This window comes from Agromyces protaetiae (assembly GCF_030866785.1).
GTDB lineage: Bacteria > Actinomycetota > Actinomycetes > Actinomycetales > Microbacteriaceae > Agromyces > Agromyces silvae.
On the sequence record NZ_CP133018.1, the window covers coordinates 2,277,853 to 2,335,523 of the forward strand.

The following is a 57,671-nucleotide window of genomic DNA, read 5'->3' on the forward strand; positions in this document are numbered from 1 at the left end:
CCGTTCGCAGTGAACTTGCGCAGACCGTCGATGCGTCGCTTTTCAGTTCGATACTCGCGATCGAGGATCGGATCGGTCTCGGCGAGCCTAGCAATAAGCGCCTTTCGCTTCGAACCAGTGGCGCGAGCGATCTCCTCATCGCGCGAGGCGAAGAACTCCTTCTCCCGTAACTCGATCTGTTCCCACGGCGGGTTGCCGAGCATGCATGAGAATCCGCCTGCCCAACCGTCCGGCCCGGCATCTTGCCCCTCCAGTTCGCCGAAGATTTCGGGGAACTCGAGGTGCCAGTGGAAGAACTGGTACTCCCTCGACAGCGCTTCCACATGAGCCGCCGTTACAGCGTGCTGCCTCGCACCCTCCGTCGTCGCCAGGTCGTCGACGACGGCGGTCGTCGGTGGCGGCGGGGCATCCATCACCAGCGGCCAGACGAACGCGGCAGCCCAGGCATCCGCTCGCAGCTGGAGCACGCGCCGCTCGGGCGATGCCATCAAGGCATCCCATTCCGCTCCGCGCGAGCGGATGCTGGCGAGGTCGTCGGTGGGCGCGGTCAGTCGACCGCGTGCCGCCGCGTAGGTCTTCGCGAGTTCGGGGTCGCTGAAGCCGCCGAGCAGGCCTTGGCCCTTCAGCTCGATGCCGTTGCGCTTGCGAACGCCGGCGGCGACCTTCTTGTCGTCGCCCTCGATCTCCTTGAACGCGTCGGTGGGCACGCCCGCCCTGAGCAGCGCCGGAGTCGTACCGAACAGGCTGTTGCCGATACGGATCCGGGCGTCGAGGAAGCCGAGGGGTTTCCCCGGCTCGAGCGCTTCGAGCCAGAGCGAGACCTTTGCGAGCTCCGCCGCGAGGTCGTTCATATCGACGCCGTAGATGCAGCGCGCGACGACGTCGTGCAGGGCGTGCTGCACTGTCTCGGAAGTCGGCTCGTCCTCGCCCGAGCGCACCTGCGCCAGCCGGCGCGCGATGCGCCGTGCCGCGGCGACCAGGAAGCCGCCCGACCCGCTCGCGGGGTCGCACACGGTGACGGACAGCAGGTTGCGTTCCTTCTCCTCCGCCGTCGTGCCCGACGTGACCGCGTCGTCGAGCACCGGGTCGAGTGCCGAGTCCAGCAGCGCGGAGACCAGCGCCGGAGGCGTGTAGTAGGAGCCGGTCGTCTTGCGCTCGTTACCCGAGAGGTGCTCGAGCCGGAATTCCTGAGTGTCGAGGTCGACCCTGGGCACCAGCTCGAGCAGGGACTCGTAGACCCCGCCGAGTTCCTCGGCACCGAGGTGGCGGTAGTCGATCGGTTGCGTGCGCTCGTTGCGGAGCTTGATCCACGCGAGATGCCGCATCGCGGTGAGGAGCGCTTGGTTCGTCAACTCCGCGCCAAGCAGCAGGTCGCGGTTCGGAGCATCCTCGATGTCGGGTGCGCGCCGGTCGGGGTCGAAGAGCCCGCCGAGTGCCGGAACGCCGAGCTGAGGCATCCCGTTGCCACCGAGTGCCGCGAGCACCATGCGCAGCGACCGCCACAGGTCGGGGTGCACGCCGCCCGAACGGAGCCGTGAGAGCTTTCGCAGCCTCACCGTCGAGAAGTACTGCTGGTAGCGCTCGCGCGCCTCGGCCGGCGCCGCCGGGTCGAGCAGTGCGCCGCGGTCCTCCGCGACGAACGCGAAGAGCAGCCGGTAGATGAGGCGCAGCAGCGCCTTGTGGTACTCGCGGTCGCTCAGGATGCCCCGGTGCAGCGCCGCACGGAGCCAGTCGTTCTTCGGGTTCGCGAGGAACCCGGTGCCCAGTGCCTTGATCGCTTCCTCAACGCCGCGACGAAGATCCTCCAGCGCACGTGTGCCGGCCTCAGCGGCCTCGGATCGCCATGCCTCGAGCCAGCAGTCGGCCGGGCCGGCCTCGGTGCCACCACGCTTCTCGACACGTGACTGGTGGCACAGCAGCCAGAGCATCTGGAACTCGGCGTACAGCTCGCCGTCGAAGATCGCCTCGAGGTCGAACTCGACGTAGGCGGAGCCTGCGAACGCGGTCGAGTCGCGCAGCAGCCGCAGCCGCACGCCGTTGCTCAGGATGCCCCAGAGGTCGTCGTCGGTGCGGTTCAGGTACTCCTGCAGCATCGCCTGCGGCGCGCGTGCCGCGCCGGCGATGTTCGCGTTCCGCCGGTCGAGGTCGGCCCCCGGGCCGAGCAGGTGGATCGGCACGTGAGCCCAGCGGTGCGAGATCGGGTACTCGGTGCCCTCGATCGTGACGGCGGTCGCAGCAGGCAACCGCCCGTATCCGAGTTCGTTCAGCAGCACGAGCAGCCAACGGTCGCGCGCGCGGCCGGTGCCGGCCGCCGTCGCGTCGGTCGCCGCCGCTTCGCGCCATGCGCTCCATGCACCCCGCAGGTACGACCAGGCGCGAGCCGCGGCATCCCGAGGCTTCTCGTTGCCGACGAGGTGGTACGACGACGACGACAGGCTGGCAGGGTCACTGAGTTCGTTCGCCTGTATGCGCTGCATGAGCGCAGCGGGCAGCACACCGCCGACCACCTTGATGGCCTGCAGTTCGCCGCTCACGCGGACACCTCCGGACGGTACATGTAGACCCCGAGGATGTCGGGAGGAGTCTGGGCGCGCACGGCGAGACCACGAACGACGAGGTCGCCGGCACGGTCACCGCGCGCGGCCCGGCGCACGGCCGCGTGGTCGTCGCGGAGCTGGCCGGCGACGCTCGATGCCTGCTCGGACAGGAGCCGCTGCAGAGCCGGGATCGCCCCGGTGACCACGGAGAGTGTGTTGCGAGCGAGGTCTGGCGGGGTATTCTGCGTCGGCACACTGAGCAGCAGCCGGTCGATCTCGGTGGGATCGAGCCACGACGGGTCGCTGGGGCGTCCGGTGAACGCGACAATCCGGGCCTCCTCCGCGAGGCTGGTGCGCTCGCCGCCGCGCGTCGGAAGCACGAGGTGCGTTCGGAACCGCACGAGCAGCGCGACGGTCATGGTGTCGACGGCGTCGGTGGTGATCATGCCGGCTCGCCTCGCCGGGCGCTCCCGCTCGGGAAGCTGCGCGTCGAGGGCCGAGTTGAGCACGTACTCGGCGAGCGCATTGACCGTCGGGTCCGTTCGGTGCAGCACCGCCGAACCCTTCGGCGCCGGAAGATCCGGCGCGAAGGAGGTGATCACTCGACCGCTCGCGCTTCTCAACGCATCGCTCAGCGCGACGGGAGCCATGGCGAAATCCACGTTGAACCCGCCACCCGGAGTGTCGGAGACGAGCACGTCGAGGCCGAGCATCGCATCGCGCACGAACTCCGCGACGTCGCCGGGCTCGCCGAGGCTCCGCCGTGCGTCGCCGAGCGCTTGCATCACCTCAGCCGGGCGGATGCTGGCCTGCGCGAACCGGCTTCGGCTCGCCTTCTCGCGCTCGGCGCTTGACTCCCACTCGGCGTCGAAGCTCGTGATCGCGGGTTCATTCAGCCCCAAGTCGAACTCGAGCTGCTCATTGCCCTTGCCGCGGAGCAACGCCCCCTCCACCAGCGCGCTCAGCACCTGGTCGCTCTGCGCGGGCACCGGCACACTGATGCCGAGATCGCGCCTGATGCGCTCATGCTTGCGCAGCAGCACGTCGAGCACGATGCCGTCGATTCCGTTGTCACTGCCGTAGATCGTCTGGGCGCGCACGATGTCGCGAGGCTGGCCGAACCGGTCGACGCGACCCTCGCGCTGTTCGTGCCGGGTCGGGTTCCATGCCAGGTCGTAGTGGACGACAGCCTGGAAGTCGTCTTGCAGGTTCACGCCCTCCGAGAGGCAGTCGGTGGCCACGAGGATGCGATTGTCGCCCTCGGTGCGCTCGGCGAGCGCGGCGATGCGCGCTGCCCGCTCCTCCGACGGAAGCTCGCCGGTGACGACCTCGACCTCCACGCGCTTGAACGCACCGGCGAGGTACTCGCGTACGTATTTCGCGGTCTGGATAAATCGGCAGAAGACGATCGGGCTGTAGCCGTCGCGCAGCAGTGCCTTCACCTGGCGCTCGAGCAGGGCGAGCTTCGCGTCATCCGATGGATTCGCGACGAGCGCGTTGGCACGCTCGGCCAAATCACGGAGCATCCGCGACTCGCTCTCATCGTGATCTGCGCCGGGGGCGACGTCGGCGGCGTCGGCACTCTCGTCCTCGTACTGGTCGAGGACCTCGGCGGCGCCGACCTCGTCGGCCTCGCGCTCGGTCGCCGCCTCTGTGCTCGCCGCCCGCGTGCGAAGCGTCATCGCCGCAGCTGCCGGCGAAGACGCCATGGCGCGGAGCAGCGCGAGGGCGGACCACCACCGCACGCGCTGTTGCAGCTTCGTGCCGGAGGTGTCCTGCACCTGTCCGCGCACGTAGGCCAGCACCTCCTCGAAGAGGTCGGCGTGGCTGCCAGAGAGCTTATAGGCGACTTCGCTTGTCTGTCGGTCGGACGGAAACTTCGTGTCCTCGTCGAGGTAGCTGCGGATGTCGGCGCGACGACGCTGCACCATGTGAGAGGCCAGCCGACGACGACCTTGATCCGATGCGAGGTCGGTCGTCTTCAGCTCGGGGTCGAGCAGTCCGATGAGGTTGCGGAACGCGCCATCGTTGCCGGAGTGCGGTGTGGCGGTCGTGAGCACCAGGTGCCGATCGGGATCGTCGGCGAGCGCACGCACGAGCTCGTACCGCTGGGTGCGACCGCCGGAGCCTCTGCCCGAGTCGTCGACCGCGACGCTGTGGGCCTCGTCGACGATGACGAGGTCGGGCGCGCTGTTCTGGAACTCATACCGGCGCCGGCTCACCTTGATGAAGTCGAGCGAGACCACCGTGACGGGGTATCGCTCGAAGACCGACTCATTCATGGTGAGCCCGCGCTCCAGTGAAGTGATGGTGCTCGGCAACACCAGCTGGGCGTCGAGGCCGAACTTCTCGCTGAGCTCGCGGCGCCACTGCTCCGCGAGGCTCGGTGGGCACAGCACCGCCAGGCGCTTCGCGCTGCCCTGTTCGAGCAGCTCACTGGCGATGAGGCCGGCCTCGACGGTCTTGCCGATGCCGACGTCGTCGGCGATCAGGAGCCGCACGGTCTCCTGGCGAAGGGCGAGGAGCAGCGGGACGAGCTGGTAGGGCCTCGGGTCGACGTTGAGCCGTGCAAGCGAACGGAACGGGCCACCGGTCGACCGGAAGCCGATGCGGAGGGCTTCGCGGAGCATCCGTGCCGAGCGGGCGTCGCCACGGTCGTCGGGCGACGGCGCGTCGAAGGTCGCCGCGGTCACCGCTTCGACCGCGGGCAGGAGCCCTGCGACCTCGGCATCGGAGCCACCGAGCGGCTTCGCGACCACGAAGTCGGCGTCGGAGCCCGGAAGGACCACCCAGTCACGCCCCCTAGCGTTGACGAGCGAACCGATGGCGAATGCGGTCGTCGTGGTCACGCGGCACCCTTTCCGAATACGGAGGCGTTCGCCTCGATCACATGCTCGAGATCGTCGTTGGCACCGATGGAGACGACATTCCAGCCGTCCCAGCTGAGTTCGGTGACATCGGCTTGGCCGTGCCCCTCGAAGACGACGACGGCGCGCGGGTTGTCGTAGGCGAAGTCGACGATGAAGCCGCCCACCTCGTCACCGAGACGCTCGGGCAGATGGAAGCCGCGCTCGCGGAGGATCGACAGCATCGCGCGGGCGCGGTCGCCGAGGAGATCCTCGTCGGTGAGCGGCTGGGATTTCGGTGCTGGACCTGTCGAGGATGCCGCGCCGGTGCCCGAGGTGGTGGGAACCTGAGGCGCGGGGGGAATGTGTGCCAGCGGCTTCGGAGTCGTGCCTGCGCGGGCGAGCCGAAGGAACAGCGGCACGATCTCGCGACGGTCGATCTGCTCGTGCCGGTTCTGGTTCGAGTACGAGAGCAGACAGCGGTAGCAACCGCGCACGCACGAGTCGGGCGTCTCCGCGCCGGTCTCCGGATCGACGTGCATGATCCGAAGCGCCTCGCGCGCGACCTGCGCGATCGCGTCGGCGTCAGCCTGCAGCCGACGGAGAGCCCCGGCGCCACCCTCGGCCGCCTCGGTGAGAAGCAACCGCCCGCGTTCCTCACCGTCGGGAAGGAGTTCGCTCGCAAGCTCGGAATCCTCGAGCTGGAACCGCGCTTCGATACCACGCTCGAGTGCGTACTGGGCGGTGATCGCCTGCGTCTCAGAGAGGGACTCTGTCCAGCGGAGCACGACGATGTTGCGGCGGTCCTCGACGTACGGGGTGACCATCGCCTTGGTCTTCACATCCTCAGGCCGAGGGGTCTCGTCCTCGTCCTCGTCGGTCTCCGTGTCGATCTCCGAGGCCTCACGTTCGCTCAGCCACTTGCCCCGGACGGTATCGAGCCAGAAGCCGTACTGGTCGGGATTGCGCCGCTTGCGTCGGCCGAGATTGGTGATCCGGATCTCAGCCGCGTCGCCGTAGGAGACGTCGAGGATGGGGTCGCCCGAGGCATCCGCCACGGTCGATTCGGCCTTGCCCGGGTGACCGGCGCGTGGGACGAACCGGTAGGTCGTGCGGAGTTCGTAGCCGATGCGGTTGCGCTCCTCCTCATCGGCGCTGATCCGCTCGCGGCGACGCGTGATTACGGTCTGCAGCTGCAGGAGTCGCGTCCACGCGGGCGGCAAGGTCGCGCCGCACGACTCGCAGACATCGAACGCCTTCGCGTCGAGGTGATGCGTGCCGCAGTTGCCGCACACCTTCGCGTCAGACAGGGTCACGTCGGTGGCCGATTCGCCGCCCTCGCGCGGAAGGCTGATCCGCGTGACCTGGTACCGAGCACCTTCGTGGTAGATCAGCGAGTTCGGGCCGAACTCACTGATGGCGAGGAAGCGCGGACGCTGGAGCCAGCTGCTGTCGCGGCCCCCGAGCCCCGGAATAAATGCCGCAAGCGGCAGGCGTGGGAAGGAATAGCCCGGGAGGAACCCCTCCGAAGCGAGGTACCGGTAGGTGTAGAAGTCGGACTGGTTGAAGCCCTGCCCGCCGGCATCGTTGAGCAGCAGGTCGATGCGCTGGCGGGCCTCGCGCATCCGCCGCTCGGCTTCCTCACGCTGCTTGCGGCCGGCCGAGACGTTCGATACCTGGCCGTACGCCACGTCGCGCTCGGCGACCGCCGACGCGTACAGCTGCCGCCACCGGTCGCACGCGCGGTCGAATGCCGTCGGGGCTCCATCGATGACACCGTCGATCCAGCCGTCGAACCACCAGCTCGAGGCATCCAGCGTTGATTGCAATGGTGCGAGCACGCGAGTGGCCGCCGCGCGAGCCCGATTCGAGACATCCGGCGCGCCCAGGTAGGCGGCCAGGGTCTCCTTCACCGGCAGCTCACCGCCACCCTGCACATCGAGCACGTCACTCAGGGATGACCCGAGCCCGTGCCGCGTCGGGGCGAGCGCCTCCGCGAGCCAGACGGCGTGGACATGGGCGCGGACGAGATCCTCGTTCGCCAGGTCGAGTCGCGGGGGCAGCACCTGACCGGCCACCATGAGATCCGAGCGCTCGAAGTAGTACGCGTCATGAGCGTTCCCGGAGGCGCAGTAGGTGACCACCAACGCCGGCTGCCCCGAGCGCCCAGCGCGTCCGCTGCGCTGCGCATAGTTCGCCGGCGTCGGCGGTACGTTCCGCATCGCGACCGTGTTCAGGGCCGCGATGTCGACACCGAGTTCCATCGTCGGCGAGCAGAACAGCAGCGGGAGGGCCGCGGACATGAACGCTTGCTCGCGATCGATCCGGATATCGGCGGGCACCTGAGCCGTGTGCTCGGCGGCCCGGATGCCGGCCAGCTCGGTGGCGTGCTCGCGATAGAGGTCGCGGAAGTACTCGACCACCCGTGGACGCTGCTCGTTGTCGAAATGGCGGCGCACCGGGTCGGATGCACCAGTTGTGCCGTCGCCCGCCTTGAGCGCGATCGCAGCCGAGTTGATGCGGTAGCCGCTGGTGTGCTCCTCCACGACGCGCTTCACGACGCCGGCGCGCTCGAGTACTTCGAGCAGCGAGGCGATCACGTCGGTGGCGTCGTTCGTGGTGAGCTTCAGCCCGAAGCGTTCCGGCTGAGCCACCCACTTGCCGTAGGCGCCCCGACCGGTGAGCGTGAGGATGGAGCGCGCTCCGCCCTGCTTTCCCGGCTCGGGGCGGGCGACCCCGACCAGCGGCGGCGGCTCGAGCTCGCCGAGAGCCCAGAGGCCGGCAAGCCGGGCCCGACTGTCACGCTGGAGCCGTTCGAACGCATCGCGCCCGAGTGCCTCCGAGTCGATCGCGAGCACCCGACGGAACTCGTCGAGCAGCACCGTCGCGGCTTCGAGGCGCTGCCCTGGCGCAGCATCGCGGAGTACCGAGTGCGCGTCCTGCCACCGATCCTCGAGGTCGACGAGCTCCTCGACGTCGGGGTAGACGACAGCCATGAGGCCGGACTGCTCAAGATTCGGCAGTGTGACCCGCCAGCCGCGCTGGAGGTCCGCGATCGCACGGAACTCCAGCACGTTGCGGAGCGCGCGCTCACCTGCCCTGCGCCCGAGACCGTCCGGTGCCAGCAAGAAATCGAAGGGCTCGAGCGCCAGAGCGTCGAAGACGGCTTGGCCGATGTCGAGCAGCTCGATGCCGTCCGGTTCGGCCCGAAGCGCACGGTAGAGCGCTCCGCGGAGCTGGACCACCTGGACGAAATCGTTGAGATGGCCGGCCTGCAGCGAGGCATCCTGACGGTTGTCGACGAAGGTGAGGAGCTTCCTCGCCTCAGCCGGTAGCTCATCCGCCGGGAACTCCTTGAGGGAGGCGATCAGCGAGGTCGCGAGCACCGTCATGGCGCTCGAACGGCCCTCACGGTCGAGGGTGACGAGCTTGGTGTACTCGCTCGTGCGCGGCGCCTCGTACGACACGGCGCACTTGAGGCAGAACCGGAAGATGCCGGGAACCCATGCCGCGAGCGTCTCGCCTTCGGGAACCTCGTTGTCACCGAGGATGGTCACTGCCCCGTTCGGATGGACCGACACGCGTTCGGGACCGCGGTCGGCCATCGTCCGCGTGACTGTGACGCCTGCTGCCCCCTGAGTCAGCCAGGAGGCAGGGAGGCGCCCGTCGGAGATCGGATTCGCCGGCCACGGCAGGTCGTCGGAGATGTACAGGTACCCGTCGCCCTGTTCAGCGACCCTCAGCTGATGTCGGGCGAGCGCGATGCCGTTCTCGCGGTGGACCATGAGGTAGTCCTGCCCACACTCGCGACAGAACGCGAGCGGGTAGAGGCGGCGCTCACTCTCGCCCGGCAGCACGAGCTGGAACACCGTCTCGATCGCCCGCGTCGACACCGGTTCGGCGGTCGCGTAGACGCTTCCGCCCTTCGAAAGGAACTGGTGCAGGCGGAAGGCGAAGAAGGAGCGGCCCGAGCCGGTCTTGACCCGCGACCCTGCGAGGAGCGTCGCGCGGATGGCGTTGCCGCAGCGCTCTCGGTCGACGCCGGTCTGTTCGCTCAGGTCACGGCTCGCCGCCTCGACGGTCTGAGGGCGCCGCCGGACCAAAGGTCCATCTGGGCTCTCGCGCACGACGCCGAACTCGCTCTCGACCCAAGCGGCAAGCGGATCGGTCGCGAGCTCTTCGACCGTGGGGTTCCAGGCCGGTGCTTCGATCTCGCCGCGTGCGCGGACCACGGATGCGAGGGGTGAGGCGTCCCTGGCGCCTTCCTCGGTGGCCGCTTCGTCGGTCGCCCGGACGAGCGTCTCGGTGATGACGGAGCGCGGAAGTACCTCTGTACCGAAGATGCGCGACGCGACCTCGGCGACGTCACGTCGCTGCTGGTCGAGTGTTCCACCGCTGGACATCGTTGCCGACGTGCCGATGCATTGCAGCGTGTCATCCGCCTGACACGCTTCGCGCACTCGCCGGACAAGCATGCTGACGTCCGCGCCCTGCCGGCCGCGATAGGTGTGCAGCTCGTCCAGCACGAGGAACTCGAGACCTTCGGCGGCCTTGATGAGCGATGCTCGCTCGTCGGGTCGAGTCAGTAGGAGTTCGAGCATCACGTAGTTCGTGAGCAGGATGTCGGGCGGATTGCGGAGGATCTCCTCACGGTCCTCGGTTGACTCCTGACCGGTGTATCGCCGGAAGGTGACCGGCGCCCGGCCGTCGAACCCGAAGTGCAAGAACTTCTTCAGTTCCTCGAGCTGGCTGTTCGCGAGAGCGTTCATCGGGTAGACGACGATGGCCCTGATGCCTTGGCCAGATCCACTCCGAAGCACGCGATCGACGATCGGCACGATGTAGGCGAGCGACTTCCCGGACCCTGTGCCCGTCGTCAGGACGTAGCTGGCGCCGGTCTTCGCGACTTCGATCGCGTCGCGCTGGTGGCGATGGAAGACCAGCGCGCGGTTCCCGCGATCGTGCTCGCTGCTCTTCACTCGGAAAACCTCGCGGCAGGTTTCATGGAGCAGACCATCGTCGGCAAGCTCGTCGACCGAGCCGCCGGAGGCGAACGACGGGTTTAGCGAGAGCCAGGGGTCAGGCCACTGAGCGCCGCGCGCGCTCTCGGCTACGAGGGTCTCGCGCAGGCGCCTCTCCTGCACCTCCACGAAACCCTCGGTAAACCGACGGTAGTCGTGAATGAGGTCTCGGTGAATGGAAAACGCGTCCACTCAGCACACCACTTCGTCTTGCAACAAGAACTGATCCTCCGGCCGGCGCCGGAACGAATACAGGGGCGGCGCTACGTTGCCGACTCTATCGAGTACGCCTCCGCAGGTGGGGGCGAACCGCGGTGACGTGCCTCGAAGTGGGGTCGGTGAATCAGAGCGCCGCGATCCTACCCGAACGACGGACACAACGTGTCAAGTCTGGTTCGGTCACTTCGGAACGGTATCGTCGGCCGCTCGCCCCGCCGCCTCACCAGTTGATGTGCCATCCGGTGCTGGCGTGCGCCGTCGGCTCGCCCGACATGTAACCCCGCCATCATTGATACTGAATAGGACAGCCATCGCCCGCCGAGCATGTGAGGTCCGATGCAGCACCGTCCACGTTCGGTGCGCTTCCGCTCGACTGGTCAGTGTCTACGACGCGACTCCATTCTCTGAGGCGGATGCGTATCTTCAGCATCACGGCAGGCCCGCGTTCGAGCGCAGCTAAACTCCGACGGCCGCCGCCGCGCTGCGAACGGCCGCGTGCGGAGTTTAATGTGGCGCCGCCCATAAGGCTCGGATCGTCCTCAAAGTACCCCTGCGCGGCGCAACCCGTTTGGTGCGGCACCACTACATCCACTCACCGTCGTACAATCGCACTTCGACCGCCCGCGTCCCTAGAACGAACCGAGCTGTCAGCGGCCGCAGCTCAGTCACCACTCAGCGCGATCCTGCGGGGACGAATTCGCGTGACCACCCGCCGATATTCTGCGTCGTCACAACCGTCGAACCGACCTTCATCAAGACCTCCTCCTTTCCGCGCTCGCCCTGAGCCGCGGCAGTCCGTTCATGCGCGGCTGACCTGCGATGCAGAAGAAGTGCGATATACGCCGAACCACCAACGACCTGCTTGCCACGGTTCCGGGAGACGCGGCCGGCGTTGGTGCGTCCTCGCGGGACGCACCGCCACCGCGGTCGGTGCGGACGAAATCCGGTGATTTGATGGTCGGGTGGAGCACATCGCCCCCGGCGCCGGATGTCACCGAAGCTGTCCACCACCGATGCACACAAAGGCTGCAACAAGTGCGAGAAGTCTTGCAGTCAGCTCGCACGCTGGTGGCAGATGAGCCGAGGCGTTGGGGCCGAGCGCGCTTTTCGTCTGGTTCTCTGAGCTGGCGAAACTTGCTGCACTTGTCACACTTGACGGGGTGGGGGCGGGACTTCCCCGAAGTTCCAGGGATCCTGCCTGTTGTAAGTACTCTCCGATTTCTCACCGGCTTGTCGCAAGTTGGACCAATGGTCGCCCTCGAGGGGTTTGTCAGGGCGGGCGGAGGCCCTCAGGCGGAGCGGAAGGGGGCCAGCCCGCATCAGCGGATGCGTATCCTGGCAGAAGGTGACCGTTGTCGAGTTGACGGACACCGCCGGCCGAAGCAACGGTTTCAAAGCCACAGCGCTGTACAAGTCACCGGTCGACGGACGATTTAAGCGTCGGTCCCGACTCGGCCGCACGCGCGCCATCGCGAAGCAGAACCTTGAGACGTACCTCGAGAAGCTCGCTGGGCTCGGCGTCGACTCTCTCGAGGCAACGACGTCCGACGACTCGCTCAAGCCCGGCGACACGGTCGCGAAACTTCTGGCTGTCGCACTCGATTACAAGGCTCAAAGAGGGGTCGCAGAGCAATCTATGAAGCGTTACCGCTCGTCAGCACGTCATATCGAGCGCTCGCTCGGCCGATGGCGTATCGACGAACTGACCGTCGGCCGCGTCAACAAGCTCATGCGGGAACTGTCAGACCGGGCGACCGCAGCGCGCAACGCCAAGATTCTGCTTTCGGAGATGACCGAGCTCGCGCATGCCGAGAGAGCGCTCGCTAGCGACCCCATGCTTGGCGCGATCACCCCGAAGATGGCAAGGAAGGATGCCGAGGATATCGTCATTGTCCGCCCACAGGAGGCGACGGAGATCTTCCACGCAATCGCGAACTACCGCCAAGGGCCGGGAGTACCAGGGCGCCGACTGGACGGTCAGTTGCTCGATCTCTTTCAGCTTCAGGCAGGCTCGGGCCTTCGCATTGGCGAAGCACTCGCTCTTCGACGCAGCTCAGTCCTGCCGCCGACCGCCAGGCAGCAGGAATGGCGCGTAAACGTGGTCGCGACGATCGTCGACGCTAGGGGCGAGGCGAAGCACCAGGATGGGAAACTCAAAACGAGTTCGAGCGCACGGAACATCCCGGTCACGGGCTGGGCTGGGCTGGGCTGGGCTGGGCTGGGCTGGGCTGAGAAGCCTCTGCAACGGCGACTCGCAGCAACGTCAGGCGCCTCCGCCGATTCACCGCTGTTCCCGAGCGCTCGTGGCACCTGGCGGTCCCCGAACAAGTTCGATTCGCAATGGCGGGCGATCCTCAAGGCACATCCAGAACTCCCGCGAATAACGTCTCACGCGTGGCGCCGAACGATCGCGACCGCCGTCGAAGAAGTCTCGGAACGTTATGCGAGGAAGTTGCTCGGCCATAAGGTCGCCAGAGCCGGCGAGGACGAAACACTCCACAAGCACTACGTGCGGCGCGGCCGGTTCGTCGAACTGGATAAGCGCGCAATGAAAGCGATCCGCCGCGCCACCATCGAGCGGCCAGCGAAGGAGCAAGCGGCCAGCTGGTACCAAGACGCCATTCAGAAGCCCGTCAGAGCAAACGCTCTGCGGCCTTCTGGCGTTTCACTAGGTATCACTCCATGCCACGGAGCATCTACCGCTATTTCGCACCTATTTTGCATTCGACGCGATCCCGGTCCCGGGAACAGAACACCGCCCGACCGAAATCCCCGGTCGGGCGGCGTAATCTGCTCCCCCACTTGGACTCGAACCAAGAACCTATCGGTTAACAGCCGATTGCTCTGCCAATTGAGCTATGGAGGATCACTGCGCGTTCGGCAGCGTCGACAATCCTAGCAAAGCCGCGGCCGGACTCCCAATCGAGGCCGGCCCCGGCACACGCCCCCTTCGAGGGGTCACGCACCCGGTCCGCGGTCGAGGTCGTCGATGATCGCGTGGCCGCCGTCGAGCGCGCCGGCAAGCGCCTTCACGTACGGGTGGTGGGGGTCCTCGAGCACTTCGTCGATCGTGCCCAGCGCGACGACCGCGCCACGGTCGAGGACGGCGATGCGGTCGGCGACCCGGCGGAGCACGGGCAGGTCGTGCGAGATCACGAGCGCCGCGAACCGTTGCGACGCGCGGAGCTCGGTGATGACCTGCGCGACCACGTCGCGGACCGTCAGGTCGATGCCCGCGGTCGGCTCGTCGGCGATGTAGAGCATCGGGCCGAGCACGAGCGAGCGGGCGATCGCGACGCGTTGTCGCTGGCCGCCGCTCAGCTCGTACGGGTAGCGGTCGAGCATGCCGAGCGGCAGCCGGACCGCATCGACCAGGGAGGCCACGCGCGACGTGAGCGCACGCTGATCGTAGTGCCGATCGCGGGCGAGGATCGGTTCGGCCACGAGCTCGGCGACGGACCGGTCGGCCGGCAGCCTCGCGGCGGCGTCTTGGGGCAGGTAGCCGACGTGGAACTGGTGTTCGGCGAGGCGCCGACGAGACATCCGTCGCCCCATGCGGCGACCGAGCACGCGCACCTCGCCGCCGGTGACGACCGGCCGCACCTCCGCGTCCTTCGGGTCGAGGTACGCGCCCGAGAGCACCTTCGCGAGTGTGCTCTTGCCGCTGCCCGCGCTGCCGAGCACGCCGACCACCTCGCCCGGCGCGAGCCGGAACTCGATGCCGTGCAGCGCGACGTGCGCCTCGGATGCGCCGTGCGCCGGGTACTCGACCGAGAGGTCGCTCAGCTCGATCGGATGGCCGTGGGCGGGTGTACGGTGCATCAACCAGCTTCCTGAAGGCGGTGCAGCTCAGCTCGGCGCCCCGCCTGGGCGACCGGGTCGGGCACGGGCAGGCTCGCGAGCAGACGCTGCGTGTACGGATGCCTCGGCGAGCCCAGTACCTCGGCGCCGGTGCCCTCCTCGACGAGTTCCCCATGATAGAGCACCGCGATGCGGTCGACGAGGAGGTCGACCACGGCGAGGTCGTGACTGATGAACAGCGAGGCGAAGCCGAACTCGCGCTGCAGCTCGCCGAACAGCTCGAGCACCCGCGCCTGCACCGAGACATCCAGCGCCGACGTCGGCTCGTCGGCGATGAGCAGCTCGGGCTCGAGCGCGAGCGCCCGCGCGAGGCTCGCCCGCTGACGTTGCCCGCCCGACAGCTCGTGCGGATACCGGTCACCATAGGCGCGCGGCAGCTGCACCGCCTCGAGCAGCTCGTCGACGCGGGCGCGTGCGCCGGAGGCCGAGTCCGCACGACCGTGGATGATCAGCGGCTCGGCCACGCACTCGGCGATCGTGAGCAGCGGGTTGAAGCTCGAGGCCGGATCCTGGAACACGAAGCCGATGCGGCTCCTGACGGGCCGGAACTCGCGCTCCCGGATGCCTCGCATCTCATGTCCGAGCACCTGGAGCGAGCCGTTCGTCACGCCGGTCAGCCCCGCGATGGCCCGGCCGATCGTGGTCTTGCCCGACCCCGACTCCCCCACGAGACCCAGCACCTCGCCGGGGCGGATGACGAAGTCGACTCCCTTCACCGCCCGGAAGCCCGCCCGGCCGAACCGGCCCGGGTACTCGATCTCGAGCCCCCGCGCCTCGACCACGGGCGCCTGCTCGGCCCAGCCCTCGGGCCGCTGCGCGGCGCGCTCGGCCGCCCGGGCGACGCCGTGCCCCACGTACGGGACCGACGCGAGCAACTGCTTGGTGTACTCGGCCTGCGGTGCCGAGAACAGCGTGCGGGCGTCGGCCTGCTCGACGACGTTGCCCTGGTACATGACCGCGACCCGGTCGGCGAGGTCGGCGACCACGCCCATGTTGTGCGTGATGAGCACGATGGCGGTGCCGAACTCGTCGCGCAGCGTCCGCAACAGGTCGAGGATCTCCGCCTGCACGGTCACGTCCAGCGCGGTCGTCGGCTCGTCGGCCACGATCAGCCCGGGATCGAGGACGAGTGCCATCGCGATCACGATGCGCTGCTTCTGCCCGCCCGAGAACTGATGCGGGTAGTGGTCGATGCGCTGCTCGGGATCGGGGATGCCGACGCGGCGCAGCACGTCGATCGCCTTGGCGCGCGCCTCCTGCTTCGAGACGTCGCCGTGGGCACGCAGCCCCTCCATGATCTGCCAGCCCACGGTATAGACCGGGTTCAGCGCGGTCGACGGCTCCTGGAAGACCATGGCCACATCGGTGCCGCGGATCTCGCGCAACTGCGCGAGGTCGAGGCTGATCACGTCGTGCCGTCGCGTGCCCTCGCGGTTCGCGAGGATGACCGCACCGTTCGTGGTCGCGGTCTCCGGCAGCAGCCCCAGGATCGTCTTGGCGGTGACGGTCTTGCCGCTGCCGGACTCGCCGACGATCGCGAGCACCTCGCCGCGTTCAACGTGCAGCGAGACGTCGTCGACCGCCTTCACGGCGCCGGCGTCGGTCGCGAACGACACGCCCAGGTTCTCGATGCTGACGATGGGGCTCATCGCTTGACTCCGATTCCGTGCTCGTCGAACGTCTCCCCGGGCTCCAGCCCGTCGATGCCGCCCGGGCCGGCGACGAGGGTGCCACCCGGCACCACCGAGGTCTCGGCGACCTGGCCGGCGGCCTGGGCGACCCGTCGGCGACCGCGCAGGCGCGGGTCGGCGAGGTCGTTCAGGCTCTCGCCGACGAGCGTGATGCCGAGCACCGTGAACACGATCGCGAGGCCCGGGTACAGCGCGGTCCACCAGATTCCGCTCAGCACGTCGGACTGCGCCTTGGAGAGGTCGTATCCCCACTCGGCCGCGGCCGTCGGCTCGATGCCGAAGCCGAGGAACCCGAGTGCCGACAGCGTCAGGATCGCCTCGGACGAGTTCAACGTGATGATGAGCGGCAGCGTACGGGTGGCGTTGCGGAACACGTGCTTGAACACGATCCGCCCGTTCGAGGCGCCCAGCACCTTCGCCGACTCCACGTACGCCTCGGCCTTGATGCGCACCGTCTCCGCACGGATCACGCGGAAGTACTGCGGGATGTAGATCACCGTGATCGAGATGGCGGCGGCGAGCACACCGCCCCAGAGGCTCGACTGTCCGCCCGAGATGACGATCGCCATCACGATGGCGAGCAGCAACGACGGGAACGCATAGATGGCGTCGCTCACGACGACGAGCACCCGGTCGAGCCACCCGCCGAAATAGCCGGCGTACAGGCCGAGCGCGACGCCGATGAAGATCGACACCACCACGGCGACGATGATCGTGAGGATGGCGGTCTGCGAGCCCCAGATCACCCGCGACAGCACGTCGTACCCGCCGACGGTCGTGCCGAACCAGTGCTCGGCCGACGGCGGCTGCTGCGAGCCGAAGGACTCGCCGTCGGCGCTGCGCTGCGCGAACCCGTACGGCGCGAGCAGCGGTGCGAAGATCGCGGCGAAGATGAAGATGCCGAGCATCACGAGGCCCGCGACGAGCATGCCGCGCTGCAGCCCGACGCTCTGCCTGAGCTGGTGGACGACGGGCAGCCGGTCGACGAGGCGGCGCTTGGGCGCCGGAGCTGAGGTGGCGGTCATGGTCAGTACCTCACCCTCGGGTCGACGAACGCCGCGATGATGTCGACGAGGAAGTTCGTGACCGCGACGATCACCGCCAGCAGCGCCACGATGCCCTGCACGGCGACGAAGTCACGCGACTCGAGGAAGCGGGCGAGGATGAATCCGAGCCCCTTCCACTCGAACGTCGTCTCGGTCAGCACCGCGCCGCCGAGCAGCAGCGCGATCTGCAGCCCGATGACGGTGATGATCGGGATGAGCGCCGGCCGGTAGGCGTGCTTTCGCAGCAGGCGCGACTCGCGCACACCCCGTGAGCGCGCCGCATCGACGTAGTCGGTGTTGAGCGTGCCGATGACGTTCGTCCGCACGAGCCGCAGGAAGATGCCGGCGGTCAGCAGGCCGAGCGCGATCGAGGGCAGCACCGCGTGCGCGAGCACGTCGCCGAGCACTTGCGGGTCGCCCGTCATGATGGCGTCGATCGTGTAGAAGCCGGTGCGGTTCGGCAACATCTGCATCGCGATCTCGGACTCGACGTCGGAGCGACCGGCGACCGGCAACCACTTCAGCCAGACCGAGAAGATGAGCTTCAGGATGAGCCCGGCGAAGAAGACCGGGACCGCGTACCAGTAGATGGCGAGCACGCGGAAGATCGCGTCCTGCGGCTTGTCGCGGTGATACGCCGCAAGCAGGCCGAGCGGGATGCCGACGGCGAACGCGACGATGAGCGAGTAGAAGACCAGCTCGAACGTGGCGGGTCCGTACGTCATGAGCACTTCGAAGACGGGCCGGTTCGTGGTGAGTGTCGTCCCGAAGTCGAGGACGACGATCTGGCCGAGGTACTCGAGGTACTGGACGAAGATCGGCCGGTCGTACCCGGCTTCGGCGCGGAGCTCGGCGAGCTGTTCCGCGCTCAGCCGACCGCCCTGTGCCGCGGTGATGGGGTCGCCCGTCAGCCGCATCAGGAAGAAGACGAGTGTGACGAGGATGAAGATGGTGGGGATGATCAGCAGGAATCGGACGAGCAGATATCGTCCGAACCCGCCACCGGCGGCGCGCGACCTGGCCCGACGTGGGCCTTGCGGCCCCTCGGTGGTCGTGAGCGCATCGACTGCGGTCATGGGTTCCTCAGCTTGCTTGGGACAACAGCGTGCATGGGGCGGGGGCGACCCGCGTGAGCGGGCCGCCCCCGTCATGGAGTGGGTTCGACTCTAGTCCGCGCCGGTCACCCCTTCGAGAGTGCGGCGTAGCGGAACTTGAACGACGCGTCGAGCGTGTCCTCGGCACCCTGCACGTCGGTCCCGACCACGGCGACCTGGGCTCCCTGCATGTACGGGATGGTCGACAGATCGGCTGCGACCTTGTCCTGGATCTCCTCGATGAGCGCCGTGCGCGCCGCCTCGTCGGCGGTGACCGCCTGCTCCAGCACGAGGTCGTTCACCTCGGGGTTGTCGTAGTGGTTCGACAGGAAGTTCTCCGTGAGGAAGAACGGCGTGAGGTAGTTGTCGGCGTCCGAGTAGTCGGGGAACCAGCCGAGCTGGTACGCCGGGTACAGGTCGGCGACGCGGTCCTCGCTGTACTGCACCCACTCGGTGGACTGCAGGTTGACCGTGAACAGGCCGGACTCCTCGAGGTTCTCCTTGATGATCGCGTACTCGTCGGAGGATGACGGGCCGTAGCGCTCGGAGACATACTGGATCGAGATGTCGAGGGGGGTCTCCACGCCCGCGGCGCTGAGCCGCTCCGCGGCCTTGTCGGCGTCGGGCGCACCGTTGCCGTCGCCATACAGGCCCTTGAGCGACTCGTTGGCGCCGGTCAGCCCCTCGGGGACGTAGGAGTACAGCGGCGTGAAGGTGCCCTTGTACACCTCCTCCGAGATCGCGTCGCGGTCGATCAGGTCGGCGATCGCCTGGCGCACGGCAAGCGCCTTCGCCGGGTCGGCCTCAGCCGTCGTCGCACCGAACGGCATGGTGTTGAAGTTGAACACCAGGTACCGGATCTCGCCGCCCGGACCGTCGACGACCTTCACGTTGTCGTTGCCGCGGAGGTCTTCGACGTCGGTCGCGCTGAGGGTGCGGTGCGCGACGTCGATGTTGCCCTCCTGGACGTCCAGCTTCAGGTTCGAGGCATCCGTGTAGTACCGGACGTTGACGGTGTCGGTCTCGGCGGCGCCGAGCAGGCCCTGGTAGTCGGCGTTCGCCGCGTACGACACGAGCTCGTTGAAGTTGTAGTTCGTGATCGTGTACTGGCCGGCGAACGCGTTGCCGTCGACGATCTCGTCGTCACTGGTGACCGAGTCGGCCGAGAAGACGTCTTCGTCCACGATCGGCCCGGCAGGGCTCGACAGGATCTGCGGGAAGATCTGGTCGTTCGGCGACTTCAGGTTGAAGACGACGGTGAGATCGTCGGGGGTGTCGATCGACTCGAGGTTGTAGAGCAGCGACGACGGCCCGTTCGGGTCAGCGATGGCGAGCTGGCGATCGAACGTGAACTTGACGTCGGACGACGTCAGCTCGTTGCCGTTCGCGAAGGTCAGCCCCTCTTTGAGCGTCACGGTGTACTGGTTCTCGGAGGTGAACTCCGCCGACGCCGCGATGTCGGGTTCGACGTCGGGGCTGCCGTACGGCGTGTTCAGCAGGAACGGGTAGACCTGGTTCATCACGGCGAACGAACCGTTGTCGTACGAGCCGGCCGGGTCGAGCGAAGTGATCTGCTCGGTCGTGCCGATCGTGAGCGAGTCGGCGGAGCCGCCGCCGTCATCTCCGCCACCGCCGGCGGTGCAGCCGGCGAGGGTGAGCGCGGCCACCGAGAAGCCGGCCACCGCGACGAATGCGCGGCGGCCCTGGAATGCGGACGTCATCTGCGTCTACCTCTTCCGTTTGGGGAACGAGCGCGCGGACGAGAGCGCCGGCGCTTTGGTCGATGTCCCAGATGTAGCACGGCTGCGCAGCATCGGTGGCATTCAGCCCGTTCGAGCGTCGGAGTGTTTATCGAAGTGCAACGTTGCCCGCAGAATGTGCGCGCAGATGAGCATGAAGCGGAGAAGGTTCGTCGGCTTCGCCGGGCTCATGCATCCTCGGGGCCCAGCGAGCGGCGCTCGCGTTCGAGGTCGACGAGTGCGCGCTGGATGGTCGCGAAGGTCTCGCGGTCTCCGGGATCGGTGCGTTGCAAGCGCCCGAGCAGCTCGCGCTTCTGCCGCAGCAGCTCGCGCTCGACGAGCGCGGTCAGCACGCCGCGGACGTATGCGGTGAGCACCGCCTCGCTGCTCTGCGGCACCGGCGCGACGACGAGCTGGTGCACGATGCTCGCGTAGGGGGCCGGCACCTCGGCGACGACACGGTCCACGCTCAGCGCACCGCCCCCGGCGAGCACCGACGCGACCCCGTCGCGCACGACCGCGAGCGTCTCGTTGCCGAACCGGGTGTCCGTCGCCTGCGCGAGCAGTTCGACCCCGGCCACGTCGGGGAACTGCAGCATGGCCTGCAGCGCGTCACGTTCCAGCCTCGTCGAGGGGTCGGCGGGGAGGTCGGTGATCGAGAACGGGCGCGCAGGAACCTCGGCCGGCCGATCGCGGTCGGCGGGCGCGCCGGGCGCGGAAGGCGCTCCGGATGCCTCGTTCCCGCGCCGGTCGCCCGACTCGCGTGCGCGGCCGCTCTTCGCTCCGCGCACCGCACGCTCGACCTCGGCCAGCTCCATGCCGAGCATGCGCGCGAGCTCGCGCGTGTAGCCGGGCCTGAGCGACGCATCACGGATGTCAGCGACGGCGGGCGCCGCGGCGCGCAGGGCGCCCACCCGGCCCTCGACGGTGTCGAGGTCGAACCGGGACAGCGTGTGCCGGATCACGAACTCGAACATCGGCGTCTTCTGCTCGACGAGCGTACGCACGGCGTGGTCGCCGCGCGCGAGCCGCAGGTCGCACGGGTCGAGACCGTCGGGCGCGACCGCGACGTAGGTCTGCGCGGTGAACCGCTGCTCGTCGGCGAAGGCGCGCATGGCCGCCTGCTGACCCGCCGCATCGCCGTCGAACGTGAAGATCACCTCGCCGCCGGCGTCGTCGCCGAGCACCCGGCGCAGCACCCGGATGTGTTCGACCCCGAACGCCGTGCCGCAGGTGGCGATCGCGGTGGTGACGCCCGCGACATGGCACGCCATGACGTCGGTGTAGCCCTCGACGACGACCACACGGTGGTTGCGCGAGATGTCGCGCTTGGCGAGGTCGAGCCCGTAGAGCACCTGCGCCTTGCGGTAGATCGCGGTTTCGGGCGTGTTGAGATATTTGGGGCCGTCGTCGTCGTCGAGCAGCCGACGGGCACCGAAGCCGACCGTCTGCCCGGTGACATCGCGGATCGGCCAGACGAGCCGGCCACGGAAGCGGTCGTACACGCCGCGCCCCTGCGACACGAGGCCGGCTGCGGCGAGCTCGTCGACGCTGAAGCCCCGGCCCTTGAGGTGGTTGGTGAGACGATCCCAGCTCTTCGGCGCGAATCCGACCCCGAAACGGCGTGCGGCCTCGGCGTCGAACCCGCGCTCACCGAGGAAGCGGCGGCCGGGATCGGCCTCGGGGGCCACGAGCTGCTCGGTGAAGAACTCGGCGGCGGCCTGGTTCGCCGCGAGCAGCCGGGCGCGGTTGCCGTGGTCTTGGGCGGGCCCGCCGCCCTCTTCGTAGTGCAGCTGGTAGGCGATGCGGCCCGCCATGCGCTCGACGGCTTCGCTGAACGAGACGTGGTCGATCTTCTGCAGGAAGGTGTACACGTCGCCCGACTCGCCGCAGCCGAAGCAGTGGTAGTAGCCGAGCTGCGGGCGCACGTTGAAGCTCGGGCTGCGCTCGTCGTGGAACGGGCAGAGGCCCTTCAGCGCTCCGACGCCGGCCGACTTCAGGCTCACGTGCTCGCCGATGATGTCGGCGATGTTCGTGCGAGCCTTGACCTCTTCGACATCGCTCTGTCGTATCCGGCCCGCCATCCTCACATCCTACGGTCGCGGGCGGGTGCGCCGGGCAGCGTGGTCATCGCCGCGTCACCGCCGCGTCATCGCTGCACGAGCCGCTCGTACCACGCGAGCGCGGACTGATCGGTGAGACTCGCGACCTGGTCGACGACGACGCGCTTCCGGGTGGCATCGTCGCCGGCGGCACGCCAGTCTTCGGCGAAGCCGGGGTCGAGCTCGGCATCGCCGGTGGCGAACAGCGCGTCGGCCAGCGCGGTCAGCACCTGGCGTTGCTGGTGGTAGATCGGCTGCCGGGTGTTGCGGCTCATCACGAAGGTCGCCACGATGCCCTTGAGCACCGCGATCTCGGCCTGGATGCTCCGTGGCACGACGACGTCTGCGTCGAATCTGATCAGGGTCGCAAGCGGGAAGGCCGACCGGGTCGCGTCGGTCGCGGCGTGTGCGAACCGCCCGATGAGCTGGCTCGTGAGGTTCTTCAGCTTCGCCTGGTCTCGCCGGCTGCCGTCCCACGTGTCGATCCAGACGTCGAGCGAGTCGAGCCGATCGAAGGCCGCCATGAGCTCGTCGTCGGGGATGGACCCGCCGATCCACTCGGACATCGAGGCCACGAGCTCGTCGTGGTCGACGCGCGCCCCGAGCGCGGCCACGTCGATGTACCCGTTGACCACGGCGTCTTCGAAGTCGTGCACCGAGTACGCGATGTCGTCGGAGAGGTCCATCACCTGCGCCTCGATGCAGAGCCGCCGCTCGGGCGCACCGGCACGCAGCCAGCGGAACACCTCGACGTCGTCGTGGTAGAACCCGAACTTCTGCCGGCCGGACGGGTCGGCAACGCCCGACGCCTCGGGCCACGGGTACTTGCAGCTGGCGTCGAGGCTGGCGCGCGTGAGGTTGAGACCGTAGCTCCGCCCATCGGGGCCGAACACCTTCGGTTCGAGGCGGGTCAGCAGGCGCAGCGTCTGTGCGTTGCCCTCGAACCCGCCGATGTCGGCCGCCCAGGTGTTCAGCGCTCGCTCGCCATTGTGGCCGAAAGGTGGGTGGCCGAGGTCGTGCGCGAGGCACGCGGTGTCGACGACATCGGGGTCGAGCGCGAGGTTCGTCGCGAGTTCGCGACCGATCTGCGCCACCTCGAGTGAGTGCGTCAGCCGGTTGCGCGCGAAGTCGAGTCCCGCGGTGGGGCTCAGCACCTGCGTCTTCGCGGCGAGCCGGCGCAGCGCGCTCGAGTGCAACAGGCGCGCACGGTCGCGCGCGAAGTCGCTGCGGCGGGAGGAGTGCTCTTCGGGCAGGCGGCGTTCAGCGTCGGCGTCACCGTAGTCGCCGAACAGTCGTTCACGCATCTCAGCCGCCGCTCGTGTCGAGTTCGGCGTCGACGAGGGTCACCCGGTCGTGCCCGGCCAGCTCTTGCGAGTCGAGCCATTTGTCGGGCAGCGCGGGCTGCTTGGGCGTACCCGCCCGCCCGCGCGGCCCTTCGGCACCCTCACCCGGGTACGGCATGGACCAGTCGAGCGTCGCGAGCAGATCATCGAGCGCGGCGAGCGACTCGACGGTCGCGAGCTTCGCGCGGAGCTCGCCGCCCACGGGGTACCCCTTGAAGTACCAGGCCACGTGCTTCCGGATGTCTCGGCAGCCGCGCTCTTCGCTGTCGAAGAACTCGGTCAGCAGCTCGGCATGCCGCCGGAACGTGCGGGCCACCTCGCCCAGGCTGGGCCGGTACGTGACGGACTCACCCTTGAAGGCCGCCGCGAGGTCACCGAAGAGCCAGGGCCGCCCGAGGCAACCGCGCCCGACGACGACGCCGTCGCAGCCGGTCTCGGCGACCATGCGCAGCGCGTCGTCGGCCGACCAGATGTCGCCGTTGCCGAGCACCGGCACACTGGTCACGGTCTCTTTGAGCTTGGCGATCGCCGACCAGTCGGCCTGGCCCGAGTAGAACTCGGCGGCGGTGCGCGCGTGCAGCGCGACCGAGGCGACGCCCGCACCCTCGGCGATGCGACCGGCCTCGAGGTAGGTGAGGTGATCGGCGTCGATGCCTTTGCGCATCTTGATCGTGAGCGGCACGTCGCCGGCCGCCTTCACCGCGCCCTCGACGATGTCTCGGAAGAGGCCGCTCTTCCAGGGCAGCGCCGCGCCGCCGCCCTTACGGGTGACCTTGGGCACGGGGCAGCCGAAATTGAGGTCGATGTGGTCGGCGCGGTCTTCGGCGACGAGCATGGTGACCGCCTCGGCGACGGTCTTCGGGTCGACGCCGTAGAGCTGGATCGACCGCAGCGACTCGGACTCGTGGTGCGTGATGAGCCGCATCGACTCGGGGGTGCGCTCGACGAGCGCACGGCTCGTGATCATCTCGCTGACGTAGAGGCCGGCGCCGAACTCGCGGCAGAGCCGCCGGAAGGCGGTGTTCGTGATGCCGGCCATCGGCGCGAGCACGACGGGCACGTCGAGTTCGATCCCGCCGATCGTGAGCGGGCCGGGGGTGGCGGTGGTGAGTGACATCGGGTCCGATTCTCCCAGATTTCGCGCGCCGTCCCGGCAGCCGGCGGGCCGACTGTGCGTAGGATTCGACGAGGCGGACCTGTGGAGGACGAGATGGCGGATGCGGCGACGGGCGTCGAGCGGGTGCGGGCGGATGCCGCGGCACGAGGCCTCGAGGTCGAGGTCATCGAGCGGCCCGCTGCGCGGAGCCTCGAGGAGGCCGCGAGCCTGCTCGGCATCTCCCCCGGCGACATCGTGAAGTCGCTCGTCGTGAAGCGCAGCGACGACACCTACGTCTTCGCGCTCGTGCCCGGTGGTCGCAAGATCAGCTGGCCCAAGCTCCGCACGCTCCTCGGCGTCAACAAGCTCCAGCTGCCGGATGCCTCGCTCGCACTCGCGGCGACCGGCTACGAGCGCGGCACCATCACGCCGCTCGGCTCCACGACGGCCTGGCCGGTGGTCGCCGACGAGACCATCGCCGGCCGTCGCGTCTCGATGGGCGCCGGCGAGCACGGCCGAAGCCTCTTCGTCGACGCCGACGCCCTCATCGCCGCCTTCGGCGCCACCGTCGCCGACATCACCGACCCCGAGTAGCCCCTCGTCCACACCGCTCGGACCGAGTCCCGCGATGGAGGTCGTTTCTCGTGTTGGAGGTCGGAACGAACCGACCTCCGTCACGAGAAACGACCTCCAACGTGAGCTGGCCGGATCAGGCGGGCGGCTGGGTCCCCCGGATGAAGCAGACGTCGTCGGTGCAGACCATCGCCGCGGGGTCGCCGGTCACCATGGTGAACGGGGTGGCCACCGCCGCCTGCCCCGAGGCATCCGTCACCGCCGCCTGCCCCGAGGCATCCGTCGCCGGTTCGACCGGCGCGCTCACGCGGCGCTCCCCTCGCGCTCGCCCGCGACCTGCGTGATCGCCTGGCTGAAGACCTCGGCGGGCTGGGCGCCCGAGATGCCGTACTTGCCGTCGAGCACGAAGAACGGCACGCCGTTGATGCCGTAGGTGCGCGCCTGCGCGATGTCGGCCTGCACGTCGGCGGCGTAGCGACCCGACTCGAGCGCCTCGCGCGCTTCGGCACCGTCGAGGCCGACCTCCTCGGCGAAGCCGACGAGCTGGTCGATGCGGTTCACCCGGCCGCCCTCGACGAAGTAGGCCTTGAGCAGGCGCTCCTTCAGCTCGAGCTGCTTGCCGTGCGCCTTCGCGAAGTGCAGCAGCTCGTGCGCCTTGAGCGTCTTCGTGTGCGCGACGAGCTCGAAGTGGTAGTCGAGGCCCGCGTTCGCGGCGACGCCCGTGACGTGCTGCAGCATCTGCTCGACCTGCGCGACCGGCATGCCTTTCACCCGAGACAGGTACTCGACCGTCGAGCCCTCGAAGTCGAGCGGGGTGTCGGGCGACAGCTCGAACGAGTGATACTCGATCTCGATCTCGGGCGCGTCGTCGCCGAGCGCCGCGATGCCCGCTTCGAGGTGGCGCTTGCCGATGTAGCACCACGGGCACGCGATGTCAGACCAGATGTCGATTTTGATCGGTGAAGTCACATCTGCTCCAACCGCACGGATCACGCGCTGATTCCCGCTCGTCAGCGAATTGTCAGCTGCAAAGCCAATATACTGGTCGCATGCGTTCCTTCATCCTGGACACGACCCGCCGTTCCGCGCTGTGCTCGCTGGCCGTCGCCGCGATCGCGATCGGCGTGATCGGCGGATCGGCCTCCGCCCCGGCCCACGCCGCACACGGGTCGGGGACCACCGCCACGGCCGGCAGCGAGCCGTGGACCTTCGTCGCGTGGCAGAGCACGCTGCGGCCGAACACCGAAGAGGCCATTCCCGCCTACACCTGCCCGGACATGCTTCCCTTCCTGGTCGACGAGCGAACGGACCCGAGCGCACCGCGCGGGGTGACCGTCATCAAGGACCCCGACATCCGGGTGATCCTCGGCAGCGAACCGGTGACCCAGAGCGGATACGTCACCGGCTGGTCTGCGGACGCGCGCCGGGCGAAGGCGCTGCACTACGACCCGACGCTCGAGGCGGGCGACCAGAAGGTGCTCATCACGGCGACCTGCACGAACGACGTCACTCGGGCCTACCGCCCCTGATCAGGCCGGCGCCCCGCCCGCCGCCGCGCCCGGCGTGTCGACGGCGCCGCCGAAGCGGCGGTTGCGGCTCGCGTACAGCTCGATCGCGCGCCACAGGTCGACGCGCGAGAAGTCGGGCCAGAGCGTATCGAGGAAGACCATCTCGGCGTACGCCGATTGCCAGAGCAGGAAGTTCGACGTGCGCTGCTCCCCCGAGCTCCGCACGAACAGGTCGACGTCGGGCAGCTCGGGCACATAGAGATTTCGCCCGATGAGCTTCTCCGACACCGCCGACGGTCGAATTCGCCCCGCCGCCACGTCATCCGCGATGCGGCGCACCGCATCGACGAGCTCGTTCCGCCCGCCGTAGTTCACGCACATGGTGAGCGTGAGCGTGTCGTTGCCCGCCGTGAGCCGCTCGGCGTACTGCAGCTCCTCGATGACCGACTTCCAGAGCCGGGGCTTGCGCCCCGCCCACCGGATACGCACCCCCCACTCGTTCAACTGGTCGCGGCGTCGGTGCAGCACGTCGCGGTTGTAGCCCATGAGGAAGCGCACCTCGTCGGGGCTGCGCTTCCAGTTCTCGGTCGAGAACGCGTACACCGACAGGTGCTTCACGCCGGCCTGCACGGCACCCGCGACGACGTCGAGCAGTGCGGCCTCGCCGGCCTTGTGCCCCTCGATGCGAGTCAGCCCCCGACGGTTCGCCCACCGCCCGTTGCCGTCCATGACGACGGCCACGTGCTCAGGCACGGCACCCTTCGGCAGCACGGGCGGATACAGCCCGGTCCAGTCGAGCGGGCGATAGGGCACCGCGTCCTTGTGCGTGTACGGCTTCGGGCTCACGTCGATGCGGATTCTCTCGTCACGTGCGGCAGCGAGCGGAGACCCCGCTCGAGATGCCACTGAGTGTAGGCGGCGACGATGCCGCTCGCCTGGTTGCGGTCGCGATCGGGCGCGGCTTCGGCGTGCGCCCAGTCGCCGGTGAGCAGCGCACCGAGCAGACCGATCGTCGCCCGGTCGATGCGCGGCGACCCGGGCGGCGCGCACGCGTCGCACACGATGCCGCCGAGCTGCACGATGACCGCCGTGTGCTCGCCCTCGCGACCGCACCTGGCGCAGTCCTGGAAGCTCGGCGCCCAGCCCGCCAGCGCGAGCGAGCGCAGCAGGTACGAGTCGAGTGTGAGCGTCGGGCCGTGCTCGCGACGCGAGAGCGAACGCAACGCACCCACGAGCAGCAGGTACTGCTGCAGCGACCCCTCGGCCTCGGTCACCCGGTCGGCGGTCTCGACCATCGCGTTCGCCGCGGTGTAGGCCGCGTAGTCCTGCGAGATCTCAGCGCCGTACGACCCGAGCGACTCGGCCTGCGTGATGACGTCGAGCGTGCGGCCCTCGTACAGCTGCAGGTCGGCGACCATGAACGGCTCGAGCCGCGCGCCGAACTTCGACGCCGTGCGCCGGACCCCCTTCGCGACCGCGCGCACCTTGCCGTGCCGGCGGGTCAGGAGCGTGACGATGCGGTCGGCCTCACCCAGCTTGTGGGTGCGCAGCACGACGGCTTCATCTCGGTAGACCGGCACCCCTCGATTCTCCCACCCGCCACCGTCGGTCGCGGCGCACGGCGCGTCGCGCGCGACGCAGCACGGCGCGACGAGCGGATGCCTCGGCGGCACGCGTGCGCGGGCGCCCACGCGTGCCCGCCCGCGCACGGGCTAGCACCCTGAGCACTCTCGCGCGGCGGCGCGCCCGGAGCATCCGTTCATGCTTCACTGAGTGACGTGGACGCCGCGCTCTTCACCATCCCGCTCTGGCTGGACCTGACGGCGGTGGCCATCGGCGCCGTCCAGGGCGCCATGTTCTCCGCGCGGCTCACCGAGCGGCGCATCGACCTGCTCGGCATCGCGCTCATCGGCATCATCGTCGGGCTCGGCGGCGGTCTGCTGCGCGACCTGCTGCTGAACCAGTTGCCCGCCGCGATGTCGAGCAACTGGTACCTGCCGATCGCGACCGCCGCCGCGCTGCTCGGGATGCTCCTCCTACGCGTGTTCACCCGGCTGAACGGCCTCATCATCGCGCTCGACGCGATCACGATCGGGCTGTTCGGCGCGATCGGCACCTCCAAGGCGCTCGCGGCCGGGGTTCCCGTGATCCCGGCCGTCTTCGTGGGGGTGGTGTCCGCCGTCGGCGGATCCATCCTGCGCGACGTGGCCCTGAACCTGCCGATCGCGCTCATGCACGTCGGATCGCTCTACGCCGTCGCCGCGACGGCGGGCACCGTGCTGCTCGTCGCGCTGTCCGCCGCGGGCGTGCCGCTGGTCTACGCCGCCATCGCCTGCGTCGTGGTCACGACGCTCACGCGCCTCGGTTCGGTGCGCTACGGCTGGAGCCTGCCCGAGCAGCGCGCGCTCGGAAGCTGGCCGAGGTGGCGGCGGCGCTGACCGCCGCCACCCCGGATCGGGTCACGCCGACTCAGACGAGCGCCGCCTGGCGCCCGGCACCGGCCGAGCTCGATGCGCGGAGCGCGCGGTTCACGGCCGACACGACGGCCTTCAGCGACGCGGTCGAGATGTCGGCGTCGATGCCCACACCCCACAGGACGCGGCCGTCGACCTCGAGCTCGACGTACGCGGCCGCCTGCGCCTCGCCGCTCGCCGCGAGCGTGTGCTCGACGTAGTCACGCAGCTTGACGTCGACGCCCTCGGCGCTCAGCACGTTGAGGAACGCCGAGATCGGCCCGTTGCCGTTCGCGGCGCGCTCGATGCGCTCGTCGTGGTCGCGCAGGCCCACCTGCACGTCGACGACCCCGTCGAGCGCGCTCTCGGTGCGCAATGAGAGCAGTTCGAACCGGCCCCACTTGTCGTCGGGCCGATGCTGGGGCGCCGGCAGGTACTCGTCGGTGAAGATGTCCCAGATCTGCTCGCTGGTGACCTCACCGCCCTCGCTGTCGGTCTTGGCCTGCACGACGCCCGAGAACTCGATCTGCAGCTTGCGCGGCAGATCCAGCGCGTGATCGGTCTTCAGCAGGTAGGCGACGCCGCCCTTGCCCGACTGCGAGTTCACCCGGATGACCGCCTCGTACGATCGGCCGAGGTCGCGCGGGTCGACCGGCAGGTAGGGCACCGCCCACTCCAGATCGTCGACGGCGACGCCCTCGGCCTCGGCGCGCGCAGCCATGGCCTCGAAGCCCTTCTTGATCGCATCCTGGTGCGAGCCGCTGAACGCCGTGTAGACGAGATCGCCCGCCCACGGGCTGCGCTCGTGCACGGGCAGCTGGTTGCAGTACTCGGCCGTGCGCTTGACCTCGTCGAGGTTGGAGAAGTCGATCTGCGGGTCGACGCCCTGCGTGAACAGGTTGATGCCGAGCGCGACGAGGTCGACGTTGCCGGTGCGCTCGCCGTTGCCGAACAGGCAGCCTTCGATGCGGTCGGCTCCCGCCAGGTAACCGAGCTCGGCTGCGGCGATCGCGGTGCCGCGGTCGTTGTGCGGATGCAGCGAGAGGATCACGTTCTCGCGATGCGCCAGGTGCCGGCTCATCCACTCGATCGAGTCGGCGTACACGTTCGGCGTGGTCATCTCGACCGTCGCCGGCAGGTTGATGATCACCTTGCGCTCGGGCGTCGGCTCGAACACCTCGATGACCTGATTGCAGACGTCGACCGCGAACTCGAGCTCGGTGCCCGTGTACGACTCGGGCGAGTACTCGTAGTAGACGGTCGTGCCCGGCACAGTCGATTCCAGCTCGCGGCATGTGCGCGCGCCGTGCAGGGCGAGGTCGATGATGCCCTGCCGGTCGGTGCGGAACACGACCTCGCGCTGCAGCACACTCGTCGAGTTGTACAGGTGGACCACGGCCTGCTTCGCACCCCGGATGGATTCGTACGTGCGCTCGATGAGGTGGTCGCGCGCCTGGGTCAGCACCTGGATGGTGACGTCCTCGGGGATCGCGTCGCCCTCGATCAGGCTGCGCACGAAGTCGAAGTCCGTCTGCGATGCCGACGGGAACCCGACCTCGATCTCTTTGTAGCCCATCTTCACGAGCAGGTCGAACATGATCCGCTTGCGTTCGGGGCTCATCGGGTCGATCAGGGCCTGGTTGCCGTCGCGCAGGTCCACCGCGCACCAGCGCGGTGCGACCTCGATGCGCTTCGACGGCCAGGTGCGGTCGGGCAGGTCGACGCGGATCTGTTCGTGGTACGGCCGGTACCGGTGCACCGGCATCGACGAGGGCTTCTGGGTGTTCTCCATGGTGTGCTCTTCTCGCTTCGTGGGGGGTTCAGCCGACGACGAACTCCGCAGCGAGGGAGGCCTGAGATCTAGGACTCGCTGCGGCAGCTAAGGAGGAGAAGCCCGCGGAACACGATTTCAGGGTAGCACCGTGCGGGGGTGTGTGGCGCACTCCCCCGCAGCTGCGCGCCGGAGCCGGCTCACTCCGCGGCGAGGGCGACCACGGGCGAGACGCGCATGGCGCGCCGCGCAGGGGCGACGGATGCCACGAGGGTCAATGCCACGGCCGCGAGCGCGAGGATGCCGAAAAGCACCCACGGCACACCCGGGAGCACGAGTCCCGGCTCGGTCAGCGTGGTGCCGAGGAGCGATTGTGCACCGGCCCAGCCGTAGACGAACCCGAGCACGATGCCCGTGAGCGTCGCCGAGACCGTGAGCGCCGTGGCCTCGGCGATGACCATCCAGCGCAGCTGCCCACGATCGAAGCCCAGCGCGCGCAGCAGTCCCAGCTCGCGCGTGCGCTGCAGCACGCTCAGCGACAGCGTGTTGACCAGGCCGAGCGCGGCGATCAGGGCACTGAACCCGATGAGCACGCTGAACACGGCGATCGTCGCGTTGAGCATCTCGTCGATGCCGAGGTAGACGTCGGGTCGCTGATCCTGCGCGGTGAGGATCAGCGCACGGTACGACTCCATCGTCACCGCGAACGTCGTCACGAGCGTGACCCCGATCACGAGACCGATGGTCATGCGCGAGCTCCGCTCGGGGTGGCGCACTGCGTTCTCCGCGGCCAGCCGGGCGGCGGGCGATGCGCCGAGCAGCCGGCCGACGAGCCGGAGCACGGGCGGCATGACGACCTGCGCGGCGAGCACGATCCCGGTGAACGAGAGGATGCCGCCCAGCATGGCCACGAACACGCCGAGCGGCATCAGCAGCCCGAGGGCGACGCCTCCGGCCAGCAGCATCGCGCCGGAGACGACGAGCACCAGCGCCGTCACGTTGCGCCCGCGCCGGCGGACGATCTCCTCGCGGTCGTGCTCGGTCGCGTTGCCGATCGCCTGCGCCGGACGGACGGTCAGCACCCGCCGCGAGCCCACCCATGAGGCGAGCCACGTCGTCAGCACGACCGCGACCGCCGGCAGCACGACCACGGCGTCGAGGTAGTCGTAGGCGGTCGCCGGCATGAGGTCGGTCGCGACCGCGACGGTCTGCAGGCCGGATGCGGCGGCGGTGCCGAGCACGATGCCGAGCGCCGCGCCCGCGAGTCCGACGAGCAGCCCCTCCTTCGCGATGCGGGCCCGTTCTGCCCTCGCGCTCGAGCCGATCAACCGGAGCAGCGCGATGAGTCGCGTGCGCCCGGCGACCACCGTCGCGACGGTGTTCGCCGTCACGATCGTGCTCACGTAGATCGAGATCACGATGAACACGCCGGCGACGATCATGAGCATGATCGCCACGGTGTCGCTGGTCCCCGTGACGTCGTCGGCGGCGATCGCCGCGGCGAGCATCCCGGTCACGTGCAGCAGCATGACGCCGAAGGTGCCGGCGAGCGTGGCGACGAGCAGCGTCGGCCACTGGTCCCTGAGTCGTGTGCGCATCAGGCGGCCGCCTCCATCGAGAGCATGAACGCCGAGATCTCTTCAGGCGTCGACCGGCCGGAGTCGCGGACGATCCGGCCATCGGCGAGGAACAGGATGCGATCGGCGTGGCTCGCGGCCACCGGGTCGTGCGTCACCATCGCGATGGACTGACCGGACGTCGCGCTCGCGGTCGCGAGCAGTCCGAGCACCTCACGGCCGGTCCGCGAATCGAGATTCCCAGTCGGCTCGTCCGCGAAGACGAGGTCTGGCCGGGTGGCCAGCGCACGCGCGATCGCGACCCGCTGCTGCTGCCCGCCCGAGAGCTCGTGCGGGCGGTGACCGAGCCGGGACCCGAGGCCGAGCGTCGCGAACAGCTCGTCGATCCAGGCCTGCTCGTCGCGCGACGGCTTGCGGCCGTCGAGCTCGAACGGGAGCATCACGTTGCCGCGGACGTCGAGCGTGGGCACGAGGTTGAACGACTGGAACACGAAGCCGATGCGCCGACGGCGCAGCACGGTCAGCGCGGAGTCCGACAGGGTGGTGATCTCGGTGTCGCCGAGCCATACCTGGCCGGAGGACGGCGAGTCGAGGCCCGCCATGATGTGCATGAGCGTCGACTTGCCCGACCCCGATGGGCCCATGATCGCCGTGAACTCGCCGCGGCGGAGTCCGAGTGAGACGTCGTCGAGCGCGGTGACGGTGCCCGCCCCGCTGCCGAAGCGTTTGCCGAGCGACGTGACGCGCGCGATGAGTCCGAGGTCTGAGGGTTGGATCTGCATGACCTCGACGCTACGAATGTGACCAGTTCCGAGGCATCCGGCCCTGGTCGCGTTCGCCGTCATCCTCAGGGATGACCCGCGCTACGCGGGGATCTCGTGCTCGTAGGCGAAGACGACGAGCTGGACGCGATCACGCAGACCGAGTTTCGCGAGGATGCGGCTCACGTGCGTCTTCACCGTCGCCTCGCTGAGGAACTCCGACGCGGCGATCTCACCGTTCGAGAGCCCCTTGGCCGCGAGCGCGAAGATCTCGCGTTCACGAGCGGTGAGCTCGGACCACGACGCAGGCGCGGGGCGCCGGCCGCTGCCGCGACCCACATGGGCGAAGAGCTCGCGGGTCGCGGTCGCCGCGAGCACCGCGTTGCCCTGGTGCACGGTGCGGATCGCGGCGAGCAGGAAGCCGGGATCGGCGTCTTTCAGTACGAATCCGCTCGCCCCTGCACGGATCGCGCGAGCCGCGTTCTCGTCGAGGTCGAACGTCGTGAGCACGAGCACGCGCGGCGGCGTGCGCCCCGCCCGATCGGCCTCGGCGAGCAGGCGCTCGGTGGCCTGAATGCCGTCGAGGACGGGCATGCGCACGTCCATGACGACGACGTCGGGTTGCGCGCGTTCGACGAGCGCGACGGCCGCCGCACCATCGCCGGCCTCGCCGGCGAACTCGAGGTCGGGTTGCGACTCGACGAGCATGCGGATGCCGGCGCGGAACAGCGCCTGGTCGTCGACGAGCGCGACGCGGATGCGGCTCATGCGGTCCTTCCGGGTGGGGGTGGTGTGGACTGACCGGCCGGCGAGACGGCGGTCACGGCCTGACCGGGGACCGCGGTCGCGGTCATCGCCGGGATCTCCGCGACGACGCGGAACAGGCCGCCATCGACCTCGGCGTGGAGTGTGCCTCCGGCGAGCTGTGCGCGCTCGCGCATGCCCGGGATCCCATGGCGGTGACCGGATGTCTCGCGCACGGCATCGGCCCGGAGCGCGTTGACGACCTGCACGCGCACGCCGCGCCCGCTCCACGTGAACCCAAGGTCGACCGGTGCGCCCGCATCGCCGTGCCGGAGGGCATTGGTGAGCGCCTCCTGCACGATGCGGTACACCGCGATCTGGTGGCCGGTGCCGAGCGTCGTACGCTCCCCCGTCTCCGTGAACCGCACGTCGAGACCTGCCGCCCTGACCTGGGCGATCAGCTCGTCGAGGTCGTCGAGCACGGGCTGCGGGACCTCACCCTCGGCGTGCCGGAGCTCGGTGAGGAGGAGCCTGACGTCGCCGAGCGCGCCGCGCGCGACGCCCGCGATGGTGCCGAGCGTCTCGACCGCCGTCTCGGGGCGCGCGGCGGCGGCGAAGCGCGCACCGTCGGCCTGGGCGATGACGACGGCGAGCGAGTGCGCGACCACGTCGTGCATGTCGCGGGCGATGCGGTTGCGTTCCTGCTCGACCACATAGCGGTACTCCACGAGCTCGCGCTCGCGGGTCGCGACCTCTTCGCGGCGCCGGATCTCGCGCGAGTCGCGCACGGCGCGCACCAGCAGCCCGGCGGTCCAGGCGAGCACGAGCACCGCGAGCGCCGCCACGAGTGCGAACCCGAACCAGACCGCCCAGCCCAGTGGATGCGGCGATGTCGGGCCGATGGGCGCGGCGCCCGTGAGCGGTTTGACGAGTACGAGGTAGACCGTCGCGACGACCGCGCCCACCCCGGCGGAGCCGAGTCCGAGCCATTTCACGACACGGCCGCCGTGTGCGGCGGTCGAGTACAGGACGCCGAGCACCGCGATGTCGTACATCTGCAGGTCGCGCAGGGCGATCATCTGCACGAGCGCGGCCAGCCAGGCGATGCCGAGCGACCAGCCGGGTGACAGCCGGCGCACCGCGAGCGCGGCCGCGAACAGCGCGAGCGCGACCAGGTCGAAGCCGTCGCCGAGCAACGCGAACGGCGCGCACGCGAGCGCGAACAGTCCCGCGAGCACCACGTCGGTCACGAGGCGGCCTCGGCTGAGTCGAGTGGTCACCGATCCACCGTACGCGGGCACCGAGGGCGTGCAGAGCCGGCGGCGCCGGAATCATCCGCTGGATGTATGCAACCGCACGATCCGCACGATCCGCACGATCCGCGCGACCCGTGCGACCGCGCGAGCGACACCGTCGCGTGCGCCCGGCACGGCGCGCTCAGAATCCGAGCCGCCCGAGCAGCTTCGGGTCGCGCTGCCAGTCCTTCGCGACCTTGACGTGCAGCGCGAGGTAGACCTTGCGGCCGAGCAGCGCCTCGATCTGGGCCCTGGCCGTCGCCCCGACCTCCTTCAGGCGCGCGCCGCCCTTGCCGATGATGATCCCCTTCTGGCTGTCGCGCTCGACGTAGAGGTTGGCGTAGATCTCGACGAGGTCCTTGTCGTCGCGCTCGATCATGTCGTCGACGGTCACGGCGATCGAGTGCGGCAGCTCGTCGGAGACACCCTCGAGCGCGGCCTCGCGCACGTACTCGGCGATGCGTTCGGTGACGTCCTCGTCGGTGAGGGTCTCGGCCGGGTAGAGCGGCTGCTCGGCCTCGGGCATGAGCTTCAGCAGCTCGTCGACGAGCACGTCGAGCTGTTCGCCGCGGGGCGCGGAGACCGGGATGATCGCCGCCCACTCGCGCAGTTCGGAGACCGCGAGCAGCTGTTCGGCGACCTTGGCCTTCGACGTGGCATCCGTCTTGGTGACGATCGCGACCTTCTTCGCATGCGGATACTGGTCGAGCTGCTCGTTGATGAACCGGTCGCCCGGCCCCACCGCCTCGTTCGCGGGCACGCAGAACGCGATCACGTCGACATCGCCGAGCGTCGTCTGCACCAGCGAGTTCAACCGCTCGCCGAGCAGGGTGCGCGGCCGGTGCAGACCCGGCGTGTCGACGAGGATCAGCTGCCCGTGCTCGCGATGCACGATGCCGCGGATCGCCCGTCTGGTCGTCTGCGGCTTCGAGCTCGTGATGGCGACCTTCTCGCCCACGAGCGCGTTGGTGAGCGTGGACTTGCCGACGTTCGGCCGGCCCACGAACGAGACGAACCCCGCCCGGTAGTCACGGTGATCGGTCATGGTCGGTGCCCCACTTCGTCGGTGTTCCGGTCGTCGTCGCCGGGTGGTTCGCCCGGTCCGCCCTCGAAAGCGGTCCGGGCGTCGATCAGGGCCTGGTCGGGCCAGGCGAGCACGGTCGAGAGGCGCTTGCGGCGGCCCTCGGTGCGTTCGGCCTCGAGCAGGACGCCGCTCACCGCGACGCGCTCGCCGGGTTGCGGCAGGCGGCCGAGCTCCTTGGCGAACAGCCCGCCGACGGTGTCGACGTCCTCGTCGTCGAGCTCGAGGCCGAACAGCTCGCCGAACTCGTCGATCGGCAGGCGAACGCTCACCCGGTAGCGGCCGCCGTCGAGCGGCTCGACCTGTGCGGCCTCGCGGTCGTACTCGTCGGAGATGTCGCCCACGAGCTCTTCGATGAGATCCTCGAGGGTCACCAGCCCCGCGATGCCGCCGTACTCGTCCACGACCATCGCCAGGTGGTTGGACTCGAGCTGCATCCGGCGGAGCAGGGCATCGGCCTTCACCGAGTCGGGCACGAAGACCGCCGGCCGCGCGAGCTCGCCGACCGTGAGGCCTTCGGCGCCGAGCGGACGCTCGAACGCGAGGCGCGCGAGATCGCGCAGATAGAGGATGCCGCTCACATCGTCGGCGGCGCGGTCGATCACCGGGATGCGGGAGAACCCCGCGCTGAGGAACAGGGCCATCGCCTGCGGGAGGTGCGCGTCGGCGTCGATCGTCACCATGTCCGTGCGGGGCACCATGACCTCGCGTGCCACCGTGTCGTTGAACTCGAAGATCGAATGGATGAGCTCGCGATCCTCGGCCTCGAGCACGTCGAGCTCGGTCGCCTCATCGACGATGCTGAGCAGCTGCTCTTCGCTGGAGACCCCCTCGAAGCGCGCCCGGCCGGGCGTCACCCGGTTGCCGAGCGCGACGAGCGCGCTCGCGACCGGGCCGAGCACGACCCGCAGGAACCGCACGATCGGCGCCGACCAGCGCAGCACGGCTCGCGCGTGCGCGCGCCCCACGCTTCGCGGGCTGGCCCCGACGAGCACGAACGAGACGGCCGTCATGATGAGCGCCGACCACAACAGCACGTACCAGTCGTTGACGATGAACGCCGCGAACGCGAGCGTCACCAGCACTGCGGCCGTGGTCTCCGCGAGGATGCGCACGAAGTTCACCGCGTTCACGTGCGCGCCCGGGTCGGCGGCGATCGCGAGCAGCGACCGGCGGGCGCGCGACACGAGCGCGAGATCGGTGAGGTCGGCCCTCGAGAGCACGCCGAGCGCGGAGTCCACGGCGGCCATCAGGCCGCCGAAGCTCACCAGCACGAACGCGGCGATGAGGAACGGCCAGGGTTGCATCGTCAGCGGCGACGTTCCTGCATCGCGAACCCGACCAGGATGTCGCGCTGGATGCCGAACATCTCTTTCTCTTCCTGCGGCTCGGCGTGATCGAAGCCGAGCAGGTGCAGCATGCCGTGCGCGGTGAGCATCTGCAGCTCGTCGAGCAGCGAGTGACCGGCCTCCTTCGCCTGCGACTCGGCGACCTGCGGGCAGAGGACGACGTCGCCGAGCAGGCCGGCCGGCGTCTGCCGGTCTTCGGTCCCGGGGCGCAGCTCGTCCATCGGGAAGCTCAGCACATCGGTCGGACCGGGCTCGTCCATCCACTGCACGTGCAGTTGCTCCATGGCGCCCTCGTCGACGAGCAGGATCGCGAGCTCGGCGTCGCGGTGTACGTGCATCGCGTCGAGCGCATAGACCGCGAGCCGCTGCAACGCGGCTTCGTCGACGTCGACGCCCGACTCGTTGGTGATCTCGATGCTCATCGGCTGATGGTCTCCTGAACGGTGCGGCGCGGGCTGGGATGCCGGTGACGGGGCACGGGACTACTTCTTCGGGCGCGGCGGCTGGTGGTCGCGCGGGGTGCGGCCCCGGCGCTCGGCGCGGTTGGCGAACTCGCGGGCCTGGTCGCGCTCGAAGCGCTGCGCCTGAGCCCGCTGGTCGTACTCGGTGTACGCGTCGACGATACGCCCGACCAGCGTGTGGCGGACGACGTCGTCGCTCGTGAGCGTCGAGAACTCGATGTCGTCGATGCGATCGAGGATGCGGGTCACGAGCCTGAGCCCCGATGCGCCGCCCGGGAGGTCGACCTGGGTGATGTCGCCCGTCACCACCATCTTCGACCCGAACCCGAGCCTGGTGAGGAACATCTTCATCTGCTCCGGCGTGGTGTTCTGCGCCTCGTCGAGCACCACGAAGGAGTCGTTCAGTGTGCGGCCGCGCATGTAGGCGAGCGGTGCCACCTCGACCGTGCCGGATGCGAGGAGCTTCGGCACGAGCTCGGGGTCCATCATCTCGTTCAGCGCGTCGTAGAGCGGCCGGAGGTAGGGATCGATCTTGTCCGTGAGCGTGCCCGGCAGGAATCCGAGCCGCTCACCCGCCTCGACCGCGGGTCGCGTGAGGATGATGCGGCTGACCTCTTTGCGTTGCAGCGCCTGCACGGCCTTCGCCATCGCGAGGTAGGTCTTGCCGGTGCCGGCGGGGCCGATGCCGAACACGATGGTGTGCTCGTCGATGGCGTCGACGTACCGCCGCTGCCCTTCGGTCTTCGGCCGGATCGACTTGCCCCGGCTCGACACGATGACCTGGCCGAGCATCTCGGAGGGTCGTGCGCCTGGATCCTGCTCCAGCATGCGGGCTGAGCTCCTGACTTCGGTCGGGGTGGGGTCCTGCCCCTGACGGACGAGCTCGAGGAGCTCTTCGATGAGGCGACGCACTCGGAGCCGGTCGGGTTCGTCGCCACGGATGGCGATCTCATTGCTCCGCACATGCACCGTGACCCCGGGGTACTCGCGCTGGATGCTCGTGAGGAGCCGATCCTGCGGGCCGAGCAGCCGCACCATGGCGATGCCGTCGATGCGCAGCCGCTCCTCGTCGCTCGCGGCGGGCGCCTCGGCCCCGGGCGGGTCGGTCGGTGCGCCGTCGACCGGTGCGGCGTCGGTCGGGTCAGGCTCCGGCAAGCGAGCCCTCCTCGAGGCCGCCGGCGAGCACGTGGGCGTGCACGTGGAAGACCGTCTGTCCGGCGTTCGCCCCGGTGTTGAAGACGAGCCGGAAGTCGCCGTCGCCGAGTTCGGCGGCCACGCCGCGGGCGACCTCGACGAGTTCGGCGAGCAGTGCGGGGTCGGCGGCCGCGAGCTCGACGACATCGCGGTGCTCAGCCGTCTTCGGGGTCACGACGACGTGCACCGGCGCCTTCGGTGCGATGTCGTGGAATGCGATGACCCGGTCGGTCTCGGTCACGATCCGCGCCGGGATCTCGCGCGCCACGATGCGTTCGAACACGGTCGGTTCGCGGGTCTCGGTCATGGCTCCATCGTAGCGACGGATGCGTCACCACCGCCCGAGTGCGGCGGAGATCACCGCGATCGCCGCGGGCCCGGCGGTCGAGGTGCGCAGCACGGATGCCCCGAGGCGCACCGCCTCGGCGCCGGCGGCGGCCAGCCCGTCGAGCTCGGACGGGGCGATCCCGCCCTCGGGCCCGACGATGAGCGCGAGGTCGCGGCCGTCGAACGAGAGGTCGGTCAGGGCGACCTCGGCGGTCGGCTCGAGCACGAGCAGGCGTGCGCCGTCGAGCCGTCTGGGGAGATGCGCCGTCGCGGTGACCTCGTCGACCTCGGGCAACCAGGCCCTGATCGACTGCTTCGCGGCCTCACGGGCGATCGTCGCCCACCGCAGCCGACCCTTGTCGGCCTTCGGCCCCTCCCAGCGCGACACCGAGCGCGCGGCCGCCCACGGCACGATGCGGTCGACGCCGAGCTCGGTCGCCGCCTGGACGGCGAGCTCGTCACGGTCGCCCTTCGCGAGGGCCTGGACGAGCGCGATCGACGGTGCGGCGCGCTCGGTGAGGAGCACCTCGCCCACCGCCAGGCTGAGGGCTCTCGGCGCGGTGGCGACGACCTCGCCGCGCACGATCGTGCCGCGACCGTCGCCGATGGAGAGCCGCTCACCGACGCGGACCCGCGCCACGGCGACCGCGTGCCTCGCCTCGTCCCCGGCCAGCTCGACCGTGTCGCCGGGCACCAGGGCCCGAAGTTCCAGCGCCTCATCGAGGTACAGGCTGCTCATGGGCTCATGCTCTCACGGTGGGCCAGCCGCCCAGCCCGAGGCATCCGTCGCCTCAGCTCAGGAACCGGTCGCGCAGGCGCGCGAACAGGCCCTGCTGGAAGTGACTGAGCTCGGGGGCCTTCGTCTTGTGCGATGCGGCGAGCTGCTCGACGAGCTTGCGCTCCTTGCCCGAGAGCTTCGTCGGCGTGAGCACCTGCACGCCCACGCGCAGATCACCGCGGCCGCCGCCGCGAAGCCGGCCGATCCCGCGGTCCTTGACCGTGAGCACCTCGCCGGCCTGCGTGCCCGGCTTGATCTCGAGCGAGACATCGCCGTCGAGCGCCGGCAGCGTCGCCGTCGTGCCGAGGATGGCGTCGGTCATGGCGACCTCGAGCGTGCACAGCAGGTCGTCGCCGTTGCGGCTGAAGACGTCGTGGGTCTTGACCTTGATCTCGAGGTAGAGATCGCCATTGGGTCCGCCGGCCGGACCGGCCTCCCCGGAGCCCGGCATCTGGAGCCTGAGCCCGGTGTCAACGCCCGCGGGGATGTCGACGGGCACGGTCCGGCGCGCACGCACCCGGCCCTGGCCCTGGCAGGTCACGCACGGGGTCGCGATCACGGTGCCGTACCCCCGGCAGGTGCCGCACGGGCTCGACGTCATGACGTTGCCGAGCAGCGAGCGCACCGAGCGCTGGATCGAGCCGGTTCCGCCGCAGATGTCGCACGTGACGGGCGAGGTGCCCGGCTGGCAGCACGACCCGTTGCAGGTCTCGCAGAGCACCGCCGTGTCGAGCTCGAGCTCGCGATGCGTGCCGAAGATGACCTCGTCGAGGCCGACCTCGACGCGGATGAGCGCATCCTGACCGCGTTCCCGGCGCGACCGGGGGCCGCGGGTCTGCTGCCCGGCGCCGAAGAACGTCTCGAAGATGTCGCCGAACCCGCCGAACCCCTGCCCGCCGAACGCGCCCTGGCCGCCGCCGTGATCGTACTGTTCGCGCTGGCGCGGGTCGCTGAGGACGTCGTACGCGTGGGTGACCTGTTTGAACCGCTCGGAGGCGTCGGCCCCGGGGTTCACATCCGGGTGCAGCTCACGTGCCAGCCGGCGATACGCCTTCTTGATCTCGTCTGTGGAGGCATCGCGTGCGACGCCGAGCACCTCGTAGTGGTCTGCCACGGCAGGGGTGGTTCCTTTCGATCAGGTCCGGTCGCGGGCTCAGCCGCGCGACGTCAATGCTCGCCGAGCGTGCGCGAGAGATAGCGTGCGACCGCGCGCACCGAGGCCATGCTCGACGAGTAGTCCATGCGCGTCGGGCCGACGACGCCGAGCCGCGACACGTCGCGGCCGGGCACCGAGAAGGCCGTGGAGACGACCGACGTCTCGGCGAGTCCGAAGGGCGCGTTCTCGCGACCGATGCGGACGGCGATGCGGTGCGGGTCGGCGGCCATCTCGCTGAACAGCCGGAGCAGCACGACCTGCTCCTCGATGGCCTCGATCACGCCGAGGATCGATCCCGAGAAGTCCTGCTCGGTACGGACGAGGTTTGCGGCGCCCGCCACGACGAGACGATCGGTGCGCTGCGTCCCGGCCTGCTCGGCGAGCGTCGCCGCGATGGTCGCCAGCACGCCGGCGTGCCGGGGGTCGGCGCCGTCGAGCTCGCCCGAGAGGGCGGTCGCCGCCTCGGCGAGCGGGAGGCCGGCGACCACCTGGTTCAGCCGGCGACGCAGCGACTCCAGCGTCTCGTCGTCGAGGTCTTCGGGCAGTTCGACGAGTCGCTGCTCGACCTGGCCCGAGTCGGAGATCACGATGCAGAGCACGCGCGACGGCGGGAGTTGCACGAGCTCGACGTGCCGCACCCGGGAACTCGTGAACGTCGGCACCTGCACGACGGCGAGCTGATTGGTCAGCTGGGCGACCAGCCGCACGGTGCGCGCGAGCAGCTCATCGAGGTCGTTCGCCTCGCCGAGGAAGGTCTCGATCGCGTGGCGCTGTGCTGGTGTGAGGGGGCGGACGTCGCTCAGTTGATCGACGAAGACCCGGTAGCCCTTGTCGGTGGGGATGCGACCCGACGAGGTGTGCGGTGCGGCGATCAGCTCTTCCTCTTCGAGCAGCGCCATGTCGTTCCGGATGGTCGCCGCCGACACGCCGAACGCGTGGCGCTCGACGATCGTCTTCGACCCGACCGGCTCGCGGGACGCGACGTAGTCCTGCACGATCGCGCGCAGCACCGCCAGTCCGCGTTCCGAGACCATCGACCCCTCGCCTCTCGAGTCCTTAGCACTCATTCCCTACGAGTGCTAATGATACGCGACTTCCCCGTGCGGTGATCCGAACCGGCACGCCGGGTCGACTCTTCCGTGTGACCCGCCCGGTCTGAGAACATGGCGACGACCCGTGTACCGGGCCCGAAGAAGGAGACTCCATGTCCGACCTGCCACCGCCCCCGCCCCCGCCGCCGGGACCCCCGGCTGGTCCCCCGCCTGCGGCACCGCCGCCCGGCGCCTACCAGCCGAGCCCGCAGATGAGCCCCGCCGACGAGAAGCTGTGGGCCACACTGGTCCACATCGGCGGCATCTTCTTCGGGTTCATCCCGTCGCTGATCGGCTACCTCGTGCTGAAGGACCGCGGACCGTTCGTTCGCGCCCACACCGCGACCGCGCTGAACTTCCAGATCACCATGACGATCGCCGCGGTCGTGAGCGCGGTGCTCTGGATCGTGATCATCGGCATCTTCCTCACGATCGCCATCGGCATCGTCGTGATCGTGTTCAGCATCATCGCGGCCGTGAAGGCCAACCAGGGCCAGCCCTACACCTACCCGCTCTCGATCAAGTTCGTGAGCTGAGCGGCTCGGCCGCCACCGGTTCGAGCAGCCGTCGCACGACGGCATCGGCCAGCAGGCGCCCTCGCCGGGTGAGCACCACTCGCCCGGCGAGGGCGCTTCGTGCATCCACGAGCTCGTCGGCGACGAGTTCCGCCACGGCACTGCGCACATCAGCGCGGGCCGCACCCCCGTCGAGCGTGTCGATCGCCAGGCCCTCACGGATCCGCGAGGCGAGGAGCACGTGTTCGGTGCGTCGCGCGTCGGCGTCGAGCGTCTCGCGGCCCGCCGCGGGCGAGACGCCGCGGAGGACGCGCTCGGCGTACGCGGCGGGATGCTTCACGTTCCACCAGCGCACGCCGCCGACGTGGCTGTGCGCGCCCGGCCCGACGCCCCACCAGTCGTCGCCTCGCCAGTATCCGAGGTTGTGCCGTGATCGGCGTGCGTCGCCACGCGCCCAGTTGCTGACCTCGTACCAGGTGTAGCCGGCCGCGGCGAACAGGTCGTCGGCGAGCTCGTACATGTCGGCGGCGAGATCGTCGGAGGGCTCGGCGAGCTCTCCCCGGCGGATGCGGCGGGCGAGTTTCGTGCCGTCCTCGACGATGAGCGCGTAGGCGCTCACATGGTCGGGCGCTTGGGCGAGGACCTCGTCGACGCTCCGGCGCCAGTCGTCGAGCGACTCCCCCGGCGTCGCGTAGATCAGGTCGAGACTGACGTCGAGGCCCGCATCGCGCGCCCAGCGCACGACGAGCGGGATTCGCGCCGGGTCGTGCGTGCGATCGAGCGTGGCAAGCACATGCGGCACGGCCGACTGCATCCCGAAGGACACTCGGGTGAAGCCGGCGTCGGCGAGGCGCTGCAGGTCGCCGGGCCCGACCGAGTCGGGGTTCGCCTCGGTCGTGACCTCGGCGCCACGCTCGAGGCCGAACGCGTCGCGTACCGCGTCGAGCATCGCGATGAGATCCGTCGCCGGCAGCAGGGTCGGTGTGCCGCCGCCGAAGAACACGGTCGCCGCGGCGCGCGACGGCAGGCCGGATGCCTCGAGCGCACCCCGGGCCATCCGGATCTCCGCACTCGCATGGCTCGCGTAGTCCGCGCTGTTCGTGCCGCGGAGTTCCCCGGCGGTGTAGGTGTTGAAGTCGCAGTACCCGCAGCGCACCCGGCAGAACGGCACGTGCAGGTAGACGCCGAAGGCGCGATCGTCGGCACCGTCCAGCACCGAGATCGGGAGGCGGCCGTCGGCGGGTGCCGGGTCGCCGAGCGGAAGCGGGCCGGCCACGTCAGCTCGGGAACGCGGGATGCAGCGCGCGGAGCTGCTGCTTGGTGAGCTCGCGACGACGACGACGCTGCAGGGGCGCAGTGAGGCGGCGCAGGCCGCCGGCGGGTTCGAGGATCGACCGCACGGTGAGCCACACGGAGTCGTCGTCGCGGCGCTCGAGGATGAACGACTCCTCGCCGGCCTCGGGCGCGTCACCGGCCGTGCCGTACGCGAACCCGATGCGATCGGGCTCGTCGATGACGTACACGACCAGCACGGGCACGCTATGCCGCCCGCTGCGGAGCGTGGCCGTCATGCCGGCCGTGATGAACGGCGTTCCGTCGGCCGCGAACCGCTGCTCGGTGCGCTGCGCGGGCTGCGCTTGGAGCGGCGAGCCCTCGGGGTCGAAGGCGAGCCCCGAGTACTGCGCTCCGGTACCGGGCGAGATCTCGGTCACCGTGAAGCCGGACCCCTGCTGCACACCCCACGTCATGAGCTGTTCGGCCGCGCGCTCGAACCGTTCGGCTCCCGAGCCGAGCTTCACGCGGTCCTCGGCGGGCCGGAACCCCTCAGGCGGATACCGAAGGAAGTCGGGGTCGAGTGTCGCGCCGATGGCCCCGTAGGTCACGGACTGATCGGTGAAGGTACTGCGACGAGACATCCGCTCAGTTTACGTCGTGGTCTGCTGCTGGCCCAGTCTGAGGACGCGGGGCGGTCGTGCGTCGCAGCTCGGCGAGGCCGCAGTACCGGTGCGCGCGGGTGCGGGCACGCTTCGAGATCCCGGTGCGCGTCCGGGGGCGGGCGCCGGCGAAGGCGGGCGTTCGCGTTTAGGGCTGAAGCGGGCTTTGCCGCCCAGTCGAGGTGTTTGGTCGGGGTCCAGGTGTGGCGGCGGAATGAACCAGACCTGTCCGCGGCGACCCTTGCCGGTGATGCGGACCTGCCAGCCCTGGTCGTGGATCTGGTGATGGCAGCTCGCGCAGAGCATGACACCGTTGGCCAGGTCGGTCGGGCCGCCTCGGCTCCACCACTCGACGTGGTGCGCTTCGGCGTAGGTGATGTTGGCTCCGCAGGACGCGCAGCCGCCGTCGCGTTCCATCAGCGCCAGTCGCTGGGACCTGCTGAACAGGCGGGTGCCACGCCCCAGGTCGAGCGGGACGCTGTCGCTGCCGAGCACGGCCGGAATGAGTTCCGCGTCGGCGGCGAGCTTTCGGACGGTGCCCGCCGCGACGGGCCGGTCGATGCCGTCGATCTCCGCGACACCCACGCCCTCGCGCAGTGCCTCAAGACTCATTCGCACGACGATCGTGGTCGCCGGGACCGATCCGGGCGCGGCCTGGCAGCCCAGTGCGTGCCGGGCCAGCTCGGCCAGCGCATCAGCCTGCACCTGCGGGATCGATCGTCGATCCTCGATCACCGCACCCACCCCACCCGCATCGGCACCGGCACCAGCGCCTTGGTCGCGGCCGCGGCCGCGGCCGCGACCATCGTCTCCGGCACCGCCGGCGGTGGCCGTGCCACCGGACCCGCGCCGGCGGAGCGCGTCGCTCACGAGTGCATCCAGGGCCGCTTTCACCGGTGCGGCCGTGACCGGGTCGAGCCGGGCGCGCAGGTGGAACACGCCGTCGGCATCTTCGCGGAACGTCAGTGACCGCTCCTCACGCATCCGTTCATCGGACCGAGCCAGTCCCTCGGCATCGAGCGTCGCCTCTGCCTCCTTGACGGCACGCCCCACCAGCGACAGCGGCGCGCCCACCGCGACCCCCACAAGCCGTTGCTCGTATGAACCGATCAGCCCCGCGTCCGCGCGCAGCTCGACGCGGCGCAGCATGCCCGTGATCAGATTCGCCGCCTCGATGCTCAGCGCGCCCGCGTCGAGCCCCGCGCGTACGTACGCGTACTTCGCCGGCGTCGCCTCGCCCGTGAACGACTCGCCTGCCCGGGTCGCTTCACCGACCGCGAGCAACCTGGCCGCCTCACCCTGCCCGCCGCCGGTCGCCGATGCGACCAGACGTGCCGGACTCGAGTGCCCGTACCGCTTCGCCAACCCGTCTGCCCCGAACTCCGGTGCCGAACGCCGCGCGACCTCGGTACCGGCCCGAGCCAGGAACGACTCCACCGCACGTTTGAGGCGCGCCGCACGCTCGACCACCCGCACCAATCCGTCGCCGCTCAATGCCTCGAACGCCCGCTCCCCGACTGCATCGGAATCAGGCGCCGCACCGAGCGCCGGCTGCGCCGCCGTCCACGCGGCGGCGAGCTCACCCACCTCGGCATGCAGCCGGTCGATCGGAGAGGTCGTCATGCGAAGCAGTCTGCACCCACCCACTGACATCCGGTGAACGGGAAAATACGACTTGATCGGGACAATTCTTTCTTGGATGGCACGCTCTCTGCGGAGGAGCCGTCTTCTCCGAGGCGTCATGCCGTGTCAACGCCCGATGCCCGGCGAATCGGGTCGGGCCAAACCGGCTCATGCAGACAAGCGCGCCTGAATCTTCGACAACAGTTCCTCCGGGAATGGCGCTTCGACCCAACGGCGGCGATACTCTTCGGCACCGTGTTCGGCCAGCACCTTCGCAGAACCCACCGCAATGGCCGTCGCGAGATCCGCGAGCGGGAGCGCCTCCGCGAACTTCAGCACGCCAGATCCGTCGGGTTCGCGCACCCAATCGTCGAACCACAGAATGCTGAGGTTGACGCCTTCTCCCGAGCGTTCGAGGAGCCACCAATACTGGCCGGGCTCTTCCCACCACACGCAGCGCGATGAACCAGCTCCGGCGAGAAGGTCGTCGACAGCTTGCAGCAGGTCTCCGAGCGCATCTTGGATGTATGAGGCCGAGAGCGGAAGGGTCGCATCCTCATGGCGAACAGATGCCTTGGCCCAACCCGTGCCGGTGAGCCAGTATTCGAACTCCACCGGCTCATCCTAAGGAACACTGTCGGCGTGACCCTCGCAGCTCACGGTTGCTACTTCTTCGCGTCCTTCTTGACCTCGGTCTCGCCGCTCAAGGCGGCGATGAAGGCCTCCTGGGGCACCTCGACGCGGCCGACCATCTTCATGCGCTTCTTGCCCTCCTTCTGCTTCTCGAGGAGCTTGCGCTTGCGTGAGATGTCGCCGCCGTAGCACTTCGCGAGCACGTCCTTGCGCATCGCGCGGATCGACTCCCGGGCGATGATGCGGGCACCGATGGCGGCCTGGATCGGCACCTCGAACTGCTGCCGCGGGATGAGCTCGCGGAGGCGGCCGGTCATGAGCACACCGTACGCATACGCCTTGTCGCGGTGCACGATGGCGCTGAACGCGTCGACCTGTTCGCCCTGCAGCAGGATGTCGACCTTCACGAGGTCGGCAGCCTGGTCGCCGACCGGCTCGTAGTCGAGCGACGCGTAGCCGGCCGTCTTCGACTTCAGCTGGTCGAAGAAGTCGAACACGATCTCCCCGAGCGGGATGGTGTAGCGGATCTCGACCCGGTCCTCACCGAGGTAGTCCATGCCCATGAGGCTGCCCCGGCGCGACTGGCAGAGCTCCATGATGGTGCCCACGTAGTCCTTCGGCGCGAGGATCGCGGCCTTCACCATCGGCTCGCGAACCTCGGCGATCTTCGCGCCGGTCGGGAACTCGCTCGGGTTCGTGACCGTGACCGTCTTCTTGTCCTCGGTCGTCACCTCATAGACCACCGAAGGCGCGGTCGCGATGATGTCGAGCCCGAACTCGCGGCGCAGCCGCTCGGTCACGATCTCGAGATGCAGCAGCCCGAGGAATCCGGCGCGGAAGCCGAAGCCGAGCGCGACCGACGTCTCGGGCTCGTAGATGAGCGCCGCGTCGGAGAGCTTGAGCTTGTCGAGCGCCTCGCGCAGGATCGGATAGTCGCTGCCGTCGATCGGGTAGAGGCCCGAGTACACCATCGGCAGCGGCTCGGTGTACCCCGCGAGCGGCTCGGTCGCGGACTTCAGCGCCGTCGTCACCGTGTCGCCGACCTTCGACTGGCGCACGTCTTTCACGCCCGTGATGAGGTACCCGACCTCGCCGACGCCGAGGCCCTTCGTGGGCGTCGGCTCGGGCGCGCTCACGCCGATCTCGAGGATCTCGTGGGTCGCCCTCGTCGACATCATCTGAATCCGCTCGCGCGGGTTCAGGTGGCCGTCGACCATCCGGACGTAGGTGACCACGCCCCGGTAGCTGTCGTAGACGGAGTCGAAGATCATCGCCCGCGCCGGAGCATCCGCATCGCCGACCGGGGCCGGGATGCGCTCGACCACGCGATCCAGCAGCTCCTCGACGCCGAGGCCCGTCTTGCCCGACACCTTGAGCACGTCGTCTGGCGAGCCGCCGATGAGATCGGCGAGCTCCTTCGCGTACTTGTCGGGGTCCGCGGCCGGCAGATCGATCTTGTTCAGGACCGGAATGATCTCGAGGTCGTTCTCGAGCGCGAGATAGAGGTTCGCGAGCGTCTGCGCCTCGATGCCCTGCGCGGCGTCGACCAGCAGGATCGCGCCCTCGCAGGCCGCGAGCGAACGCGAGACCTCGTAGCTGAAGTCCACGTGGCCCGGTGTGTCGATCATGTTGAGCGCGAACGAGCCGTCGCCGACCTGCCAGGGCATGCGCACCGCCTGGCTCTTGATCGTGATGCCGCGCTCACGCTCGATATCCATGCGATCGAGGTACTGGGCGCGCATGTCGCGATCGGCGACCACGCCCGTGATCTGCAGCATGCGGTCGGCGAGCGTCGACTTGCCGTGGTCGATGTGCGCGATGATGCAGAAGTTGCGGATCAGCGCGGGATCGGTGGCGGCAGGCACCGGCGGGTTGGCGGCTCTCGGAGACATCCTGACGATTCTCCCATGACTGGGCGCGCGCGCCGGACTGCGGGCCGGACACGCGACGGCGCGACGCGTCCGCGGGGCGCGACGGCGCGACGCGAACGGATGCCTCCGCGCTCCGCGCGTCTCCGCCGTTCGATGGATTCCCCGCGTCGCGGGCCACGGCTACGCTGGCACCACCATGACCGTGCTCGAGGCCCAGCCCGGCGCCGCACCCGTCGCCCCGTCCGCGCTGCGGCCGGTGTTCACCGCCCTCCGCGGCGGGCTCCATCTGCTCGTCGTCGGCCTCGCGCTCTTCGTCGTCGTCCGCGCCCTCTTGGCCGACGAGCCGACCGAGGTCCCCGTCGCCGTGCTGACGGTGCTCTTCCTCGTCTGGTACGGCGCCGGCGTGGCCGCCGCACACCGGCACTTCCCGCTCTGGCCGCGCGTGCTGTGGCTCGTCGGCCTGCTCGCGCTGTGGATCGCGCTCAGCGCGCTCACCCCCGACGCGGCGTTCCTCGCGTTCCCGCTGTTCTTCCTCGAGCTGCACATCCTGCCGCCCGCGATCGCGGTGCCGCTCGTCGTCGTGACGTTCGGGCTGTCGGTGTGGGGCACGACCATGCACCTCGGGTTCGAGGTCGGCAGCGTGCTCGGCCCGCTCATCGCGGCGGGCGTCGCGATCGTGATCGGGCTCGGCTATCACCAGATGGCCCGCGAGACCCGCGACCGCCAAGCACTCATCCTCGACCTGCTCGCGACCCGTGAGGAGCTCGCCGCGGCGAGCCGTGAGGCGGGGTCGCTCGCCGAGCGCGAGCGCCTCGCCCGCGAGATCCACGACACCGTGGCGCAGGGCCTGTCGAGCATTCAGATGCTGCTGCACGCCGCGGAACGCGAGGTCGACGACCCGAGCACGCTCGGCCGGCTCGAACTGGCCCGGGAGACCGCGGCCGAGAACCTCGCGGAGACCCGGCGATTCATCCGCGAACTGACGCCGCCCGCCCTCGACGACCGCACCCTCCCGGCCGCGCTGCGCCGGCTCGCCGCGGCCACCACCGAGCAGGCCGCGCAGGCGGGCCGCTCCACCGAGGTGCACTTCACCGTGAGCGGCGAGGCCGCCGCGCTGCCGATGGCGCTCGAGGCGACCCTGCTTCGGGTCGCACAGGCGTCGCTCGCCAACGTGGTGCAGCACGCCGACGCCTCGCACGCCGAGCTCACGCTCACCTATCTCGGCGACGAGGTGGCGCTCGACGTGGTCGACGACGGACGCGGGTACACACCAGGACCCGGCACCGGATTCGGGTTGACCGCGATCCAACAGCGCGTCGAGCGGCTCGGCGGCCGTGCCGTCGTGGAGTCCGCGCCGGGCGACGGCACGGCTGTCTCGGTCAGACTCCCGATCGGAGGCGTCGCATGATCCGCGTCCTGCTCGCCGACGACCATCCCGTCGTCCGCGCCGGCATCCGAGCCCTGCTCGATGCCGAGCCCGACCTGCTCGTCGCCGAGGAGGCCGGCACGGCGGCCGAGGCGGTCGAGCTCGCCGTCGCGCGCGACGTCGACCTCGTGCTCATGGACCTGCAGTTCCCGGGCGATCTGCAGGGGGCAGAGGCGACGCGGCGCATCCGTGCGAGCGTCGGCGCGCCGCAGGTGCTGGTGCTCACGAACTACGACACGGACGCCGACATCCTCGGTGCGATCGAGGCCGGCGCGAGCGGCTACCTCTTGAAGGACGCACCGCCCGCCGAACTCGTCGCCGCGGTGCGCGCCGCCGCGGCCGGCGAGACGGCGCTCGCCCCCGCCGTCTCGTCGAGACTGCGCGCGGCGCGCGCGGCCGACCACCAGCTCACGGTGCGCGAGACCGAGGTGCTCACGCTCGTCGCCGCGGGCCGCTCGAACCGGGACATCGGCCGCGCCCTGTTCCTCAGCGAGGCGACCGTGAAGTCGCATCTCGTGCACATCTTCGCCAAACTCCGCGTGGGCTCGCGCACGGCGGCGGTCGCACGCGCCAGAGAGCTCGGACAGATCCGGGGAGCGTGAGCGAGCATGCCCAGAGCCCGCGTCGTGCTGCTGCACGGCATCCGCACGTCGGCCACCATGTGGCGCAACCAGGTGCTGCCCTTGGCCGAGCACGACCTCGAGGTGCACGCCGTCGACCTGCCCGCGCACGGTACGCGGATCGGCGAGCCGTTCTCGCTCGAGGCGACGTTCGATGCGATCGACGAGGCGTTGAACCCCGGCGGCGGCGATGCGGGCGCGCCGGACGATGTGCCGCGGCTGCTCGTCGGGCTCAGCCTCGGCGGCTACCTCGCGATCGAGTACGCGGCGCGCCGGCCGGACCGGCTCGACGGGCTGGTGGCGGCCTCGTGCAGCACGCGTCCGCGAGGGGTCGCGCTCAAGGGGTATCAGCGGCTCGCCGCGGCGATCAGCCGACTGCCCGACCGCGGCCGGGGGCTCAATGACACGATGGCTCGCTGGTTCCTGCCGCCGAACGCGGTCGAGGACGTCATCGCCGGAGGCGTCGCGCTCGACGTCATGGCGCCGGCGGTCGGCGCCGTCGGCGAGCTCGACATCGAGGACGCGTTGCGTCGGGTCGAGTGCCCGGTGTGGTTGGTCAACGGCCGGTTCGATCACTTCCGGATCGAAGAGCGACGGATGCTCCGGGCGGCACACGATGCTCGTCTGATCGTGATCCCGGGCGCCACCCACCTGGTGAGCCTCGTCCAGCCCGAGGCGTTCACCGCCGCGATCCTCGGCGCGGTCGCCGAGCTCGACCGCCGTCGTGCCATCGCACGACGCGGAGCGCGCCGCACCTGAGCGCTCCGGCGGCGCGCGCACGCGCATTGGAACCGCTCGCGCGAAGCTGGTATCGTTCTTTGTTGGCTTGCGCGCGGGTCCCACCCCGCGCGATCGTCGGCCACGAGTCCCTCTACCTCGTGACGGCATTCACTCACCCGCACCGAAACGAAAGACACACCACGTGGCAAACATCAAGTCGCAGATCAAGCGCATCCGCACGAACCTGAAGGCGCAGGAGCGCAACAAGGCCGTCAAGAGCGAGCTCAAGACCGTCATCCGCGCGACGCGCGACGCCATCACCGAGGGCGACAAGGAGAAGGCCACCGCCGCGCTCCGTGTCGCGAACCGCAAGCTCGACAAGGCCGCCTCGAAGGGCGTGATCCACAAGAACCAGGCCGCCAACCGCAAGTCGGCCATCGCGAAGCAGGTCGCCGCGCTCTGACGCACGGCGCCCACGCCCGAACGGCCCCGCACCCCTCGGTGCGGGGCCGTTCTGCGTCCGGCGCACGCACGTCGCGCGCGCCTCGGCCCCATCGTCTGCTGTGGCGTTGGAGGTCGAATTCGGTCATGGAGGTCGAGTTCTTCCGCACTCCAACACGGAATCCGACCTCCAACGTGCAGTCTGTGGGCGGCGAGGCTCCAGACGCGCTCGGCGGGGCGCCGTCGGCGGGGCACGGTCGGTGGGGCACGGGAGAGCCGTCAGCGGCCGCGTTGGAGGTCGAACTGCGCGTCCGAGGACGGTTCATTCCGCACTCCAATGCGTCATTCGTCCTCCAACGTGAGTGCGCCCGGGGCGCAGGCAGGCGCCGGCTGTGGCGGGCTGTGGCGCCGGCAGGCGCGGGCAGGGACGGCGGCGGGCAGGAGCGAGGAGGGGCACTACCGGGCGGGCGGACGTGGGCCGACGCGACGGTGGTGACGCGACGGTGGTGACGCGACGGTGGTGACGCGACGGTGTGGTAACGCGATGGGGCGGGCGGACCGGCGGAGGCCCGTGAGGTCAGCGGCCCCGGTCGGCGATCAGGACGACCAGGCGTTCGAGGGCGAAGACCGGGTCGCGTTCGGCGCCCTTGACTGCCGCATCGGTCGCCGCGAGCGCCTCGATGACGCGCGCCAGCCCCGCATCCTCCCAGCCGACGAGGTCGCGCCGGGCGCGGTCGACCTGCCACGGCGCGAGCCCGAGGCTCGACGCGAGCTGCGCCGACGACCCCCTCGCGCCGTACACCTTCGCCATGGTGCGGATCTTCACCGCGAACGCGCCGACCATGGGGACCGGATCGGAGCCGGACTCGAGCGCTTGCCGCAGGGCGATGAGCGCCTCGCCCTGCCGGCCGGCGATGGCGGCGTCGGCGACCGCGAACGCGGTGGTCTCGACGCGGCCGCCGTAGTACTTGGCGACGGTGCGTTCGTCGATGTCGCCCGGTGCGTCGGCGAGAAGCTGACGGCACGCCGCCGAGAGCTCGCCGAGGTCGTCGCTGAACGCCGCGACGAGCGCCCGGAGCGCGGCGGGCGCGATGCGTCGGCCGGCCGCCCGGAACTCGGCTGCGGCGAAGTCCTGCTTCTCGGCGTCCTTCTTCAGCTCGGCGCAGACGATCTCGATGGCATCACCACCACCCGCACGGATCGCGTCGAGCAGCTTCTTGCCTCGCATGCCGCCGCGGTGGCGAAGGACCAACGTGGTCGACTCAGCGGTCGCCGGAAGATACTCCAGCGCGTCCAGCAGAAAGTCGTCGCTCGACTTCTCAACCCCCGACACCCGGATGAGTCGAGGCTCGCCGAAGAGCGACGGGCTCGCGAGCGTGAGCAATTCGCCGCGTCGATAGCCGTCGGCTTCCAGGTCGCTCACCTCGAGTGACGGGTCTTCGGATCGCAGGAAGTCGCGGAGCATGCCGATCGCGCGCTCCGCGAGCACGTTCTCGGGACCGGAGACGAGCACCACCGGCGCGGGCCGCACCTGATTCCACGCGAGTTGCGGGATCGCCGCCTTGCTCTTGGCCGATCCGCTGCCGCCGCGTGCTGCCACTGATGTCTCCGTTCGCCGACGCTCAAGTCTATGGTCGGCCGCCGACGCTCCCAGATCATGAGGTGATGCCGGGCCACCCACGCGCCGACGTCGCTCCGCTCAGCGCCGGCAGCGATCGTCTCAGCGCCGGCGCCGGCCGCGTCGGCGCGGGCACCGGCCGTGTCGGTGCGGACGCGCTCCGTCCACACCCGGAACGCGCCGTCCTCGAGCGAGAGCAGCGCCGTGCCGGAACGGTCGGTCCGCACGACGGCGGTCCCCGCATCCGCGAGCAGCTCGAGCAGCGACCCCGTCGGATGCCCGTACCCGTTGTCGGCGCCGACGCCGATGAGGCCCACCGTCGCGCCGAGTCGCGCGTAGAGGTCGGCGCTCTGATCGGCCGAGCCGTGGTGGGCGACTTTCACCAGATCGACGTCGGCGGGGTGGGCGTCGCGGAGCAGCCGCGCCTGCGCCGCTTCCCCGAGATCCCCGAGGAACAGACCGTCGAAGCCGGCTGTGCGCAGAGCGAGGACGACACTCGCATCGTTGCCGGGCTCCTCATCCGGCGGCGGCCAGAGCACCTCCCACGCTGCGGCCCCGAGACGCCCGCGCATCCCGGCCGTGACCTCGTGCGCGTCGGCTCCGCCGTCGACGAGCGGGCGGAGGGCACGCGTCGAACGGTCGCCGTCGAGCGGCCCGTGGATCACCGTGCTCACGCGCCCCGCGACGGCGGCGACCCCGGCGACATGGTCGGCGTCCCAGTGCGTGAGCACGAGCAGGTCGATGCGCTCGACCCCGGTGAGCGTGAGGCACCGTTCGAGCGCGGCCTCGTCGGGGCCGGTGTCGATGAGGGCGACGGCACCACCGTCTCGGATCAGCACGGCATCGCCCTGACCGATGTCGCAGGCGGCGACGACCCAGTCGCCTGGCAGGCCGGCGCGCCGGAGCGCGGGCCCGCCGATCGCCACCCCGACCGGCACGGCGACCGCGAGCAGCGCCACGCCGGCTACCGCGCGGATCATCCAACGTGGACGGCGGCGCGCGAGCAGCAGCCACACTCCTGCCCCGGTGCCCACGGCGAGCAGCAGCGCGCCTCCCGCATCGGCGACCCACGGCACCCGCGCGACCGGCAACGCCGCCACGCCGTGCGCGACGAGCGCGATCCACGTGGCCGGCGCCGCGGCGACCTGCATCGCCGCGAATCCGACCGACGGGAGCAGCGGGAGCAGCAGACAGCCGGCCAGCCCGGCCATCGTCGCGGCCGGGGCCGCCGGACCGGCGAGCAGGTTCGCCACGACGCCGTACGACGCGATCGCGGGGTCGAGCAGGATGAGCACGGGCTGACATGCCGATTGCGCGGCGATGGGCACCGCGAGCGCCATCGCGAGCGCCCGGGGCATGACCCGTGACAGGCGCGCGCCGAGGGGTCCGGCGAGGAGCAACAGGCCGGCCGTCGCGCACACCGAGAGCGCGAAGCCGTAGTCTCGCGCGATCCACGGGTCGGCGGTCAAGAGCAGGATCACCGCGAGTGACAGCGCCGCGACGCCGCCGCCCGGGCGACCGAACGCGGTCGCGACCAGAACGATCACGGCCATCGTCGCCGCGCGCACCACGCTGGCCTCTGGGGTGACCAGCGCGACGAATCCCGCGAGCGCGACGAGCGCCACGAGCACCCGGACGATCCTGGGTGCGCCGCACGCGGCGGCGAGGGCGAACGCCAGCGCGGTCACGATCGCGCAGTTGGCGCCCGAGACCGCCGTGAGGTGGGCGAGCGAAGACACCTTCATGTCGGCGTCGAGCTGCTCGCCGACCGCGCTCGTGTCGCCGATCGCGAGGCCGGGCACGAGCGCACCGCCGTCGCCGCCCAGCCGGCCGGCCTCAGCCGCGAAGCTCGAACGGAGATCGGCCGTCCAGGCGAGGAATCCGGCCGGCGGCGCCGTCGCGACGTCGCCTGTGGGCCGGAGCCGGAATGCCGACGCCTCAGCCGCGGGTCCGAGATCGACGCGGGCGGAGAACGCCGCGCGCGCGCCGAACACCAGGCCGGGCTTCCCTGGGCCGATCACACTCACGGCGACCCGTGGCACCGGCGCGCCGTCGACGTCGACGATGACCGCCCGGTACCGCACGCGCGACACCTCGTGTGCCCACGCGGGCACCGCGCTCGTCGTCACCGCACGCGGCGCACTCGTGACCTCGACGACGACGTCGACCTCGCGCGCCGACTCGGCCGCCGCACGCAGCGGCGAGGCGTCGCGCACCTCCGCGGTCACCGTCACCGACTGCGTCACGAGCGCGGCCGCAGCCGTCGCGAGGAGTGCCGCCGCGATCACCGACCTGTACGCCCTTCCGAGACGTCGGCGAAGCAGGACCAGCGCGACCGCGAGGCCACAGGCCGCCGTCCATGCGACGACCGTCGGAAGCCAGCCCGGCACCCCCGCATCGGGTGCTGCGACGGTGACCCAGGCCGAGACCCACGCGAGGCAGGCGGGCGTCAGCAGACGCAGATCTCTCGTGCGAACGGGTTCGGCGCCGCGGTTCACCGCGCGCGGCCCGTCGCCGAACCCCATCGCCGACACGCGCCGGCTGGAGACCGAGCCCCGATCAGTGCCCGCGCCCCGGCCGGGCGCACCGGCCCAGCGCTGACCGCGTGCGCCCTGCACCGGTCACCGCCCGCACGCCGAGCAGGCTCGCCATCGCGGTCAGGCTCCGCACGCCGCCCAGACTCCCCGCTCCGGCCCGGCTGCCCATGCCGGCCGCGCTCCGCGCCCGCGCGACGCTCCGGGGCCACATCGCCTGCGCAACGCGCAGCGTCACGTCCGCGTGCTGCAGCAGGGCCGGGTCTCGCGGCGCCGTCGGCTGTTCCGGCCCTCGGGCCCGAGACGATCATCACAGGCCCACCAGATCGACGAGCCCGGCGAACGTCGCGTCGCCGATGCCGGCAACCTCACGCAACTGGTCGACGCTCGTGAACGGACCGTTCGCGTCGCGCCAGTCGAGGATGCGCTGGGCGAGCGCGGGCCCGATCCGCGGCAGCGTGTCGAGATCGGCAAGCGTCGCCGCGTTCAGGTGGACGAGCCCGTCGCCGGATGCCCCGCCGCCCGCCGCTCCCGGCGCACCCGCTGCGCCGGGAGCTCCCCCGGCGTCGCCGGCTGCCACCTCGCCGACCTTCGGCACCCTGATCTGCTCGCCATCGGCGACGGCCCGCGCGAGATTCACGCCCGCCGGGTCGGCGTCGCCCAGCAGCCCGCCCGCCGCCGCGATCGCGTCGACGACCCGCGCCCCCGCGGTCAGCTCGACGAGCCCCGGCCTCGCGACGGCCCCGAGCACGTGGACGAGCAGCACTGCTCCGGGGTCGCCGGCCGCGACGTCGGTCCCCGCCGTCGCGGCCTCGTCGCCCTCGGCGGCCCCCTCGGCCCCGCGGGTGATCAGCTCTCCGTGTTCACCGCCTCCTCCGGCGGACAGCACCGCGGCGACCGCCACCGCCAGCAGGAAACACACGATCGCCGCACCGACCGCGGTCCGGGCCTTCTTCGGCGCACGACGCGCGGACGCATCGAGCTTGGCCAGCGGGTCGGGGTCGTCTGCATCCATGCGGGGA

44 protein-coding genes and 1 tRNA gene (1 of these 45 running past the window's edge) are annotated in these 57,671 nt (G+C 70.0%); 8 read left to right on the forward strand and 37 right to left on the reverse strand.

From position 1 onward, the window contains the following. From QU602_RS10565 to dusB, 12 genes are all read right to left on the reverse strand, one after another. Positions 1–2,534: the 5' portion of an Eco57I restriction-modification methylase domain-containing protein gene (locus QU602_RS10565; RefSeq protein ID WP_308796406.1), read on the reverse strand. 1,444 nt of this gene lie to the left of the window's left edge; only the first 2,534 of its 3,978 coding nucleotides appear in the window; it begins with the start codon at positions 2,532–2,534; the stop codon falls past the left edge of the window. Continuing rightward, complete coding sequence (locus QU602_RS10570) at positions 2,531–5,386, reverse strand: helicase-related protein (RefSeq protein ID WP_308796407.1); 2,856 nt, start codon at positions 5,384–5,386, stop codon at positions 2,531–2,533. Before QU602_RS10570 ends, QU602_RS10565 begins: the two co-directional genes overlap by 4 nt. Continuing rightward, positions 5,383–10,596, reverse strand: a complete 5,214-nt coding sequence (locus QU602_RS10575) for a DEAD/DEAH box helicase (protein WP_308796408.1) — start codon at positions 10,594–10,596, stop codon at positions 5,383–5,385. The genes QU602_RS10570 and QU602_RS10575 overlap by 4 nt, the downstream gene beginning before the upstream one ends. Positions 10,597–13,416: 2,820 nt before the next feature. After that, a tRNA-Asn gene (locus tag QU602_RS10580) sits at positions 13,417–13,489 on the reverse strand. 92 nt (positions 13,490–13,581) lie between these two features. Beyond that, entirely contained in the window at positions 13,582–14,445 is an 864-nt protein-coding gene (locus tag QU602_RS10585) for an ATP-binding cassette domain-containing protein (protein WP_308796409.1), read from the reverse strand. Continuing rightward, positions 14,445–16,133, reverse strand: a complete 1,689-nt coding sequence (locus QU602_RS10590; protein ID WP_308796410.1) for an ABC transporter ATP-binding protein — start codon at positions 16,131–16,133, stop codon at positions 14,445–14,447. The genes QU602_RS10585 and QU602_RS10590 overlap by 1 nt, the downstream gene beginning before the upstream one ends. Further along, the gene (locus QU602_RS10595; RefSeq protein ID WP_308796411.1) at positions 16,130–17,200 is read right to left on the reverse strand and encodes an ABC transporter permease; all 1,071 of its coding nucleotides are present in this window, start codon (positions 17,198–17,200) and stop codon (positions 16,130–16,132) included. Before QU602_RS10595 ends, QU602_RS10590 begins: the two co-directional genes overlap by 4 nt. Positions 17,201–17,202: 2 nt before the next feature. Then, the gene (locus tag QU602_RS10600) at positions 17,203–18,297 is read right to left on the reverse strand and encodes an ABC transporter permease (protein WP_308796412.1); all 1,095 of its coding nucleotides are present in this window, start codon (positions 18,295–18,297) and stop codon (positions 17,203–17,205) included. A 104-nt stretch (positions 18,298–18,401) separates the two neighbouring features. Next, on the reverse strand, positions 18,402–20,036 hold the full coding sequence (locus QU602_RS10605) for an ABC transporter substrate-binding protein (protein ID WP_308796413.1): 1,635 nt from the start codon (positions 20,034–20,036) through the stop codon (positions 18,402–18,404). A 206-nt stretch (positions 20,037–20,242) separates the two neighbouring features. Beyond that, entirely contained in the window at positions 20,243–22,138 is a 1,896-nt protein-coding gene (gene dnaG / locus QU602_RS10610) for a DNA primase (protein ID WP_308796414.1), read from the reverse strand. Between the two features lie 65 nt (positions 22,139–22,203). Further along, complete coding sequence (locus QU602_RS10615; protein ID WP_308796415.1) at positions 22,204–23,460, reverse strand: deoxyguanosinetriphosphate triphosphohydrolase; 1,257 nt, start codon at positions 23,458–23,460, stop codon at positions 22,204–22,206. A 1-nt stretch (position 23,461) separates the two neighbouring features. Next, positions 23,462–24,616 carry a tRNA dihydrouridine synthase DusB gene (gene dusB, locus QU602_RS10620; RefSeq protein WP_308796416.1) on the reverse strand — a complete coding sequence of 385 codons (1,155 nt, stop codon included), beginning with the start codon at positions 24,614–24,616 and terminating at the stop codon, positions 23,462–23,464. Between the two features lie 93 nt (positions 24,617–24,709). Between dusB and QU602_RS10625 the strand changes: the two genes are divergently transcribed. Further along, positions 24,710–25,189 carry an aminoacyl-tRNA deacylase gene (locus QU602_RS10625; RefSeq protein ID WP_308800150.1) on the forward strand — a complete coding sequence of 160 codons (480 nt, stop codon included), beginning with the start codon at positions 24,710–24,712 and terminating at the stop codon, positions 25,187–25,189. Positions 25,190–25,304: 115 nt separating this feature from the next. On the opposite strand, the gene QU602_RS10630 is transcribed toward QU602_RS10625, so the two are convergent. Both QU602_RS10630 and QU602_RS10635 read right to left on the reverse strand, forming a co-directional pair. Then, a complete protein-coding gene (locus QU602_RS10630; protein WP_308796417.1) occupies positions 25,305–25,475 on the reverse strand; it encodes a hypothetical protein in 171 nt (56 codons plus the stop codon). Further along, positions 25,472–26,137 carry a DsbA family oxidoreductase gene (locus tag QU602_RS10635; protein WP_308796418.1) on the reverse strand — a complete coding sequence of 222 codons (666 nt, stop codon included), beginning with the start codon at positions 26,135–26,137 and terminating at the stop codon, positions 25,472–25,474. The genes QU602_RS10630 and QU602_RS10635 overlap by 4 nt, the downstream gene beginning before the upstream one ends. 80 nt (positions 26,138–26,217) lie before the next feature. On the opposite strand from QU602_RS10635, the gene QU602_RS10640 reads away from it, so the two are divergent. Continuing rightward, positions 26,218–26,697: a hypothetical protein gene (locus QU602_RS10640; RefSeq protein ID WP_308796419.1), complete on the forward strand. Its 480-nt coding sequence runs from the start codon at positions 26,218–26,220 to the stop codon at positions 26,695–26,697. Here the strand turns inward: QU602_RS10640 and QU602_RS10645 are convergent, their stop codons facing one another. Further along, positions 26,698–27,522, reverse strand: coding sequence for an isoprenyl transferase (locus QU602_RS10645; protein WP_308796420.1), 825 nt, complete (start codon positions 27,520–27,522; stop codon positions 26,698–26,700). It abuts the gene before it with no gap. Then, a complete protein-coding gene (gene recO / locus QU602_RS10650; protein ID WP_308796421.1) occupies positions 27,519–28,256 on the reverse strand; it encodes a DNA repair protein RecO in 738 nt (245 codons plus the stop codon). The genes QU602_RS10645 and recO overlap by 4 nt, the downstream gene beginning before the upstream one ends. 198 nt (positions 28,257–28,454) lie before the next feature. On the opposite strand from recO, the gene QU602_RS10655 reads away from it, so the two are divergent. Beyond that, complete coding sequence (locus QU602_RS10655) at positions 28,455–29,114, forward strand: trimeric intracellular cation channel family protein (protein ID WP_308796422.1); 660 nt, start codon at positions 28,455–28,457, stop codon at positions 29,112–29,114. 31 nt (positions 29,115–29,145) lie between these two features. On the opposite strand, the gene leuA is transcribed toward QU602_RS10655, so the two are convergent. From leuA to hrcA, 13 genes are all read right to left on the reverse strand, one after another. Further along, positions 29,146–30,921, reverse strand: coding sequence for a 2-isopropylmalate synthase (gene leuA, locus QU602_RS10660; protein ID WP_308796423.1), 1,776 nt, complete (start codon positions 30,919–30,921; stop codon positions 29,146–29,148). Positions 30,922–31,100: 179 nt separating this feature from the next. Continuing rightward, on the reverse strand, positions 31,101–32,498 hold the full coding sequence (locus tag QU602_RS10665; protein WP_308796424.1) for an ABC transporter permease: 1,398 nt from the start codon (positions 32,496–32,498) through the stop codon (positions 31,101–31,103). Beyond that, positions 32,498–33,259, reverse strand: a complete 762-nt coding sequence (locus tag QU602_RS10670; RefSeq protein ID WP_308796425.1) for an ABC transporter ATP-binding protein — start codon at positions 33,257–33,259, stop codon at positions 32,498–32,500. Before QU602_RS10670 ends, QU602_RS10665 begins: the two co-directional genes overlap by 1 nt. Before the next feature lie 81 nt (positions 33,260–33,340). After that, positions 33,341–34,006 (reverse strand): response regulator transcription factor, encoded by a 666-nt coding sequence (locus QU602_RS10675; RefSeq protein WP_308796426.1) that lies wholly within the window; start codon positions 34,004–34,006, stop codon positions 33,341–33,343. Next, positions 34,003–35,262, reverse strand: coding sequence for a sensor histidine kinase (locus tag QU602_RS10680; RefSeq protein ID WP_308796427.1), 1,260 nt, complete (start codon positions 35,260–35,262; stop codon positions 34,003–34,005). Before QU602_RS10680 ends, QU602_RS10675 begins: the two co-directional genes overlap by 4 nt. Positions 35,263–35,419: 157 nt before the next feature. Continuing rightward, complete coding sequence (era, locus tag QU602_RS10685; protein WP_308796428.1) at positions 35,420–36,322, reverse strand: GTPase Era; 903 nt, start codon at positions 36,320–36,322, stop codon at positions 35,420–35,422. Next, complete coding sequence (locus QU602_RS10690) at positions 36,319–37,665, reverse strand: hemolysin family protein (RefSeq protein WP_308796429.1); 1,347 nt, start codon at positions 37,663–37,665, stop codon at positions 36,319–36,321. The genes era and QU602_RS10690 overlap by 4 nt, the downstream gene beginning before the upstream one ends. Positions 37,666–37,667: 2 nt before the next feature. Further along, positions 37,668–38,129 (reverse strand): rRNA maturation RNase YbeY, encoded by a 462-nt coding sequence (gene ybeY / locus QU602_RS10695; protein WP_308796430.1) that lies wholly within the window; start codon positions 38,127–38,129, stop codon positions 37,668–37,670. Positions 38,130–38,189: 60 nt separating this feature from the next. After that, positions 38,190–39,206: a PhoH family protein gene (locus tag QU602_RS10700; protein ID WP_308800151.1), complete on the reverse strand. Its 1,017-nt coding sequence runs from the start codon at positions 39,204–39,206 to the stop codon at positions 38,190–38,192. Between the two features lie 103 nt (positions 39,207–39,309). Then, complete coding sequence (locus tag QU602_RS10705) at positions 39,310–39,669, reverse strand: HIT domain-containing protein (protein WP_308796431.1); 360 nt, start codon at positions 39,667–39,669, stop codon at positions 39,310–39,312. A gap of 24 nt (positions 39,670–39,693) precedes the next feature. Beyond that, a complete protein-coding gene (locus QU602_RS10710; protein WP_308796432.1) occupies positions 39,694–40,428 on the reverse strand; it encodes a 16S rRNA (uracil(1498)-N(3))-methyltransferase in 735 nt (244 codons plus the stop codon). Positions 40,429–40,480: 52 nt separating this feature from the next. After that, positions 40,481–41,581 (reverse strand): molecular chaperone DnaJ, encoded by a 1,101-nt coding sequence (dnaJ, locus tag QU602_RS10715; protein WP_308796433.1) that lies wholly within the window; start codon positions 41,579–41,581, stop codon positions 40,481–40,483. 53 nt (positions 41,582–41,634) lie between these two features. Then, positions 41,635–42,657 (reverse strand): heat-inducible transcriptional repressor HrcA, encoded by a 1,023-nt coding sequence (hrcA, locus tag QU602_RS10720; protein WP_308796434.1) that lies wholly within the window; start codon positions 42,655–42,657, stop codon positions 41,635–41,637. A 170-nt stretch (positions 42,658–42,827) separates the two neighbouring features. Here hrcA and QU602_RS10725 point away from each other — a divergent pair, with 170 nt between their 5' ends. Next, on the forward strand, positions 42,828–43,250 hold the full coding sequence (locus QU602_RS10725; protein WP_308796435.1) for a DUF4870 domain-containing protein: 423 nt from the start codon (positions 42,828–42,830) through the stop codon (positions 43,248–43,250). On the opposite strand, the gene hemW is transcribed toward QU602_RS10725, so the two are convergent. The 5 genes from hemW to lepA all read right to left on the reverse strand — a co-directional run bounded on the left by hemW (position 43,234) and on the right by lepA (position 49,311). Next, positions 43,234–44,505, reverse strand: coding sequence for a radical SAM family heme chaperone HemW (gene hemW / locus QU602_RS10730; RefSeq protein WP_308796436.1), 1,272 nt, complete (start codon positions 44,503–44,505; stop codon positions 43,234–43,236). The two genes, QU602_RS10725 and hemW, sit on opposite strands and share 17 nt — an antisense overlap. Position 44,506: 1 nt before the next feature. Continuing rightward, entirely contained in the window at positions 44,507–45,145 is a 639-nt protein-coding gene (locus QU602_RS10735) for a DUF1990 family protein (protein ID WP_308796437.1), read from the reverse strand. 9 nt (positions 45,146–45,154) lie between these two features. After that, positions 45,155–46,786, reverse strand: a complete 1,632-nt coding sequence (locus QU602_RS10740; RefSeq protein WP_308796438.1) for an HNH endonuclease — start codon at positions 46,784–46,786, stop codon at positions 45,155–45,157. Between the two features lie 168 nt (positions 46,787–46,954). Beyond that, complete coding sequence (locus QU602_RS10745) at positions 46,955–47,401, reverse strand: hypothetical protein (RefSeq protein WP_308796439.1); 447 nt, start codon at positions 47,399–47,401, stop codon at positions 46,955–46,957. A gap of 50 nt (positions 47,402–47,451) precedes the next feature. Next, positions 47,452–49,311, reverse strand: a complete 1,860-nt coding sequence (lepA, locus tag QU602_RS10750; RefSeq protein ID WP_308796440.1) for a translation elongation factor 4 — start codon at positions 49,309–49,311, stop codon at positions 47,452–47,454. Between the two features lie 175 nt (positions 49,312–49,486). Between lepA and QU602_RS10755 the strand changes: the two genes are divergently transcribed. The 4 genes from QU602_RS10755 to rpsT all read left to right on the forward strand — a co-directional run bounded on the left by QU602_RS10755 (position 49,487) and on the right by rpsT (position 52,519). Next, a complete protein-coding gene (locus QU602_RS10755; protein WP_308796441.1) occupies positions 49,487–50,698 on the forward strand; it encodes a sensor histidine kinase in 1,212 nt (403 codons plus the stop codon). After that, entirely contained in the window at positions 50,695–51,318 is a 624-nt protein-coding gene (locus QU602_RS10760; protein ID WP_308796442.1) for a response regulator transcription factor, read from the forward strand. Before QU602_RS10755 ends, QU602_RS10760 begins: the two co-directional genes overlap by 4 nt. 6 nt (positions 51,319–51,324) lie before the next feature. Beyond that, positions 51,325–52,095, forward strand: coding sequence for an alpha/beta fold hydrolase (locus QU602_RS10765; RefSeq protein WP_308796443.1), 771 nt, complete (start codon positions 51,325–51,327; stop codon positions 52,093–52,095). Positions 52,096–52,258: 163 nt separating this feature from the next. Next, positions 52,259–52,519 (forward strand): 30S ribosomal protein S20, encoded by a 261-nt coding sequence (gene rpsT, locus QU602_RS10770; protein WP_308796444.1) that lies wholly within the window; start codon positions 52,259–52,261, stop codon positions 52,517–52,519. A 555-nt stretch (positions 52,520–53,074) separates the two neighbouring features. Here the strand turns inward: rpsT and holA are convergent. The 3 genes from holA to QU602_RS10785 form a co-directional block, all read right to left on the reverse strand. Next, positions 53,075–54,028 (reverse strand): DNA polymerase III subunit delta, encoded by a 954-nt coding sequence (gene holA / locus QU602_RS10775; RefSeq protein WP_308796445.1) that lies wholly within the window; start codon positions 54,026–54,028, stop codon positions 53,075–53,077. After that, positions 53,917–56,733, reverse strand: coding sequence for a ComEC/Rec2 family competence protein (locus tag QU602_RS10780; RefSeq protein ID WP_308796447.1), 2,817 nt, complete (start codon positions 56,731–56,733; stop codon positions 53,917–53,919). Before QU602_RS10780 ends, holA begins: the two co-directional genes overlap by 112 nt. A gap of 226 nt (positions 56,734–56,959) precedes the next feature. Further along, positions 56,960–57,664 (reverse strand): ComEA family DNA-binding protein, encoded by a 705-nt coding sequence (locus QU602_RS10785; protein WP_308796448.1) that lies wholly within the window; start codon positions 57,662–57,664, stop codon positions 56,960–56,962. Between the last annotated feature and the right edge of the window lie 7 nt (positions 57,665–57,671).

Excerpts from the sequence above, each read along its gene's own strand:
- leuA (WP_308796423.1), bottom strand. The coding sequence starts at position 30,921 with ATGGAGAACACCCAGAAGCCCTCGTCGATGCCGGTGCACCGGTACCGG.
- QU602_RS10760 (WP_308796442.1), top strand. The coding sequence starts at position 50,695 with ATGATCCGCGTCCTGCTCGCCGACGACCATCCCGTCGTCCGCGCCGGC.
- QU602_RS10605 (WP_308796413.1), bottom strand. The coding sequence starts at position 20,036 with ATGACGTCCGCATTCCAGGGCCGCCGCGCATTCGTCGCGGTGGCCGGC.
- era (WP_308796428.1), bottom strand. The coding sequence starts at position 36,322 with ATGACCGATCACCGTGACTACCGGGCGGGGTTCGTCTCGTTCGTGGGC.
- QU602_RS10725 (WP_308796435.1), top strand. The coding sequence starts at position 42,828 with ATGTCCGACCTGCCACCGCCCCCGCCCCCGCCGCCGGGACCCCCGGCT.
- QU602_RS10590 (WP_308796410.1), bottom strand. The coding sequence starts at position 16,133 with ATGAGCCCCATCGTCAGCATCGAGAACCTGGGCGTGTCGTTCGCGACC.
- QU602_RS10675 (WP_308796426.1), bottom strand. The coding sequence starts at position 34,006 with ATGAGCCGCATCCGCGTCGCGCTCGTCGACGACCAGGCGCTGTTCCGC.
- QU602_RS10690 (WP_308796429.1), bottom strand. The coding sequence starts at position 37,665 with ATGCAACCCTGGCCGTTCCTCATCGCCGCGTTCGTGCTGGTGAGCTTC.
- QU602_RS10595 (WP_308796411.1), bottom strand. The coding sequence starts at position 17,200 with ATGACCGCCACCTCAGCTCCGGCGCCCAAGCGCCGCCTCGTCGACCGG.
- QU602_RS10615 (WP_308796415.1), bottom strand. The coding sequence starts at position 23,460 with ATGCGTGAACGACTGTTCGGCGACTACGGTGACGCCGACGCTGAACGC.
- QU602_RS10755 (WP_308796441.1), top strand. The coding sequence starts at position 49,487 with ATGACCGTGCTCGAGGCCCAGCCCGGCGCCGCACCCGTCGCCCCGTCC.
- QU602_RS10785 (WP_308796448.1), bottom strand. The coding sequence starts at position 57,664 with ATGGATGCAGACGACCCCGACCCGCTGGCCAAGCTCGATGCGTCCGCG.
- QU602_RS10665 (WP_308796424.1), bottom strand. The coding sequence starts at position 32,498 with ATGCGCACACGACTCAGGGACCAGTGGCCGACGCTGCTCGTCGCCACG.
- QU602_RS10600 (WP_308796412.1), bottom strand. The coding sequence starts at position 18,297 with ATGACCGCAGTCGATGCGCTCACGACCACCGAGGGGCCGCAAGGCCCA.
- QU602_RS10585 (WP_308796409.1), bottom strand. The coding sequence starts at position 14,445 with ATGCACCGTACACCCGCCCACGGCCATCCGATCGAGCTGAGCGACCTC.
- ybeY (WP_308796430.1), bottom strand. The coding sequence starts at position 38,129 with ATGAGCATCGAGATCACCAACGAGTCGGGCGTCGACGTCGACGAAGCC.
- QU602_RS10700 (WP_308800151.1), bottom strand. The coding sequence starts at position 39,206 with ATGGTGCGGCTGCTCGGCCCGCAGGATCGGCTCCTCACGAGCATCCAG.
- QU602_RS10710 (WP_308796432.1), bottom strand. The coding sequence starts at position 40,428 with ATGAGCAGCCTGTACCTCGATGAGGCGCTGGAACTTCGGGCCCTGGTG.
- QU602_RS10765 (WP_308796443.1), top strand. The coding sequence starts at position 51,325 with ATGCCCAGAGCCCGCGTCGTGCTGCTGCACGGCATCCGCACGTCGGCC.
- QU602_RS10670 (WP_308796425.1), bottom strand. The coding sequence starts at position 33,259 with ATGCAGATCCAACCCTCAGACCTCGGACTCATCGCGCGCGTCACGTCG.
- lepA (WP_308796440.1), bottom strand. The coding sequence starts at position 49,311 with ATGTCTCCGAGAGCCGCCAACCCGCCGGTGCCTGCCGCCACCGATCCC.
- QU602_RS10640 (WP_308796419.1), top strand. The coding sequence starts at position 26,218 with ATGCGTTCCTTCATCCTGGACACGACCCGCCGTTCCGCGCTGTGCTCG.
- dnaG (WP_308796414.1), bottom strand. The coding sequence starts at position 22,138 with ATGGCGGGCCGGATACGACAGAGCGATGTCGAAGAGGTCAAGGCTCGC.
- QU602_RS10740 (WP_308796438.1), bottom strand. The coding sequence starts at position 46,786 with ATGACGACCTCTCCGATCGACCGGCTGCATGCCGAGGTGGGTGAGCTC.
- hrcA (WP_308796434.1), bottom strand. The coding sequence starts at position 42,657 with ATGGTCTCGGAACGCGGACTGGCGGTGCTGCGCGCGATCGTGCAGGAC.
- QU602_RS10735 (WP_308796437.1), bottom strand. The coding sequence starts at position 45,145 with ATGTCTCGTCGCAGTACCTTCACCGATCAGTCCGTGACCTACGGGGCC.
- QU602_RS10625 (WP_308800150.1), top strand. The coding sequence starts at position 24,710 with ATGGCGGATGCGGCGACGGGCGTCGAGCGGGTGCGGGCGGATGCCGCG.
- QU602_RS10705 (WP_308796431.1), bottom strand. The coding sequence starts at position 39,669 with ATGACCGAGACCCGCGAACCGACCGTGTTCGAACGCATCGTGGCGCGC.
- dusB (WP_308796416.1), bottom strand. The coding sequence starts at position 24,616 with ATGTCACTCACCACCGCCACCCCCGGCCCGCTCACGATCGGCGGGATC.